57 protein-coding genes (2 of these 57 only partly in view) are annotated in these 56157 nt (G+C 58.4%); 38 read left to right on the plus strand and 19 right to left on the minus strand.

Features of this window, described 5'->3' with window-relative positions:
* Positions 1 to 746, plus strand: partial view of a ComEC/Rec2 family competence protein gene (locus tag D1223_RS11845; RefSeq protein WP_158588460.1) — the 3' portion only. Its footprint begins 1303 nt before the window's first position; the window shows 746 of its 2049 coding nt (coding positions 1304–2049); its start codon lies beyond the left edge, outside the window; its stop codon occupies positions 744 to 746.
* 15 nt (positions 747 to 761) lie between these two features.
* On the opposite strand, the gene lexA is transcribed toward D1223_RS11845, so the two are convergent.
* From lexA to D1223_RS11880, 7 genes are all read right to left on the minus strand, one after another.
* Positions 762 to 1448 carry a transcriptional repressor LexA gene (gene lexA / locus D1223_RS11850; protein ID WP_119376637.1) on the minus strand — a complete coding sequence of 229 codons (687 nt, stop codon included), beginning with the start codon at positions 1446 to 1448 and terminating at the stop codon, positions 762 to 764.
* 68 nt (positions 1449 to 1516) lie between these two features.
* On the minus strand, positions 1517 to 2311 hold the full coding sequence (gene trpC, locus D1223_RS11855; RefSeq protein WP_119376638.1) for an indole-3-glycerol phosphate synthase TrpC: 795 nt from the start codon (positions 2309 to 2311) through the stop codon (positions 1517 to 1519).
* Positions 2312 to 2315: 4 nt separating this feature from the next.
* Positions 2316 to 3341, minus strand: a complete 1026-nt coding sequence (trpD, locus tag D1223_RS11860; protein ID WP_119376639.1) for an anthranilate phosphoribosyltransferase — start codon at positions 3339 to 3341, stop codon at positions 2316 to 2318.
* Positions 3342 to 3352: 11 nt separating this feature from the next.
* The gene (locus D1223_RS11865) at positions 3353 to 4138 is read right to left on the minus strand and encodes an alpha/beta fold hydrolase (RefSeq protein WP_119376640.1); all 786 of its coding nucleotides are present in this window, start codon (positions 4136 to 4138) and stop codon (positions 3353 to 3355) included.
* Complete coding sequence (locus D1223_RS11870) at positions 4135 to 4701, minus strand: anthranilate synthase component II (protein WP_119376641.1); 567 nt, start codon at positions 4699 to 4701, stop codon at positions 4135 to 4137. The genes D1223_RS11865 and D1223_RS11870 overlap by 4 nt, the downstream gene beginning before the upstream one ends.
* Positions 4698 to 6128, minus strand: coding sequence for an anthranilate synthase component I (gene trpE / locus D1223_RS11875; RefSeq protein WP_119376642.1), 1431 nt, complete (start codon positions 6126 to 6128; stop codon positions 4698 to 4700). Before trpE ends, D1223_RS11870 begins: the two co-directional genes overlap by 4 nt.
* Positions 6125 to 8029 (minus strand): SurA N-terminal domain-containing protein, encoded by a 1905-nt coding sequence (locus tag D1223_RS11880; RefSeq protein WP_119376643.1) that lies wholly within the window; start codon positions 8027 to 8029, stop codon positions 6125 to 6127. The genes trpE and D1223_RS11880 overlap by 4 nt, the downstream gene beginning before the upstream one ends.
* An 85-nt stretch (positions 8030 to 8114) precedes the next feature.
* Between D1223_RS11880 and tpiA the strand changes: the two genes are divergently transcribed.
* The 14 genes from tpiA to D1223_RS11950 all read left to right on the plus strand — a co-directional run bounded on the left by tpiA (position 8115) and on the right by D1223_RS11950 (position 21429).
* A complete protein-coding gene (gene tpiA / locus D1223_RS11885; RefSeq protein ID WP_119376644.1) occupies positions 8115 to 8870 on the plus strand; it encodes a triose-phosphate isomerase in 756 nt (251 codons plus the stop codon).
* Between the two features lie 67 nt (positions 8871 to 8937).
* Positions 8938 to 9414 carry a preprotein translocase subunit SecG gene (gene secG / locus D1223_RS11890; protein WP_119376645.1) on the plus strand — a complete coding sequence of 159 codons (477 nt, stop codon included), beginning with the start codon at positions 8938 to 8940 and terminating at the stop codon, positions 9412 to 9414.
* Between the two features lie 61 nt (positions 9415 to 9475).
* The gene (locus D1223_RS11895) at positions 9476 to 11110 is read left to right on the plus strand and encodes a CTP synthase (protein ID WP_119376646.1); all 1635 of its coding nucleotides are present in this window, start codon (positions 9476 to 9478) and stop codon (positions 11108 to 11110) included.
* Between the two features lie 86 nt (positions 11111 to 11196).
* A complete protein-coding gene (rpmF, locus tag D1223_RS11900; RefSeq protein ID WP_119376647.1) occupies positions 11197 to 11382 on the plus strand; it encodes a 50S ribosomal protein L32 in 186 nt (61 codons plus the stop codon).
* A gap of 108 nt (positions 11383 to 11490) precedes the next feature.
* On the plus strand, positions 11491 to 12765 hold the full coding sequence (gene eno / locus D1223_RS11905; RefSeq protein WP_119376648.1) for a phosphopyruvate hydratase: 1275 nt from the start codon (positions 11491 to 11493) through the stop codon (positions 12763 to 12765).
* A gap of 63 nt (positions 12766 to 12828) precedes the next feature.
* Positions 12829 to 13128 (plus strand): FtsB family cell division protein, encoded by a 300-nt coding sequence (locus D1223_RS11910; RefSeq protein WP_119376649.1) that lies wholly within the window; start codon positions 12829 to 12831, stop codon positions 13126 to 13128.
* A gap of 69 nt (positions 13129 to 13197) precedes the next feature.
* The gene (pdhA, locus tag D1223_RS11915) at positions 13198 to 14220 is read left to right on the plus strand and encodes a pyruvate dehydrogenase (acetyl-transferring) E1 component subunit alpha (RefSeq protein WP_119376650.1); all 1023 of its coding nucleotides are present in this window, start codon (positions 13198 to 13200) and stop codon (positions 14218 to 14220) included.
* A complete protein-coding gene (locus D1223_RS11920) occupies positions 14220 to 15623 on the plus strand; it encodes a pyruvate dehydrogenase complex E1 component subunit beta (protein WP_119376651.1) in 1404 nt (467 codons plus the stop codon). The genes pdhA and D1223_RS11920 overlap by 1 nt, the downstream gene beginning before the upstream one ends.
* Positions 15623 to 16993: a pyruvate dehydrogenase complex dihydrolipoamide acetyltransferase gene (locus D1223_RS11925; RefSeq protein WP_119376652.1), complete on the plus strand. Its 1371-nt coding sequence runs from the start codon at positions 15623 to 15625 to the stop codon at positions 16991 to 16993. The genes D1223_RS11920 and D1223_RS11925 overlap by 1 nt, the downstream gene beginning before the upstream one ends.
* A gap of 3 nt (positions 16994 to 16996) precedes the next feature.
* Positions 16997 to 18418: a dihydrolipoyl dehydrogenase gene (gene lpdA / locus D1223_RS11930; protein ID WP_119376653.1), complete on the plus strand. Its 1422-nt coding sequence runs from the start codon at positions 16997 to 16999 to the stop codon at positions 18416 to 18418.
* Positions 18419 to 18524: 106 nt separating this feature from the next.
* Positions 18525 to 19178, plus strand: coding sequence for a ligase-associated DNA damage response endonuclease PdeM (gene pdeM, locus D1223_RS11935; RefSeq protein ID WP_233353138.1), 654 nt, complete (start codon positions 18525 to 18527; stop codon positions 19176 to 19178).
* Between the two features lie 60 nt (positions 19179 to 19238).
* Entirely contained in the window at positions 19239 to 20078 is an 840-nt protein-coding gene (locus tag D1223_RS11940) for a mechanosensitive ion channel family protein (RefSeq protein ID WP_199288214.1), read from the plus strand.
* A gap of 30 nt (positions 20079 to 20108) precedes the next feature.
* Positions 20109 to 20477: a hypothetical protein gene (locus D1223_RS11945; protein WP_119376655.1), complete on the plus strand. Its 369-nt coding sequence runs from the start codon at positions 20109 to 20111 to the stop codon at positions 20475 to 20477.
* A gap of 49 nt (positions 20478 to 20526) precedes the next feature.
* Complete coding sequence (locus tag D1223_RS11950) at positions 20527 to 21429, plus strand: SDR family oxidoreductase (protein ID WP_119376656.1); 903 nt, start codon at positions 20527 to 20529, stop codon at positions 21427 to 21429.
* Here the strand turns inward: D1223_RS11950 and D1223_RS11955 are convergent, their stop codons facing one another.
* The 4 genes from D1223_RS11955 to D1223_RS11970 form a co-directional block, all read right to left on the minus strand.
* Complete coding sequence (locus D1223_RS11955) at positions 21430 to 22413, minus strand: alpha-L-glutamate ligase-like protein (protein WP_119376657.1); 984 nt, start codon at positions 22411 to 22413, stop codon at positions 21430 to 21432.
* Positions 22410 to 23987 carry a UUP1 family membrane protein gene (locus D1223_RS11960; protein ID WP_119376658.1) on the minus strand — a complete coding sequence of 526 codons (1578 nt, stop codon included), beginning with the start codon at positions 23985 to 23987 and terminating at the stop codon, positions 22410 to 22412. Before D1223_RS11960 ends, D1223_RS11955 begins: the two co-directional genes overlap by 4 nt.
* 44 nt (positions 23988 to 24031) lie before the next feature.
* Positions 24032 to 24562, minus strand: a complete 531-nt coding sequence (locus tag D1223_RS11965; RefSeq protein ID WP_119376659.1) for an ATP-dependent zinc protease family protein — start codon at positions 24560 to 24562, stop codon at positions 24032 to 24034.
* Positions 24563 to 24644: 82 nt separating this feature from the next.
* Complete coding sequence (locus tag D1223_RS11970; RefSeq protein ID WP_119376660.1) at positions 24645 to 26216, minus strand: AMP-binding protein; 1572 nt, start codon at positions 26214 to 26216, stop codon at positions 24645 to 24647.
* A 149-nt stretch (positions 26217 to 26365) separates the two neighbouring features.
* On the opposite strand from D1223_RS11970, the gene lipA reads away from it, so the two are divergent.
* Positions 26366 to 27313 (plus strand): lipoyl synthase, encoded by a 948-nt coding sequence (lipA, locus tag D1223_RS11975; RefSeq protein ID WP_119376661.1) that lies wholly within the window; start codon positions 26366 to 26368, stop codon positions 27311 to 27313.
* Entirely contained in the window at positions 27258 to 27776 is a 519-nt protein-coding gene (locus tag D1223_RS11980; RefSeq protein ID WP_119376662.1) for a type II toxin-antitoxin system RatA family toxin, read from the plus strand. Before lipA ends, D1223_RS11980 begins: the two co-directional genes overlap by 56 nt.
* On the opposite strand, the gene D1223_RS11985 is transcribed toward D1223_RS11980, so the two are convergent.
* Positions 27773 to 28264 (minus strand): CinA family protein, encoded by a 492-nt coding sequence (locus D1223_RS11985; RefSeq protein ID WP_119376663.1) that lies wholly within the window; start codon positions 28262 to 28264, stop codon positions 27773 to 27775. The genes D1223_RS11980 and D1223_RS11985 overlap by 4 nt on opposite strands.
* Before the next feature lie 10 nt (positions 28265 to 28274).
* Entirely contained in the window at positions 28275 to 29471 is a 1197-nt protein-coding gene (locus D1223_RS11990; RefSeq protein WP_325051224.1) for a bifunctional 2-C-methyl-D-erythritol 4-phosphate cytidylyltransferase/2-C-methyl-D-erythritol 2,4-cyclodiphosphate synthase, read from the minus strand.
* Positions 29472 to 29577: 106 nt separating this feature from the next.
* Between D1223_RS11990 and D1223_RS11995 the strand changes: the two genes are divergently transcribed.
* The 9 genes from D1223_RS11995 (at position 29578) to hflX (ending at position 41059) form a co-directional block, all read left to right on the plus strand.
* Positions 29578 to 30525 (plus strand): tRNA dihydrouridine synthase, encoded by a 948-nt coding sequence (locus tag D1223_RS11995; protein WP_233353185.1) that lies wholly within the window; start codon positions 29578 to 29580, stop codon positions 30523 to 30525.
* A complete protein-coding gene (locus D1223_RS12000) occupies positions 30522 to 31574 on the plus strand; it encodes a two-component system sensor histidine kinase NtrB (RefSeq protein ID WP_119376666.1) in 1053 nt (350 codons plus the stop codon). The genes D1223_RS11995 and D1223_RS12000 overlap by 4 nt, the downstream gene beginning before the upstream one ends.
* The gene (locus tag D1223_RS12005) at positions 31571 to 32935 is read left to right on the plus strand and encodes a sigma 54-interacting transcriptional regulator (RefSeq protein WP_119376667.1); all 1365 of its coding nucleotides are present in this window, start codon (positions 31571 to 31573) and stop codon (positions 32933 to 32935) included. The genes D1223_RS12000 and D1223_RS12005 overlap by 4 nt, the downstream gene beginning before the upstream one ends.
* Before the next feature lie 76 nt (positions 32936 to 33011).
* Positions 33012 to 35207, plus strand: coding sequence for a sensor histidine kinase NtrY-like (locus D1223_RS12010; protein ID WP_119376668.1), 2196 nt, complete (start codon positions 33012 to 33014; stop codon positions 35205 to 35207).
* Positions 35204 to 36589, plus strand: a complete 1386-nt coding sequence (ntrX, locus tag D1223_RS12015) for a nitrogen assimilation response regulator NtrX (protein WP_119376669.1) — start codon at positions 35204 to 35206, stop codon at positions 36587 to 36589. Before D1223_RS12010 ends, ntrX begins: the two co-directional genes overlap by 4 nt.
* A gap of 4 nt (positions 36590 to 36593) precedes the next feature.
* On the plus strand, positions 36594 to 37967 hold the full coding sequence (gene trkA, locus D1223_RS12020) for a Trk system potassium transporter TrkA (protein WP_119376670.1): 1374 nt from the start codon (positions 36594 to 36596) through the stop codon (positions 37965 to 37967).
* Positions 37968 to 38000: 33 nt separating this feature from the next.
* Positions 38001 to 39407 (plus strand): TrkH family potassium uptake protein, encoded by a 1407-nt coding sequence (locus D1223_RS12025; protein WP_119376671.1) that lies wholly within the window; start codon positions 38001 to 38003, stop codon positions 39405 to 39407.
* 72 nt (positions 39408 to 39479) lie between these two features.
* Positions 39480 to 39734 (plus strand): RNA chaperone Hfq, encoded by a 255-nt coding sequence (gene hfq, locus D1223_RS12030; RefSeq protein WP_119376672.1) that lies wholly within the window; start codon positions 39480 to 39482, stop codon positions 39732 to 39734.
* Positions 39735 to 39778: 44 nt separating this feature from the next.
* Positions 39779 to 41059 carry a GTPase HflX gene (gene hflX / locus D1223_RS12035; RefSeq protein ID WP_233353186.1) on the plus strand — a complete coding sequence of 427 codons (1281 nt, stop codon included), beginning with the start codon at positions 39779 to 39781 and terminating at the stop codon, positions 41057 to 41059.
* Here hflX and tyrS read toward each other — a convergent pair.
* Positions 41056 to 42309 (minus strand): tyrosine--tRNA ligase, encoded by a 1254-nt coding sequence (tyrS, locus tag D1223_RS12040; RefSeq protein WP_119376674.1) that lies wholly within the window; start codon positions 42307 to 42309, stop codon positions 41056 to 41058. The genes hflX and tyrS overlap by 4 nt on opposite strands.
* A 50-nt stretch (positions 42310 to 42359) precedes the next feature.
* On the opposite strand from tyrS, the gene D1223_RS12045 reads away from it, so the two are divergent.
* Positions 42360 to 43490: an anhydro-N-acetylmuramic acid kinase gene (locus D1223_RS12045; protein ID WP_233353139.1), complete on the plus strand. Its 1131-nt coding sequence runs from the start codon at positions 42360 to 42362 to the stop codon at positions 43488 to 43490.
* A gap of 2 nt (positions 43491 to 43492) precedes the next feature.
* Here the strand turns inward: D1223_RS12045 and D1223_RS12050 are convergent, their stop codons facing one another.
* Complete coding sequence (locus D1223_RS12050; RefSeq protein WP_119376675.1) at positions 43493 to 44251, minus strand: alpha/beta hydrolase; 759 nt, start codon at positions 44249 to 44251, stop codon at positions 43493 to 43495.
* A gap of 123 nt (positions 44252 to 44374) precedes the next feature.
* On the opposite strand from D1223_RS12050, the gene D1223_RS12055 reads away from it, so the two are divergent.
* The 5 genes from D1223_RS12055 (at position 44375) to sufC (ending at position 49067) form a co-directional block, all read left to right on the plus strand.
* On the plus strand, positions 44375 to 45517 hold the full coding sequence (locus D1223_RS12055) for a cysteine desulfurase family protein (RefSeq protein WP_119376676.1): 1143 nt from the start codon (positions 44375 to 44377) through the stop codon (positions 45515 to 45517).
* A gap of 1 nt (position 45518) precedes the next feature.
* A complete protein-coding gene (gene sufB / locus D1223_RS12060) occupies positions 45519 to 47054 on the plus strand; it encodes a Fe-S cluster assembly protein SufB (protein ID WP_119376677.1) in 1536 nt (511 codons plus the stop codon).
* Positions 47047 to 47457 (plus strand): nuclear transport factor 2 family protein, encoded by a 411-nt coding sequence (locus D1223_RS12065; RefSeq protein ID WP_147372798.1) that lies wholly within the window; start codon positions 47047 to 47049, stop codon positions 47455 to 47457. The genes sufB and D1223_RS12065 overlap by 8 nt, the downstream gene beginning before the upstream one ends.
* A gap of 48 nt (positions 47458 to 47505) precedes the next feature.
* Complete coding sequence (locus D1223_RS12070; RefSeq protein ID WP_119376679.1) at positions 47506 to 48240, plus strand: hypothetical protein; 735 nt, start codon at positions 47506 to 47508, stop codon at positions 48238 to 48240.
* Positions 48241 to 48305: 65 nt separating this feature from the next.
* The gene (gene sufC, locus D1223_RS12075; protein ID WP_119376680.1) at positions 48306 to 49067 is read left to right on the plus strand and encodes a Fe-S cluster assembly ATPase SufC; all 762 of its coding nucleotides are present in this window, start codon (positions 48306 to 48308) and stop codon (positions 49065 to 49067) included.
* 248 nt (positions 49068 to 49315) lie between these two features.
* Here sufC and D1223_RS18840 read toward each other — a convergent pair whose 3' ends face one another.
* Entirely contained in the window at positions 49316 to 49609 is a 294-nt protein-coding gene (locus tag D1223_RS18840; RefSeq protein ID WP_158588461.1) for a hypothetical protein, read from the minus strand.
* Between D1223_RS18840 and D1223_RS18845 the strand changes: the two genes are divergently transcribed.
* Genes D1223_RS18845 through D1223_RS12095 form a run of 4 tightly spaced genes read left to right on the plus strand, consistent with a single transcriptional unit; the run spans position 49544 to position 52322 of the window.
* Positions 49544 to 50305 carry a SufD family Fe-S cluster assembly protein gene (locus D1223_RS18845; RefSeq protein WP_233353187.1) on the plus strand — a complete coding sequence of 254 codons (762 nt, stop codon included), beginning with the start codon at positions 49544 to 49546 and terminating at the stop codon, positions 50303 to 50305. The genes D1223_RS18840 and D1223_RS18845 overlap by 66 nt on opposite strands.
* 6 nt (positions 50306 to 50311) lie before the next feature.
* On the plus strand, positions 50312 to 51529 hold the full coding sequence (locus tag D1223_RS12085) for an aminotransferase class V-fold PLP-dependent enzyme (protein WP_119376682.1): 1218 nt from the start codon (positions 50312 to 50314) through the stop codon (positions 51527 to 51529).
* Between the two features lie 20 nt (positions 51530 to 51549).
* On the plus strand, positions 51550 to 51933 hold the full coding sequence (locus D1223_RS12090) for an SUF system Fe-S cluster assembly protein (protein ID WP_407646985.1): 384 nt from the start codon (positions 51550 to 51552) through the stop codon (positions 51931 to 51933).
* A 35-nt stretch (positions 51934 to 51968) separates the two neighbouring features.
* The gene (locus D1223_RS12095; RefSeq protein ID WP_119376684.1) at positions 51969 to 52322 is read left to right on the plus strand and encodes a HesB/IscA family protein; all 354 of its coding nucleotides are present in this window, start codon (positions 51969 to 51971) and stop codon (positions 52320 to 52322) included.
* A 20-nt stretch (positions 52323 to 52342) separates the two neighbouring features.
* On the opposite strand, the gene D1223_RS12100 is transcribed toward D1223_RS12095, so the two are convergent.
* The 3 genes from D1223_RS12100 to D1223_RS12110 form a co-directional block, all read right to left on the minus strand.
* The gene (locus tag D1223_RS12100; RefSeq protein WP_147372800.1) at positions 52343 to 52849 is read right to left on the minus strand and encodes a hypothetical protein; all 507 of its coding nucleotides are present in this window, start codon (positions 52847 to 52849) and stop codon (positions 52343 to 52345) included.
* Positions 52850 to 52952: 103 nt separating this feature from the next.
* Entirely contained in the window at positions 52953 to 53726 is a 774-nt protein-coding gene (locus D1223_RS12105; protein WP_119376686.1) for a lysophospholipid acyltransferase family protein, read from the minus strand.
* Positions 53727 to 53739: 13 nt separating this feature from the next.
* A complete protein-coding gene (locus D1223_RS12110) occupies positions 53740 to 54327 on the minus strand; it encodes a TetR/AcrR family transcriptional regulator (RefSeq protein ID WP_119376687.1) in 588 nt (195 codons plus the stop codon).
* A 171-nt stretch (positions 54328 to 54498) separates the two neighbouring features.
* On the opposite strand from D1223_RS12110, the gene yajC reads away from it, so the two are divergent.
* Together yajC and secD are read left to right on the plus strand one after the other, a co-directional pair.
* Entirely contained in the window at positions 54499 to 54879 is a 381-nt protein-coding gene (gene yajC, locus D1223_RS12115; RefSeq protein ID WP_119376688.1) for a preprotein translocase subunit YajC, read from the plus strand.
* Between the two features lie 20 nt (positions 54880 to 54899).
* Positions 54900 to 56157: the 5' portion of a protein translocase subunit SecD gene (gene secD / locus D1223_RS12120; protein ID WP_119376689.1), read on the plus strand. Its footprint extends 419 nt past the window's final position; only the first 1258 of its 1677 coding nucleotides appear in the window; its start codon is at positions 54900 to 54902; its stop codon lies off the right edge, out of view.

Raw genomic sequence — 56157 nt, forward strand, 5'->3', positions numbered from 1 at the left:
CTCTCGGTCTGCTGGCAAACCTTTTGGCGATGCCAATTTTCAGTTTCATCAGTGCGCCTGCAGCGGGTTTGGCGCTCGTCACCTGGCCTGTGGGCCTGTCTGATCTATGCCTTGCAGTGTTCGGCTGGTCGCTTGAGCGCGTGCTTGCGATTGCGCACTGGGCGTCTCTTGCCGGAGATGGAGGACTGGAGCTGGGTGGTCCGATGCCTCCCAGCGTGCTCATCCTGTTGATTCTCGGCCTGATTGGCGCCTGTCTCGGGAATTCCGTTCAACAACGCTTCGGCTTGAGTGCAGCGGCGCTGGCCGCAAGTGCGCTTGTGTGGATGCTGTCTCCGCAGGCGGTCGTGCACTGGTCATCGTCTGGAGATGCCTATGTGGTCACGACGGAGCGTGGCGTGCTTCGAGTGCCATTAGCGGATGGAGAGGGCCTGGCGCCCCTTCATTACGCTGATGTTACGGCATCCAGCGACTGTCTGAATGACGGGTGCGACTTTCGGACCGCGGCTGGTCGCATTCTCATAGGAGCGCCAGACTGGATCGATGAGCGATGCGATGAAAGTGCGGCAATCATCCTGAGCAAGAAGTCGCTGCCGCCTGACTGCGGCAATGGCGCCATGGTTGTCTTATGGGATGAGATCATCAAAGATGGCGCCGCGACCATCCTGAGCGACGTCACCGGTACCCTGGATATGTACCGCCCTAAATGCGGCAGGCGTCCCTGGACGCCGTGCCTCAAAAATCCTTGAGACAACACCAGTCTATCAGTCGTAGCGACGCACGAGCGCTACAAGCCGGCCTTGGACGCGCACACGGTCCGGGCCGAAGATCCGTGTCTCGAAGGCCGGGTTGGCCGCCTCGAGGGCGATGGACGCCCCTTTCTTGCGCAGCCGCTTCAGGGTCGCTTCTTCTTCATCGATCAGGGCAACAACGATATCGCCGGTGTTTGCGTCGTCGGTCCGCTTCAGGATGACAAGGTCACCATCGAGAATGCCCGCTTCGATCATGGAATCGCCCTTGACCTCGAGCGCGAAGTGATCGTCGCCCTCGGGCAGGTCACCCGGCGGACGGATCCGGTGGGTTTCATTCTGGATGGCTTCGATCGGCACGCCGGCGGCAATTCGGCCAAGGACCGGGATTGTGTGACTGGCAAAAGCCGGAGGGGGTGTCGCCTGATTGCCTACAACGCTCGGGCGGAAGACCTGCCGGCCGCGCGGCGGAGCTGCCGGTGTTGCGGAATCGGGGAGCTTAAGCACTTCCAGCGCACGCGCACGGTTAGCGAGGCGCTTTATGAATCCCCGTTCTTCCAGCGCGGTGATCAATCGGTGAATACCGGACTTGGACGCCAGGTTCAGCGCCTCTTTCATCTCATCAAAGGAGGGCGAGACGCCATCCTGTTTGATACGCTCATGGATGAAGAGAAGAAGCTCTCTCTGTTTACTGGTCAGCACGATGTGCCCTCCAAATCAACCGAATCTGTTCACACATGTTCTACATGCGTTCTCGTTTCGGGTCAATCTCAAGATGCTTTGCGTAAATTTTCGCACTGAAGTTGACGATCGGATGATTTCATCAGGCTTTCACCGATGAGGAAGCGCTGGGCGCCAGTCTTGCGCAGCCGTACAATGTGGGCCGGTTCGGATATGCCGCTTTCTGAAATCAGGGATTTTCCGGGCGCGAGCCGGCCAGCCAGCCGTTCCGTCGTCTCCAGTTCGGTTACCATTCGCTTGAGATCGCGATTATTGATCCCGATCAACGCAGATGGAAGGGCGTTGGCGCGCTCCAGCTCGTCTTCCTCGTGGACCTCGACAATCGCGTCCATGCCGAGATCGGTGGCCGCGCCGATAAGGTCACGCGCGAGGGCGTCATCGACAGCAGACAGGATCACGAGGATCGCGTCCGCACCGAATGCCCGGGCTTCCGCGACCTGTATCACGTCGATCATGAATTCCTTGCGGAGCAAGGGAAGGTCGACCGCGGCCCGGACAGCGGCCAGGTCACCCAATGACCCTCCAAAACTCTGGAAATCTGTCAGAATGGACAAGCAGGCCGCGCCGCCATTCTCATAGTCCTTCGCAATCGCGACCGGATCTGCACCCGGCATGATTTCGCCGGCCGAGGGCGATTTACGCTTGAGTTCGCAAATCAGAGCGTTCTCGCCTGAAGATACGATATCGCTCATGCGGCGCGCAAAGCCCCTGGTCGGGGAAGCTGCGGCAGCATCGGCCAGGAGGGATTCCATGGACCGGTTCGCCTTCAACGCAGCGACCTCGTCACGCTTGTACTCGATTATGCGGTCAAGAGCCGTTGCCATTGCTCTAACTCCGCCCGTGGCTAAGGTCTGCCAGCAGCGACAGGGTCTTGATGGCCTTGCCGGAATCGATCGCCTGGCGTGCGCGCTCGACCCCCTCCAGAAGGGTATCTGTCAGGCCGAGAATGTGCAGACCGGCGCCAGCATTCAGAAGAACAACATCGCGGAAGGGGCCGGCCCGGCCTTCCAGTAATTCGCGAATGGCTGCCGAGTTCTGATCCGGCGTGCCGCCCTCAAGCGCCGACAGAGGGCTCGAATCGAGCCCGGCATCAGCGGGCGTCAGCTCAAACTCTGCCAGGGTACCATCCTTGACTTCGATGACGCGGGAAGGACCGGAAATCGACAGCTCATCTATGCCGTCAAGGCCATGCACGACCCAGGCCCGCTTGATGCCAAGTTTCAGCAGCGTCTCTGCCATCGGCTTCAACCAGCGGGCCTCATAGACACCAAGGATCTGATGACTGGCATTGGCAGGATTGGACAGCGGACCGAGCAGGTTGAAAATGGTTCGTATGCCGAGGCTTGCCCGGATCGGGGCGACATGGCGCATCGCCGAATGGTGGCTGCGGGCAAAAAGGAAGCCGACGCCGGCCTGTTCGACGCAATGCGCGAAAACCCGTGGCGTGATATCGAGTTCGACCCCGAGGGCTTCCAGGACATCGGCGGACCCTGTCTTTGGGGGCACCGAGCGGTTGCCATGCTTGGCAACGCGACCTCCGGCAGCCGCGATGACGATAGCGCTGGCAGTTGAGGTGTTCAGCGACGTCCATGGTAGCCCGCCCGTGCCGCATGTATCTAGGAGTGGGCCTTCAATGCTGATTGTCCTGGCATGCTCACGCATGACTTTTGCGCCAGCCAGAAGTTCGTTCGACGTTTCCCCGCGGACGGCCAGACCCATAAGGAACGCACCGACCTGCTCAGGCTGGGCCTCGCCTGAGAGAAGCGTGTCAAAGGCTGACACAAGCTGTTCCTGGGGAAGTTCCTCGCTGCGGGCGAGGGCCTTGATGGAGGTGGAGAGGGCGGTGTCGGTCATGCGGGGTTGCGTCAATGGCCAAGGAAGTGGGTGATGCTGGAAAGGATTCCGGGGTCGAGGGCAAGCTCGCGGTGTCCGAGTTCGTAATCCTCGACGAGATCTGCATTCGGGAGTGACTCTGCAAGGGCGCGGATGTCCTGCAGCGGACAGCCTTCGTCAGCCTCGGAGCCGACAAGCAGGATGCGTCCGCGAAACCGGGCCAGCGCGCCGCGAAAATCCTGGCCTTCCATCTCGACACCGGTCTGCGTCTTGTAGAGCGCCTGTGCCTTTTCGATGATGGCATCGTCGACGCCTTGCTTGCGCTGCCGGCTCGCCCAGCCACGCTCCCGGTTATCTAAAGGCGGAGCGATAAGGATGAGGGTATCGACCTCTGCACCGGTCTCTACGGCGCGCGCAGCGGCTTTGCAGCCGAAGGAATGAGCGATGATCGTCTCGACCGGGCCTTCCGCTTCAATCACTTCGCGCACGGCTGCGCCAGCATAAGGCCATGAGCAGTGTTCGGCTTTCGAGGCAGCGCCGTGACCCGGCAGGTCCATCAGAAGGATCGGACGCCCGGTTTGCAGGAAGCGCATCGCGAATTGCCGCCAGACCCGGTGGCTGTCATCCCAGCCATGGATGAACAGGGTTGTGTCCGGCCCGTCTCCGGCACGCCAGACCGGTATATCGGCGAATTCACCGGGGATGGTGCGGCGGGTTTCGGGCGGCAGGAAATTCTGACCGGGGGCCGCACTTGGCGCGAAGGGGCGCATCTCGGCCAGCAGGGCCTCGGCCTTTTCGGTGATCTCGGCATCGGTCATGTCAGACGAATAAAGTTCTCGATCAGTTCGTGTCCATATTCCGTCTTGATGGATTCCGGATGAAATTGCACGCCAAATACGGGTCGGCTTTTGTGGTGGACGGCCATGATCTCTCCGTCCTCGGTCCAGGCGTCCGCAATCAGAGTGTCGGGCAGCCGCGATGGCGGAATGGCGAGAGAATGATAACGGACGACGTCGAACCGTTCCGGCAGCCCCTCGAAGAGCCCGGCCTGCGTATTCCGGATACGTGAAATCTTTCCGTGAAGGATCGCTTTCGCGTGTACCACCGGCTCGCCCATTGCGTCGCCGATCGACTGGTGCCCGAGGCAGACGCCGAGTATGGGAAGATCGTCAGGCGCCGCCTTGATCAGATCGACGCAGATACCAGCTTCCCGAGGCGTGCACGGGCCCGGGGAAAGGACGACACCATCCGGTTTCAGCGCGAGCGCCTCCTCGACGGTGGCCGCGTCGTTGCGAATGACGTGCGTTCGGCCTCCGGCCTGTTCGATATAGTGTACCAGGTTCCAGGTGAAGCTGTCATAATTGTCGACGACGAGGATCATTGGTCGAACTCATAAAGGCCGGCCATTTCCGCCGCACGCCTTAGGGCGCCAGCCTTATGGACAGTTTCATCGTATTCATATTGCGGCACGCTATCGAGTACGACGCCTCCGCCAGCCTGTATGTGGACCTGACCGTCCTTCAGCACGGCCGTGCGCAAGGCAATGCAGGTATCCATGTCGCCGTTCCAGCCAAAATAACCAACGGCGCCGCCGTAAATACCCCGTCGAGACGTCTCCAGCTCGTCTATGATCTGCATCGCTCGGATCTTGGGGGCGCCGGACACGGTTCCTGCTGGCAGGCCCGCAAGAAGCGCATCAACCGCGTCGAGCCCTTCGCGCAGATTGCCCTCTACGTGACTGACAATGTGCATGACGTGGCTATAGCGCTCGACGACAAACTGTTCGCTGACCTCGACGCTGCCAAATGCGGCAACCCGGCCCACATCATTGCGCCCTAAGTCGAGCAGCATGAGGTGTTCGGCGCATTCCTTCGCATCGGCGAGAAGGTCTTCTGCTCGCCGGGCATCCTCGACCGGGTCCCCCGAACGGGGCCTGGTGCCCGCAATCGGGCGAATGGCAACCCGGCCGTCCCGCAACCTGACCAGGATTTCAGGGCTGGAACCGACAAGGCGGACCGATCCGAGATTCATATGGAACATGAAGGCCGAGGGGTTCAGCCGCCGTAGCGCGCGGTAGAAGCTGATCGACTGGCGTTTGTAGGGAGCCGAAAAGCGCTGGCTAGGAACGATCTGGAATGTGTCGCCGGCGCGGGCGTATTCGACGGCGCTTTCAACCATCTCGAAATAGCGTTCCTTGCTCGTATTGGATAAGAAATCGAGCTGGTCGGCCTGGCGGTCGCGCGGAGTTGCAGGTGCAAGCTTTTCCAGTTCCTGCTCGACCCGGTCGAGACGAACCTCTGCGTCAGCTGTGTTGTCGCCGTCCGAGCGCCCGACAAGGACAAGTTCCTGATACAAATGATCAAAAATGATGACGACGCCAGGAATCAGTAGCAGGGCCTCAGGCACTTGCAGGTCATCAGGCGCATTGATTTCAACAGGCTCAACATACTGGATCATGTCGTAGCCAATATAGCCGAAAGCGCCGGATGCCATGGGAGGCAGGCCTTCGACGTCGGTCGTGGCGCGTGCCTCGGAAACAAACTGCCTGAGGGCCGAAATTGGGTCGCCTTCCACTGGTTCGGCATCTGCAAAATCGGCAGAGAGCGCCTGTTCCGCCTTGCCGCCTTTCACGCGAAACCATTTGAGCGGCTCGACGCCCACAAAAGAGTAGCGTCCAAGCCGTTCGCCGCCATGAATTGATTCGAACAGGAAGGAGCCAGGCGTTTCGGGGCCAAGCTTCAGCATTGCCGAAACCGGAGTCTCGATGTCACCGATCCGCCGGCGAACGATGAGGCGGTCCTGGGTCATGTGTCGGGGTTTACGCGGGCCTTGTAGGCTTGGAACGCTTGCGGATTGACCTCGAGATTTACGTCCGATTCAATAGCCGCAACGTAGGCCTCAAGCAGATCATTGGCGAGTTGCTGACGGACTTGCGGGGCCGCCGTTGGTGCAAGAGCCTGCAACTCCCCGGCTGAAGGCCGGTCGATCGAGTCGAGCCTGAGAATGGCGACCTCGTCCTGTCTTTCGGTCGGCAAGGCCTGAACATCGCCTTCCTGGCGCAGCGAGAAGACGCCGGGCACGAATGACTGGGGGATCGATGCGCCGCTGGAAGCTCGGCGTGTAACCGCCTGCGTCGTCGAGTTTACGGTGGTGCCATATTCGGCCGCAGCCTGTTCAAGCGTCAGTTCGCCAGTTTCTATTCGCGCCTGAATATCTTGCGCGGCGTTGCCAAGCGCTTCAGCCTGCCTCTGGCGCTCAAGTACCTTCACCAGGTCGTCCCGAAGGTCTTCCAGCGGCGGCGTGTAGGCCTCAACGATGCGGTCAACGCGCAACATGTAGGCGGACTGGTCTTGGCCGAAACGCGGCGTGCGTCCACCTTCGGTCAGCTCGAAGGTGCGCGACAGGATGTCGGGATTCTGGCGCAGGACGGATGGCGCAAACCCTGTTTCTGTTACGCCGCTGCGGTCTACGGGTGCAAAGCTCAACACCGGTGTGCCCATCTGCGCGGCGATCTGTTCGAGATCAGCCCCGGTCCCGATCAGTCCATCAAGCTGGCTGATCGAGTCGTAGTAGAGGCCGATCGCCTGTTCTTCCGAAATCGCGCTGATGATCTCGTCGCGGACCATTTCGAATGGCACGGCCTCACCGGGCTCGATGGCCTCAAGCCGTGCAACGGTGAAAAAGTTCCCGGTCGCGACGGGACCATAAATACCGCCAGGCTGGGCCGTCGGTCCGAACACGCGCTCTGCGAGTGCCTCGCTCGACATGCTGTTCTGCCGGCCGGTGCGTTCGGCAGAGTTGGCGAGACCGGTGAGGGACTCTGGATCGGCTCCGCCCGCGATACGACCCAGCGCATCACGCGCTTCAGCTTCTGTTGCGAACACGAACTCGGTCCAGGTCCTTGTGTCTGGACCAGTATAGTCCTGCGCCTTCACCGCTTCGTAATAGGCGCGCAGATCGTCTTCGGTGTACTCAGCCTGATTGAGGAAATCATCGACGGTAAGATGGATCAGGCTGACAGCGCGCCGTGGCGGATTGGTAAGTGCCTGCTGCTGCTCCTGATAGAAGGTCGCGACATCCTCGTCGCTGATAGGTTCGGGCGCGGGGAGGGCGTCACGTGACAGGATAAACCAGGATGCCTGGCGCAGTTCGCCGGCAAAAGCGGCCTGGAGCGCGTTCAAAGAAGCAGGCGCCTGCAGGCCGGACTGCGCTGATTGCGTAAGCAGATTGATGGTCAATTCCCGGCGAAGGAACCGTTCAAACATCGGAACAGTAAAACCGTTGGCTCGCAAAAGCGACCGGTAGAGGTCCGGATCGAACGTGCCGGTATCGTTCTGAAAGGTCGTGTCGTTGCGGATGACGTCGAGAATCGTTTCGTCGGTAGCTGTTGCGCCCAGCTTGTCAGCGTAGGCCAGCAGCGACGTGCGGAACAGTTCACGCTGGTAGATCTGATCGACCATGCCTTGCTCAACGGCCTGGGCCTTGCTCAGGGCGCGCCCGCGGTCATCGGTCGCCGTGCGCAGTTCACGTTCGACTTCCTGGTCGAGTTCGGCTTCGGAGAACTTGGTATTGCCAGCCGACGCCAGATTGTTCCCGATGCCACCGGAGAACACATCCGTCACGCCCCAGGCGCCCATGGCAATGATGATCAGCAGGAACAGGAGGCCTGCGAGCCTCGTGCGGAGCATTTTGCGGATCAGTGTAAGCATTTACTTTGCCTTGCGGATTGTCTTGTAACCGGCCGAACTGCTTGCTAGGCGAGCGCGCTTGGAGTTGCAAGATGGGGAACGCGGCATGATCAGGCCACTGATTGCGGGTAATTGGAAAATGAACGGCACTTCGGCGATGTTGCCGGTGGTGCAGGAGGTTGTCACCGGCTTGTCCGCAAGAGCGGATGGCGCCGACTGTCTCATCTGCCCGCCTGCGACCCTGCTTGAGCGCGCGGCCAAGGTCGCGCAAGCGTCAGCGCTGGCGATCGGGGCACAAGACTGTCACGCAAAAGAAGCCGGTGCTCATACAGGTGATTTGTCGGCTGAGATGATCGCAGATGCGGGAGGACGGTATGTGATTGTCGGTCACTCCGAGCGCCGCGCCGATCATTTCGAATCGAGCGAAATTGTCGCAAACAAGGCCGCGGCGGCCAAGCGAGCCGGTATCACACCGATCATCTGCGTCGGCGAAACGCTTGAAGAGCGGGAAGCAGGCCGGACCCTCGAAATTATTTCGGACCAGCTTGCAGAATCGATTCCCGACGCTGTTTGTGACGGTTCATTCGTTGTTGCCTATGAGCCGGTCTGGGCAATCGGTACGGGCAAGGTCGCGACGACCGAGCAAGTCGATGAAGTTCATAATGCCATTCGCGACAAGCTGAACCAGCGCTTCGCCGACGCTGGCGCCAGCGTGCGCATCCTTTATGGAGGCTCAATGAAGCCCGACAATGCGGCCGGCCTCCTGTCACTTCAAAACGTCAATGGTGGTCTGATTGGAGGGGCTAGCTTGAAAGCAGCCGATTTCCTGGCCATCTACGACGCTGGTATCAGCAATTTGTGAGTAACGGGTCTTGGCGCAGCCGTCGTAACGTCCTATCCGGCGCGGTGCGGGCCATTAAGAGACTTCCATGACTGTCATTCTCGTCGTCCATATTCTTGTTAGCATCGTTCTTGTCGGTGTCGTCCTGTTGCAGCGTTCCGAAGGGGGCGCGCTTGGCGTTGGCGGCGGCGGAGGCGGCGGCGGAGGCTTGATGTCCGGACGCGGAGCTGCAGGTGCGCTGGTTCGCACGACAATTATCTTCGGCGGCATATTTTTCGTGACCAGCCTGGTGCTGACAACCATGTCCAGCCGCGAAGCGTCCGATGGACGCACGGCGATCGAGCGCGAGCTTGAAGGCGATACAGGCGGGGCTGCAGGCAATCCGCTGGACGTGCTGAACGATATCGATGCGCCGCTGCTGGCTGATGATCCTGCCGTCGGCGGAAACAGTGAGCCCGCAGCCGATTCCCAGCCCGAAACGGCGCCGGTAGGAGATCCTCTGGCCGCTGATATCGTGCCTGAGGGCCAGAACGACGAAGAAACTGTGGAAGATCCGCAGCCTTAAGCCAATTTCTCTGCGTTCCGGACTTGGGGCGTGGTCACAGAATCGGGCAAACTGATATCCCATGATCCGCTATATTTTCATTACGGGCGGCGTGGTTTCCTCGCTTGGCAAGGGCATAGCATCGGCGGCCATGGGCGCGCTGCTGCAGGCACGCGGTTACAAGGTTCGGCTGCGCAAGCTCGACCCTTATCTGAACGTCGATCCCGGTACGATGTCCCCGCGCCAGCACGGCGAGGTCTTCGTGACCGACGATGGCGCCGAGACCGACCTCGATCTAGGCCACTATGAACGCTTTACCGGCGTTTCGGCGCGCCAGTCCGACAACATCACGACAGGGCGGATCTATCAGTCCATCATTGAGAAGGAGCGGCGCGGCGACTTTCTGGGTGCGACGATCCAGGTCATTCCGCACGTCACCGATGCCATCAAGGAATTCATCCTCACCGACCCGGGGGAAGGCGTCGACTTCGTATTGTGCGAGATCGGCGGCACTGTAGGCGACATAGAAGGGCTGCCATTCTTCGAGGCGATCCGCCAGCTAGGGCAGGAGCTCGGCCCGGAGCGCGCCTGTTTTATCCATCTGACCCTGTTGCCGTATATTCCGGCGGCAGGCGAAATGAAGACGAAGCCGACCCAGCACTCCGTGAAGGAGCTGCGCTCGATCGGCATTCAGCCGCAAATCCTGCTCTGTCGTTGCGACCGGCCGATTCCAGAGACCGAAAAGGGCAAGATAGCCAGTTTCTGTAATGTGCGTCCATCGAGCGTCATTGAGGCGCGTGACGTCGGTCATATCTATGACGTGCCGGCGGCTTACCATGCAGAAGGTCTCGATACTGAGGTTCTCTGGCACTTCCGAATGGACGATGCACCGAAGCCCGACCTCAGCCGCTGGAATGAAATCGCGCAGACGATTCACAATCCTGATGGCGAAGTGTGCATTGGGCTGGTGGGCAAGTACACAGACGTGCCGGATGCCTACAAATCCGTGTCAGAGGCGCTCGTGCATGGCGGGCTGGCTAACAAGGTGCGGGTGAAGGTCCGCATGATCGACTCCGAGCAGTTTGATGACGAGCATCACCCGTTGGATATCCTTGAGGGTGTGCACGGTGTTTTGTTGCCCGGCGGGTTTGGCGAACGCGGCGCTCACGGCAAGATGCGTGCGGCCCGATTCGCACGCGAACGTGGGATTCCCTGTTTTGGTATCTGCTATGGCATGCAGCTGTCGGTCGTCGAGGCTGCCCGTCACTTGGCCGGAATGAAAGGCGCGTCGACGACCGAGTTTGGCCCGACGGACGTGCCGGTGGTCGGCCTGATCGAGGAATGGACCAAGGGCAATCAGAAGATCACGCGCGACGAAAACACGGACAAGGGTGGTACCATGCGCCTTGGCGCATATCCGGCTATCCTCCGAAAAGGTAGCAAGGTTGCGGAGATTTATGGCTCGACCGAAATCTCCGAACGCCACCGCCACCGGTATGAGGTCAACCGCAACTACATCCAGCAGATTGAAGCAGCGGGCGTTGTCTTTTCCGGAATGTCTCCGGATGGGCTGCTTCCGGAAATCATCGAACTCAAGGATCACCCCTGGTTCATCGGTGTCCAGTTCCATCCTGAGCTGAAGTCACGGCCATTCGAGCCGCACCCGCTCTTTGCGAGTTTCATAGAGGCCGCGAAAGTGCAGTCTCGCCTCGTCTGACGGGTTGCATTCGCGAAGACGCGCCAGTATACGCGCGGTTTGAATTCACGCGGGGCCTTCGCTCCGCCAGACACTGGAACACGACCATGGCAGTCCCGAAGCGAAAAACGACGCCGTCCAAGCGTGGCATGCGCCGCGCTCATGACAAGCTGAAAGGCAATACCTTCATCGAAGATTCCGAATCCGGTGAGCTTCGCCGTCCGCACCACATCGACCTGAAGACCGGTGTGTATCGCGGCCGCCAGATCCTGGAGCCGAAGGAAGACTTCTAAGGTCTGCGGGGCCTTGCGCCCGGCGACGATACAGATTAGCGACGTGGACGCCCTCGGAGACATCCGGGGGCGTTCTCACATGAGCCGCCAGAAAAACAGGAATTCGTCATGAGCGAGATCGTCGATATTTACGCCCGCCAGATTCTCGACAGCCGGGGCAACCCCACTGTTGAGGTTGATGTCACGCTGGAAGATGGCGCGACGGGCCGGGCCGCCGTGCCTTCCGGCGCCTCAACCGGCGCTTACGAGGCTCACGAGCTTCGCGACGGCGAAGATGCCTATGGCGGCAAAGGGGTCGCGAAGGCCGTCGACGCCGTGAATGGCGAGATCAATGACGAACTGGTCGGGATAGATGCAACCGAGCAGCGCCTGATCGATGGCCTGATGATCGAACTCGACGGAACCGACAACAAGAAGCGTCTTGGGGCCAACTCAATCCTTGGCGTCTCCATGGCCGTTGCGAAAGCCGCCGCCGAAAGCTGCGGGCTGCCGCTCTATCGCTATATCGGTGGCACCAATGCGCGCATTCTTCCGACGCCGATGATGAACATCATCAATGGCGGGGCTCATGCAGACAATCCGATCGACATCCAGGAATTCATGATCATGCCGGTCGCGGCGGACAGCATCGCGGAAGCCGTCCAGGTCGGCGCCGAAGTTTTTCATGCACTCAAGAAGTTGCTTCATGCCGAAGGACACAACACGGCGGTTGGCGATGAGGGCGGGTTCGCCCCGAACCTGTCTTCAACCGACGAAGCCATCGGCTACATCATGAAGGCCATCGAGAAAGCCGGTTATAAGCCGGAAGAGGAAGTTGTCCTCGCGCTTGATGCCGCCTCCACCGAATTCTTCAAGGACGGAAAGTATGTTCTCGCCGGCGAGAACAAGACGCTCGATGCTGATGGCATGGCAAAATATCTCGAAGACCTCGTCAATCGTTATCCAATCGTTTCGATTGAGGATGGCATGGCCGAAGACGACTGGGACGGCTGGAAAACGCTGACCGAGGCGATCGGCGACAAATGCCAGCTGGTTGGCGACGACCTCTTCGTGACCAATCCGGAGCGTCTGGCGCTCGGCCTTGAGCGCGGCGCGGCGAATTCGATCCTCGTCAAGGTCAATCAGATTGGCACGCTGTCTGAAACCCTCGACGCAGTAGAGCTGGCTCAGCGCCATGCCTATACAGCGGTGATGTCACACCGTTCGGGTGAAACCGAGGATTCTACGATCGCAGACCTCGCTGTTGCGGTGAACTGCGGGCAGATCAAGACCGGGTCGCTCTCCAGATCGGATCGTCTCGCCAAGTACAATCAGCTTATTCGTATCGAGGAAGAGCTGGGTGCTGCGGCGCTGTATGCCGGGCGGGCCCTGATCAACGCCTAGGTGTTAAGGTCTTTTTAACCTAGTTGGATTCTCTTGCTGATTCGTTTCAGCAGGTGATCCGACATGGCCCCGAAATACGCCGCGGCAGCAATGTGCGCGCTGACAGCTTATTTTGCCTACCATGCCTTTGCGGGTGAGCAGGGGCTGGGCCATTGGAGCGACATGCAGTCGAGGTTGTCCGACAAGCGCCAGGAACTTGCCGAGATTCAGGCCGCGAACGACCAGCTTCGCGGCGACATTGCAAGGCTCACACCAGGCACTGTCGATCCCGATCTCGTGGAGGAGCTGGCGCGCGACGACCTCGGCTATGTCTATCCCGACGAAATCGTCGTCATGACAGAGCCCTCGGGGACTGCATTTTGACATAGGTGCTAAAACTGGACGAACCCCCGGTCGAGGATACATAAGGGGAGCTTCAATCAGGGAGGCATCATGGCGAAAGCGCCCGCTAACAAGAGCAAAAGCTCCAAACCGAAGTTCAAAATGAAGCGCGACGAAGCGCTGAAGTTCTACCGGGACATGCTCCTCATACGACGTTTCGAGGAGCGTGCGGGTCAACTTTACGGCATGGGCAAGATTGCCGGCTTCTGTCACCTCTATATCGGTCAGGAGGCCGTGGTGACTGGTATGCAGGCTTGCCTCAAGGATGGCGACCAGATCATCACCGGTTATCGCGACCACGGTCACATGCTCGCTTGCGACATGGATCCAAAAGGTGTGATGGCGGAACTTACGGGGCGTGCTGATGGATATTCCAAAGGCAAGGGCGGTTCGATGCACATGTTCTCCCGCGAGAAGAACTTTTATGGCGGGCACGGAATTGTCGGCGCGCAAGTGCCGCTCGGTACGGGGCTGGCCTTCTCGAACAAGTATAAGGGGACAGACAATGTCTGCCTCACTTACTTCGGAGACGGTGCAGCCAACCAAGGGCAGGTTTACGAGAGCTTCAACATGGCGTCTCTCTGGGATCTGCCAGTCGTATACGTCATAGAAAACAATCAGTATGCGATGGGTACGAGCGTTGCGCGGGCCTCCGCGGAGGTTGAGTTGTTCAAGCGCGGCATCTCCTTCGAGATCGAGGGTGAGGAAGTCGACGGCATGGATGTCTATGCCGTCAAGGAGGCAGGCGAGAAGGCTGTCAAATACGCGCGTTCCGGAAAGGGACCCTACATTCTCGAAATGAAGACCTATCGCTATCGCGGTCACTCCATGTCCGACCCAGCAAAGTACCGCAAGCGTGAAGAGGTCGACGACATACGCACGCACCATGATCCGATTGACGGCCTGAAGGAACGGATTCTCGAGGAAGAGTTTGCATCCGAGAATGAGCTCAAGGATCTCGACAAGGAGATCAAGGAGATCGTGAAGGAAGCGGCCGATTTCTCACTCGACAGTCCTGAGCCAGATCCTCAAGAACTGTGGACCGACGTACTGCGAGAAGTGGAGTCTGCCTGATGTCTATTGATGTTTTGATGCCGGCTCTTTCTCCGACAATGGAAGAGGGAACCCTTTCGAAGTGGCTCAAGAAGGAGGGGGACAAGGTCTCTTCCGGTGACGTGATTGCGGAAATCGAGACCGACAAGGCGACGATGGAGGTGGAAGCCGTCGATGAGGGCACACTCGCAAAAATCATTGTCCCTGAAGGCACCGAAGGTGTGAAGGTCAATTCGGTGATCGCGCGCCTGGCCGAAGAGGGCGAGGACGCGTCCGACGTAGATGATGCACCGGATGAGGCATCCGACGCATCGGGAGCAGGCGAGCCTGGATCGGAAGAAAGTCAGGCCACGGAAGAAAAGGACGAGAGTGGGGCGGATGCGCCGCCAGCGCCATCAACCTCCACGCTGAAGGATCCTGAAGTGCCGGACGGTACGAGTTTTACCGACACCACGGTCCGCGATGCCTTGCGCGACGCAATGGCCGAGGAAATGCGCCGTGATGAAACGGTTTTCGTCATGGGTGAGGAGGTAGCCGAATATCAGGGTGCGTACAAAGTGACGCGGGAGCTCCTTCAGGAGTTTGGCGCCAAGCGCGTCGTTGATACGCCGATCACGGAGCATGGCTTTGCCGGTCTTGGTGTCGGCGCGGCTTTCGGTGGTCTGAAGCCGATTGTCGAATTCATGACATTCAACTTCGCAATGCAGGCGATCGATCAGATCATCAACTCTGCCGCCAAGACGCTTTACATGTCCGGTGGGCAGATGGGATGTTCGATTGTATTTCGTGGCCCCAACGGTGCCGCCTCGCGGGTGGGCGCCCAGCACAGTCATGACTACTCGGCTTGGTACGCGAATGTGCCCGGCCTCAAGGTTGTCGCACCATATGATGCATCCGATGCCAAGGGTCTTCTGAAAGCCGCCATACGCGATCCCAACCCCGTCGTCTTCCTTGAGCATGAGCTTCTGTACGGTGAAAGCTTCCCTGTCCCGGACCTGGAAGACTACACGCTTCCGATTGGAAAGGCGCGAGTGCGCCGGCCGGGTACGGACGTCACGCTAGTCGCGCATTCCCGAATGGTCGGCTTTGCGCTGCAGGCCGCCGAAAAGCTTGCTGAGGATGGCATCGACGCTGAAGTGATCGACCTGCGATCGCTACGTCCGCTTGACACAGACACAGTGATTGAAAGCGTCAAGAAGACCAATCGTATCGTGACGTGCGAAGAAGGTTGGCGGTTCATGGGTGTGGGGGCCGAGATCTGCGCGACAGTCGTCAATGAAGCGTTTGACTACCTCGACGCGCCGCCAACGCGAGTGCACCAGAAAGACGTCCCGCTTCCGTATGCGGCCAATCTTGAGGCGCTTAGCCTTCCGGGTACGGCTGATATCATCAAGGCCGCCAAGGCTGTCTGTGAGGGCATGTAATGGCTATCAACATCACTATGCCAGCCCTGTCCCCGACCATGGAAGAGGGTACGCTCGCCAAATGGCTCGTCAAACCGGGTGACACGATTTCATCTGGTGACGTCATTGCCGAGATTGAAACCGACAAGGCAACGATGGAAGTCGAGGCGGTCGACGAGGGGACGATTGCAAAGATCCTCGTTGATGCGGGCACTGAAGGTGTGAAAGTCAATTCAGTCATCGCGGTGCTTGCTGAGGAAGGTGAAGATCCGGACGAGGTTGAGGCTCCGAAGGATGCCGGAGGCAGCCTGAAAAAGGAAGAATCTTCCAAGAAGGAAGAGGCGGCCCAAACCAAGGCGCCTGAGCAGGAAGACAAGCCCGCCCCGAAATCCGAGAAGCCAGAATCGGATTCAGCGAAAAAGTCAGTGTCCAGCGAACTTGGTTCCACACCGATGAAGCTGGCCGATGTCGGCGATGGCGGCGACAGGATCAAGGCGAGCCCATTGGCGCGCCGTCTGGCCAAACTGCGCGGGATTGATCTTTCGAACCTCAAAGGGTCGGGGCCCAAAGGCCGCATCGTCAAGAAGGACGTCGAAAGTGCCAAGCCCGGGCAGGCCGCTGCGCCAGCAGCTGCGGGTGCGCCGGCATCTCCAGACGGGCTCATCCTGCCGCAGGTTCTGGATGATCGCGTATACGCGCCGGACACGTACGAGCTGAAACCGCTGGACGGAATGCGCAAGACGGTCGCCAAGCGCCTGACGCAAAGCTTCATGCAGGTGCCGCACTTCCCACTGAATGTCGACATCAAGCTCGACAAACTCCTGGCGGCGCGTGCTGGCATCAATGAGGCTGCACCGGAAGGCGTGAAGATTTCCGTCAACGACATGCTGATCAAGGCGTCGGCTCTGGCGTTGATTGCGGAGCCGGACTGCAATGCGAGCTTCACCGACAAGGGGATCGCCTACCACAAGTCGGCGCACATCTCCGTTGCGGTGGCCATCGATGGCGGTCTGATCACGCCGGTGATCTTCAATGCCGAAAAGAAAGGCCTCGCGACAATCGCGGCCGAGATGAAGGACCTTGCCAGCCGGGCCCGTGAGCGCAAGCTGAAGCCGCAGGAGTATTCAGGTGGTACGTTCTCGATCTCGAACCTTGGCATGTTTGGCATCAAGTCGTTCGGTTCGATCATCAATCAGCCAGAAGGCATGATCCTGTCGGTCGGGGCAGGGGAGAAGCGCCCGGTTGTGAACGAAAAGAACGAGATCGTCCCGGCAACAGTCATGACGGTGACGCTGTCATGCGACCACCGCGTCATTGGTGGCGCGGAAGGCGCACGCTGGCTGCAGGCCTTCAAGCGCTACGTCGAGAGCCCAGAAAGCATGCTGCTTTGATTTATGGAGGCCGAATTGGCTGATTTTGACCTGATCGTTATTGGCTCGGGACCGGGCGGCTATGTGGCAGCAATCCGTGCCACACAGCTCGGTATGAAAGTCGCCATCGTGGAGCGAGAAAGTCTCGGCGGCATTTGCCTCAACTGGGGCTGCATCCCGACCAAGGCACTGCTTCGATCCGCTGAAGTGTTGCATCTGGCCAAGAACGCCAAATCCTTTGGTCTGAAAATCGACAAGACGGATTTTGACCTTCAAGCGGTTGTGAAGCGGTCGCGCGATGTCGCCAAACAGCTTTCGGGCGGCGTCGGCCACCTGATGAAGAAGAACAAGATCGAAGTGATCATGGGTGAGGCGAGCCTGAAGAAGGGAAAGCCCGCCCCCGTCGTCACGGTGAAGGACAAGGACGGCAAGACTAAAGACTACCAGGCCAAGCATGTCATGCTGGCCACCGGTGCGCGTGCCCGCGCCATCCCGCAGGCCGGGCTAGAGCCGGATGGCAAGCTGATCTGGACCTATCGCGATGCGATGGTGCCCGAGACCCTGCCTAAAAAACTCCTCGTTATCGGCTCAGGCGCGATCGGGATCGAGTTTGCGAGCTTCTACAATGAGCTTGGCAGCGATGTGACCGTCGTCGAAGCCGTGGATCGCATCCTGCCGGTTGAGGACGAAGAAATCTCGGCTATGGCGCGCAAGCAGTTCGAAAAACAGGGCCTGAAGTTCATGACTGGCGCTCAGGTCAAATCCCTGAAGAAGAACAAGAACAGCGTCACGGCGGAAATCTCGGCCGGCGGCAAGTCGGAGACGATCGAGGCAGATCGGGTTATTCTAGCCATTGGTATTGTCGGCAATGTCGAGAATCTGGGCCTCGAAGAACTCGGCGCGAAAATCGAAAAGACCCACGTCGTCGTCGACGGTTTTGGACGGACGGGCGTACAAGGGCTTTACGCTATCGGAGACCTGACCGGCCCTCCATGGCTTGCTCACAAGGCTTCCCATGAAGGCGTGATTTGCGTGGAAGGCATTGCAGGCGCCAATCATGCCCATCCGTTTGACGCATCCAACGTGCCTGGTTGTACCTATTCTCATCCTCAGATCGCCAGTGTCGGCCTGACTGAAGCGAAGGCCAAGGAAGCTGGGCACAAGGTCAAGGTCGGCAAGTTTCCTTTCATCGGCAATGGCAAGGCGATTGCGCTTGGGGCCTCGGAGGGGCTGGTGAAAACCGTCTTTGATGCGGAAACCGGCGAACTGCTCGGCGCCCACATGATCGGGGCGGAGGTCACCGAGCTGATTCAGGGCTACGTCATCGCGCGCGAAGGCGAACTGACCGAAGCCGAACTGATGGAGACGGTCTTCCCGCACCCGACCCTGTCGGAAATGATGCACGAGTCCGTCCTGTCCGCTTATGGACGTGTCCTGCACATCTGACACCCAGTGTCGCTTGACGCCAGAGACGGCGCCCAGCAAGTTTCATCCCATGTCTCTAAAGGCTACGGCCCGATCATCCGATACGTTTCTGTGCGTCGCAGGGGAGATGTTCCTGCCCGTCGCTCAGGGAGCGCTCTGGTGGCCCGGTCAGCGCATGCTTGTCGTGTCGGACTTGCATCTGGAAAAAGGATCCAATTTCGCGAGCCGCGGGCAGCTGCTGCCTCCCTATGACACGCAGGCGACACTGACTGCTGTTGAATCGCTCGTGGACGTTTTCAACCCCGAAACAGTAGTATCGTTAGGAGACAGCTTTCATGACCCGCAGGCAGAGTTCAGGCTGGGCGCTGAAGCAGTATCGCGAATTCGGCGGCTAACGTCGCGGGTGGAGTGGTTTTGGGTGGAGGGGAATCATGACCCTGAACCACCAGCGCACCTGGGTGGCATCGGCGCGAACAAGCTGGAGCGCGGAAATATCGTATTCCGCCATGAGCCGACAGGGGCACCTGGAGAAATTGCCGGGCACTTGCACCCCGTCGCCAGAATAGGCGGGCGGGGGCGCGCTTTGAGGCGCAAGTGCTTCGTAACCGATGGTGCTTCGCTGGTGCTTCCGTCGCTGGGTGCGTTCACAGGCGGCCTCAACGTGCTCGATGCAGCGATTGCGACGCTGTTTCGAGACGGCGCCATGGTCTTCGCGACCAATGGCACTAGAGTTCATCATATTGAACGCAAGCGGCTGCGTCCGGACAGGTTCGGCCTTTAAGGCTCAGAACCGCTTCGGGACAAGAAGCCGTTTGCCGACGCAAGAAGGAGTTGGACGACCATGGAAAGCCTGCAGAATATCGACCTGAACCAGATCTGGGCGGAATACTGGCCCATCATAATGTCGGGCGCGATGAAAGTGCTTGGCGCCATCCTCGTGCTTGTTATCGGTTTGCGGATCGCCGGCTGGCTGGCAAACCTTGTTCGCAAACGCACCATGGACCGGCCGGGAGTTGACCAGACACTCGCAGGCTTCTTTGCGTCGCTCGTGCGGTGGTTCGTCACCGCTGCGGTCATCATCGCCACCCTTCAGGTGTTCGGTGTCCAGGCAACGAGTTTTGTCGCTGTTCTCGGTGCGCTGACGCTGGCGATCGGCCTGTCGCTTCAAGGGGCTCTCGGGAACATTGCATCGGGCGTCATGATCATGCTGTTCCGTCCCTATAAAATCGGCGATTTCGTTGAAATCGATGGTGCGACGGGCACTGTGAAAGACATCAACCTGTTCCAGACCAATCTCGCGACGATTGACAATGTCAAAGTCATAATTCCCAACACTCAGGCAATCGACGGGGCGATCAAGAACTACTCCGGCTTCGCAACACGGCGCTGCGACATCACATTCGGCATCGACTATGACGACGACATGGACAAGGCGATCGCCATCATTCGATCGCTTGCCGAAGCGGATGAGCGTGTGCTGAGCGATCCGGAGCCGTTCGTGAAGGTCGTGAATCTCGGTGACAGTTCGGTCGATATCCAGGCCCGGCTCTGGTGCAAGGCCTCCGATCTCTGGGACCTCAAATTCTTCCTGACCAAGGCCGTCAAGGAGGAGTTCGACAAGCAGGGTATTTCCATTCCGTTTCCGCATCGTACTCTGGTCCAGAAAGCGGCAAACGAATAGCCGCTGGAACCCGGACGGAAAGGCTAGGATATGTCAGGAGCAGCGGCGCCGGAAGAGCCTGTCGTCACGACGGTCGATAGAGGCGCGGCTGCATCCTCCAGGCCTGGAAAGCCGCCCAAGCGACCCGTGCTGCAGCGCCTTTTCGGGATCAGCTTGTGGGGTGCCTTCAAGCTCGTCGTCACGTGCGTTCTGGTCGGGTTCTTCCTGCTTGCGCTGGAATTCGACCCTGTCGCGGATGATGTAAATGTCGTCGGTGCCCTGGGCGAGCTGCTGCGAAACCTTTTTGGAGCAGCGGTCTGGGCTGCCAAGAATTTCTGGAAGCCGCTTCTGGCGGGGGCAAGTATCGTGCTGCCGCTTTGGGTTTTGTGGCGGCTTGTCAGTCTGCCGTTCCGGAAATAGGCGACAGCCGTTCTCAAGAAGTAATTAAAAAAAGCAGGAGGAAAGCGTCATGGATACCAGCAAGTTGATGTTTCGGGCTGGCCTTATGGATGGCCAGAGAATTCTCGTTACGGGCGGCGGAACCGGGCTTGGCAAGGAGATGGCAGAGGGGTTTCTGAAACTGGGCGCGGAAGTCCATATTTGCGGTCGGCGCGGCGGCGTCTGCGAAGAGACTGCCGGTGAACTCATGGAGCGCCATGGCGGCAAGGTCGTGCCTCATGCCTGCGATATCCGCGTGGCTGAAGCAATATCAGACATGAATGACAGGATCTGGTCGTCCCACGGCCCGCTCACCGGGCTGGTTAACAATGCCGCCGGCAACTTCATTTCGAGGACAGAGGATCTGTCAATCAGGGGCTTCGATGCCATTTCCAACATCGTCTTTCGCGGATCTTTCTATATGACCCATGATATCGGCAAGCGCTGGATCGCGAAGGGTGACAAGGGGGCTGTCTGCTCCATCCTGACAACATGGGTCTGGAATGGCGGGCCCTTCGTCGTCCCGTCTGCCATGTCGAAAGCAGCCGTAAATACGATGACGCAATCACTCGCCGTTGAATGGGGGCGCTATGGTCTGCGCTTCAATGCCATTGCACCGGGACCGTTTCCGACAGAAGGGATGTCGAAACGCCTCGCGCCAGACGCAGAAGGGGCCAATCGTATGGATTCCGGCGCCGCGAACCCGATGGGCCGCGTGGGCGAGATGCATGAGCTTGTCAATCTTGCCGTTTTCCTGATGGCGCCGGGTGCGGAGTATGTGAATGGCCAGACCATCGCGATCGATGGAGCCATGTATAATGCGTCAGGGGGCAATTTCGCCGCGCTCACCGCCTGGGGGGATGCGGAATGGCAAGCGGCCAGAGAAGCGATTGAAGCCACCAATGCGCAGGACAAGTCCAAGCGGACCGTTTAATCAGACGGTTTCGCCAGGCGCGAAGAAGCGGTCGAGCGGTTCGCCTTTCCAGTTCGCCTTGGCGATTTCGATCCTCGTCTCGACGTCGTCAGGAATGTCCTTCAGTGCGTGAATCGGCAGAAGCAAGGGGCGCAGGCCGCGAAGGTTGGCGGTCTGGATCGCAATACCCGGACGGGCATTCAGCTCGAGCAAGGTCGGCCCCTTGTTTTCGCAGATTACGATGTCGACACCGACATAACCCAATCCGACATGGTGGCCGAGGCGCGACGCAAGCTCCATGATTTCGGGCCAGGCGGGTACCTGGAAGTCCCGGACAGGCGTCTCGAAATCCGGGTGCATGTCGATAGCATCGTTGTGCTGAACCCCGCGCGTCGTTACGCCCGTAATAAGGTCGATCCCGGCGCCGACACCGCCCTGGTGGAGGTTCGCCTTGCCATCGGATTCAGCGGTTGGAAGACGCAGCATGGCCATTACGGGGATGCCGCGGAAGACGATCACCCGAACGTCCGGGACACCGCCGAAAGCCAGCTTGGAGAACGCTGAATGCGGCACCAGCCGCTCTTCAATCATGACCCGGTCCGAGCCATCGCCCATTGAAAACATGCCTGATAGCATGTTGTTCAGGTGATACTTGATATCGGGCCATGGCGTGATCTGGCCATTCATCCGGCGAAGCCCAGTCTTTGCGACACCGTTAAATACCATGATGCCGCCACCGCCCGAGCCTCTGGAAGGTTTAACAACAAAGGACTTGTGAACCTTTGCGATCTCCTCGATCAGATGAACCTCGCCGCCATAGCGGATCACACCGTAAAGTTCGGGAACTGTGACGCCTGCTTCTATGGCGAGCTGCTTGGTAATGATCTTGTCATCGACGAGAGGATAAAGACGCCGCGGATTATAGGCAGCAATAAAGTCGAGGTTCCGGCTGTTCATGCCGAGAACGCCTGCTTTGGCGAGCTTGGTGAACGGGCCGAACTTCATCCGCCCGACGCCTTGCCTTCATTGGCGAGCACCTTGAAGCGGACAAACTCTGTGAGCTTGTAGCCAGTGTAGCGGCCGAGCAGCAGCACAATGGCCAGTACGATCAGCAGCAATTCGGGGAATACGATTGCCACATGCTCGATGTATTCATTGGTCAGGATCCAGTATCCGGGCACCGCGCCAGCAAGTGAGCCGGCTGCCTTTTTGAGCGCTTCGGCCGGTCCATCCTCCTCCCAGGTCAGAGACATTCGCTCAATCGTCATTGTGATGATGACCAGTGGGAACAGGGAAATCGATAGACCGGTCTGGATGCCAGTGGCTTCGCCGGCGAGCGCGATGAACATCATGAGGAATGTCACGATAATCAGGACTGCCGCCAGCCGAGGAACGAGCAGCAGCTGAAGCTGATTGAAGTAGGCCCGCAAGAGCAGTCCGACGGACACGATGCCCACAAACAGGATCATGCCCGTGAAGAGCGATGTCTCACGAAAAGCGAGGGCGATTAGCACCGGCATGAATGTGCCGAAGGCCGGCATGCCGATGATCTGCTTCAGGAGGACAATGATCAGCGCGCCAAGAGGGATCAGTAGTAGTACCCGGAAGACCAGCTGTAGATCGATAGGAAGGCTCAGCAGGGACGTCGCATTGACCCAGGGCGCGTACTCCTCGCCCCGTTCCATGGCCCTCAGCAGCTGGCTCTCGAAGTTTCGCGCGACCGACCATGAAACGCCAAGCCTGCGGAATCCGTCCCCATCGACGATGGGGGCGCCGTCATAGACAATTGGCAGAGCGCGGCCAGGATCCAGACGAGCGGCGGTCTGCGCGTCTGCACTGACCCACTCGCCGCCGATCCAGAATTCGACCCAACTTTCCAAGGGCGCTTGACGGGTATCGGTATCGAGGATCACGCCCTGTACCAGTCGCGCCGGCGTGCCTGCTGCGTTAAGCAAGAAAACCAGCCGGTCGGCTGAATTACTGATTCCAGGCGGCCCGCCTTCGATAATCGTTGTAATCCGGTCATCACTGCGATCGGCACTCAAACGCGCCAGTTGAGAGATGAAGCTCCGTTCACCGGCGGATTTCTCAAGCGCTTCGGAAAGCACCGAGTCCATGGCGACGAGGAGTGGCGTGGCATTTTCCTGGATGGCGCGGCGCCGTTCGGAGCGCCGGTAGTCGGAAATGGCCTCGGGTTCCGGGCCGGCATCGGACTGACCCATGCGCCTGTCGATGGCGATCAGTTTCGCCCGGTAGAAGATGACAGCGCTGCCATCTTGAGCTCGCCGTTCGAAAACTGCGCGCCGGCCGGATTCATCAGTGACCGTCTCGATCCCGAAACCGGAGGCGATGAAGGATTCATCAACGACCGAAAACTGACCATTCGATTCCGGCAGGGCGAGACGCAGGGTGACCGGATCTCCATTTCCGCGAAACGAGACTTTCGATTCGATCGTCCAGGTGTCCGAATCAAGGTCGGGAACAACCGGGAATCCAAGTTGCGTCACCTTGTAGAAAAAGACTCCGAGCGCGGAGGCGATCAGGACGCAAACGATAATAAGCAACTGCGTGCGTTTCACTGCGCGTCTCCGCTAACCCGCCCGAACCCAAATACGCGTGGCGATCACTCGTTGCACCGCGCCTTTTTCGTATAGATGTCGCTGGAGTCCACTATAATGCCTGCACTTTTCAACATATTTCTGCCTATGAGGGTTTCATAGTTGAAGTGTGCGCGGTCTGCGAGAGTAACCTCGTCCTTGATGATCCGGCCGCCGAGGCAAAATTCAAGCTCAACAACCGGGCGGTGAACAAGGCCGCCCTTTTTCGTCTTGATTGAGGCCCAGCGGACGATCTTGGTGTCGATTGTGCGCTCATCGCCATCTTCGTTGATGACCTTGAAAATGATGTCCCGGCCGTTTTCCTCATCATCGAATTCGTCGCGCTTGGGTTTCTCGAGGATGACGGCGTGTATCGAGGACGTGGTCGCGCCCGTGTCGAGCTTCGCGTCCAGCTCGATATCCAGTCCAACAATGCGGACATGCTCGAGCCATCCAAGAGTGAAGCGTTCCTTTTCGGCCGTTTTAGCAGAATCGCCGAAAGCCGGTGATGCCATGAGAATGGCAGCGGATGCGCCGGCAACCAGTTTGTTTAGCATTGGCAGAATCCTTTGAGTCCTTGCTAGCGCGGCCCTTCAATACCCGAATTGTGATCAAGCGATGGCAGTCACTGAAAAGAGCTTACGCCTCGGCCAGATCCTGGACCAGCTTGTTCACCGCGCCATAGTCGATCTTGCCAGTCCCGAGGACAGGTATTTCTTCTACGTGAAAGACTTTTCTAGGCACGGAAAGTTCCGAAACGCCGTGAGATTGTGACCATGCAATGATCGCACTTCTGTCAGCAGTATTGGCAGTTGTGAGCAGGATGATCTGTTCGCCCTTGCGCGGATCGGGGATGGCCGCGGCGGCATGCATATCGTCAGGCCAGATGGCGCTCGCGCAGTTTTCCACAACGGCTAGCGAGACCATTTCACCGCCAATTTTTGCAAAGCGTTTCACGCGGCCACGAATCCAGATGCAGCCATCTTCATCGATGGCAACGATATCGCCGGTGTCATGCCATCCGTTTTCCGTCGGCTCGAGGATGCCCGGATTGTCTGGTCGCATATAGCCAAGCATTACGTTTGGCCCCCGAATTCGAAGGCGTCCGCCTTCCTCAATGCCTTCGACTGGTATGAGTTCGCACTCCATGCCTGCCATGAGGGTTCCCACTGTGCCTGGCTTGTTCATCCGAGGGCTGTTTGCAGCCACGACCGGGGAGGCTTCGGTGGCGCCGTAACCTTCGAGGATTTCGATATCGAACTTCCGGCGGACCAGCTGGCGGGTTTCGTCGCGCACCCGCTCGGCGCCGCACACGGCCAGCCGCACGCTGTCCATGTCGCCTTCGCTGCCTGCGCGGGCGTACTGGGAGATGAAGGTATCAGTTGCAAGCAGGATCGTTGCACCCGTGCTGCGGATGCGTTTTGCGATTTCCCTTGGCTGAAGCGGGGTCGGGTGGAAGATTGCCTTAACGCCGGCAATGATTGGCAAAAGCGCACCAACCGTCAGGCCGAAGCAGTGGAAGGTCGGCAACGGATTGAAAACCGAATCCACTTTGGGATCCAGGCCGATATGAGCCCGCACCTGCTCGACATTAGCCATGATGTTTTCGTGACTGAGGACGACACCCTTGGGTTCGCCTTCGGTTCCCGACGTGAATAGAAACACGCCGGTTTTTCGGTAGTCAGCGCGCGCGTGGAACAGGCTGGGAAAGACGGGGCCAAGCGCCCCTGCAATCTTGTCGCCGAGCTTGAGTCCCTCGCGGACGTCTTCGAGGTAGATAATGTCTGCGACACTTTCGAGCGATTCAACGAGCGGCTCGAGGCTGCCCAGTTCGACAAAGCGATGGGCAGTCAGCACTTTTGACACCTGTGCCGCCTTCATGGCCGATTTGAGGTTTGCGGCACCGGCGGTGAAATTCAGCATGGCCGGAACGCGGCCAGCGGCCAAAACGCTCAGAAAAGCGATCACAGCGCCTGCGCCGGTCGGCAGCATGATTCCGATCGACTCGCCCTTGCGGGTTCGCTTCTTGATCGCGCTGCCGAGAGCGAAAGCCGCCCGGACAATTTCGTTGTAGCTGAGCTCACGTTCGTCACCATCGACGATCGCAATCTTCGAACCGCCGAACTCCCGGCGTGCCCGCAGAACGGCCGAAAAGATGTCGATTCGCGTTCTCTTGGGCTGGTACGGTATTGGCGGAGGTACTGAGGACATTGGGCTTTTCGTTTTTTTCTGTTGCCGATCACGTCTGATGCAACTTGTCACAGTCTGTGAACATTTCAAATAATCTGTCACATTCGACGAATTGCAGCCATGACGAGATGAGCCTTGCGGCGAGGACCGCATACGTACATTTATAGGCCATGGTTACGATCATAGATGGCAAACCGAAATACAGGCATCCGGAGAAGCGCAACCGGCCTGATACGCCCGTTCTGCGCAAGCCCGACTGGATCCGGGTCAAAGCCCCCACCAGCCGGGGCTTCGCTGAGACGCAGGAAATCGTGAACTCAAAAGGGCTGGTCACGGTATGCCAGGAGGCGGGCTGCCCGAATATTGGCGAGTGCTGGACCAAGAAACACGCGACGATGATGATCCTTGGTGAGGTCTGCACGCGAGCCTGCTCGTTCTGCAACGTGTCCACCGGCAAGCCGTCTCCCGTTGATCCAAGTGAGCCCGAAAGGGTCGCTGAAGCGGTTCGAGAAATGGGGCTGGAGCATGTTGTTATCACCTCGGTCGATCGAGACGACCTAGAGGATGGCGGCGCGATGCATTTCGTCTCCGTTATCGAGGAAATCCGCAAGGCCTCGCCCGGGACCACAATCGAAATTCTGACACCGGATTTCCTGCGCAAGGATGGTTGGGAAAACCGCGTGATCGACGCGCGTCCAGACGTGTTCAACCACAACCTCGAGACGGTTCCACGTCTTTATCTCTCGATCCGCCCGGGCGCGCGCTACTATCATTCCATTCGCCTGCTCGAGCGGGTGAAGCTGCGCGATCCCAATCAGTTCACGAAATCCGGCCTGATGGTCGGTCTTGGTGAGACGAAGGAAGAAGTAATGCAGGTGATGGATGACATGCGCTCTGCCGGCATCGATTTCCTCACAATCGGACAGTACCTCCAGCCAACCCGCAAGCATGCGGCTGTGGAGCGGTTTGTGCATCCGGAAGAGTTCGCGGCCTACGAGGAAATTGCTCGCGCGAAAGGCTTTCTGATGGTGTCAGCATCGCCGCTCACGCGGTCGAGCTATCATGCTGGCGAGGACTTCCAGAAACTGCGAGCCGCACGACTGGCGGCCAACGGCTAGAGATTTGCCCAAACTTTCCAAACAGGTCCGAATTCCGCACAGGGTGGATGACGTCTTTGAGCTTGTCTCGGACATTTCCCGATATCCTGAATTCATCAAGTGGATTCGGTCCATGAAAGTGACCGAGAAGCCGGCTGTCGGTGTCATTAGACGTTTCCGGGGCGAAGCCGATGTCGGCTTCAAGGGATTCTCGGAAGTGTTTTCCACTGATGTCGAAGCCAATCCAGACACTCGAACGATCAATGTTGAACTGGTCCACGGACCGTTTCGTCGCCTCAAGAACCGTTGGAAGCTGGAAGAGGTTTCCGGCGCAGGTACGCGGATTGAGTTCTTTATCGACTACGAATTTCGCAATCCAGTCCTTGCCCTGCTAGCGAGGGCGAACACTGACCTGGCTGTGAACCGCATCATGAAGGCGTTCCAGGATGAAGCCGACAGGCGCTACGGCACGTCCCTCGATTAAGGTATTTGCTCGCGGATCATGTTGAGCGCGGTTTCGAGGCTGGCCATTCGGACCTCGTGCCGGCCGATATCACCAAAGTAGCACGCTTCGTGAAGCACTGCCTTGTTCTCGCGGGCGCAAGCGATGTGAACCGTGCCGACGGGTTTCATTGGTGTGCCGCCGCCCGGGCCTGCGATCCCGGTGATCGCGACAGCGAGGTTGGCACGGCTGGCCTCCAGGGCGCCCTCGGCCATGAGGCGGGCGACAACCTCAGACACCGCGCCATGGTCAGCAATCAGGTCACCGGCAATGCCGAGGACCTCTTCCTTGGCGCGATTTGAGTACGTCACGAACCCTCGCTCGAATACGTCTGACGATCCGCTGAATTCGGTGAACAGACCCGCGAGCAGCCCACCCGTGCAGGATTCGGCGGCGGCGATCTTGACGCGGCGTTCGCGTGCTTCGTCGATCGTTAGAAGGCACAGATTGCGTAGCTTTTCCGGAAACATCTTGTTGCCCCTATGCGTCGTTCTTCGGGCTTACCATGACAACGGCCTGTGCGGCGATGCCTTCGCGGCGACCCGTAAAGCCCAGCCCCTCAGTGGTCGTTGCCTTTATGGACACACCATCAGGGTGAAGCCCGGTGATGGCGGCTGTTTTCTCTCGCATGGCCTGACGGTGTGGCTTTATCTTCGGCGCTTCGCACACGATCGTGAGGTCGCAATTTGTGAGAACCCATCCCCTTTCAGATGCGAGCTTGATGGCGTGTTCCAGAAATACGGCAGAGTCTGCATTCTTCCAGCGCTCATCGCTGGGCGGGAAATGGTCGCCAAGGTCGCCCAGGGCAAGGGCGCCAAAAATCGCATCTGTCAGGGCGTGCCAGCCTACATCGGCATCGGAGTGGCCTTTGAGCGAGCGATCATGGGGAATGCGCACGCCGCAAAGGGTGACGCCGTCTCCCTCCTCAAAGGCGTGAACGTCAAAACCTGATCCGACCCGCATTTTGCCTCCTGTCAGAAGTGTTTCGAGAAGGGCAAAGTCGCCTTCAAACGTGATCTTGTGGAGCTGCGCGCGTCCAGGCGTCAGCGTAACGATTCCACCAGCGGCCTCAATGGCAGACAAGTCATCGACATAGTCTTCAGGCCGTTCCGACAGAGCGGTCCGGATTGCGCCAGCACGGAAAGCCTGAGGGGTCTGGACCCGAAAAAGCTGCTCGCGGTCCACATTGCTTAGCGTCTCGCCGTACTTGCGTTTTAGCGCGTCGTTGACAGGTAGGGCAGGGGCGGCAGCATCGGCGCTCCCCATGGCATCAACCAGCTCGTCAATTACCGACTGTGTAAGGCCAGGCCGGGCAGCGTCATGGATCAGGACCAGGTCGTCATCTTCCGGGGAAAGTTTCTCGAGACCGTTCAGTACGGAGGCAGACCTCGTTTTGCCGCCTGTCGTGTACATCAGTCCCGAGTTGGCGATGTTTTCCAGGCGTTCAGGGGGGCAATCCTGTGGCAGCACAATGATTGTGCGCGAAACGTCGGGGTGGGAGAGAAAGACGTCTGCCGACCAGCGATAGACTGGTCGTCCGGCCAAGGGTTCGAACTGCTTGGGCGTTTGCCTCCCGGTGCGTGATCCGGAGCCAGCCGCGACGATAATGGCGTGAACTTTCATGGCACAAGCCAATAGTCCGGCTGATGCAGGATGGCCACAGCTAACGTTTATCATGAGCAGAAAGCTGGCGCTTGACTATTGTGCAATGCAAAAATCTGATTGAAGAAAAGGTATGGTTAGAGTGCTCAATAATGAGGCAGAACGCGTTTGGCTGGCCCCGATGTCCGGGTCGACTGATGCCGCGTTCCGCCGGCAAGCGGTCAGATTTGGGTGTCCGGCTGTGGTGTCGGAAATGGTTGCCGGTGAAGCGCTCGCCGCAAATCGCAAGGACATGGTTCGCCGAACATGCCGCCATGAGGGGCGAGGGCGCTGGATTGTTCAGCTCGCTGCGCGGCGCCCGGAGGATATGCGCAAGGGCGCTGAACTGCTCGCTGAAGCGGGTGTCGATCAGATTGACATCAATATGGGCTGCCCGTCGCGCCAAGTGACGGGCGGAGCTTCCGGATCGGCGCTAATGCGCGAACCCGATCTGGCGCGCGCCATAATCGATGCGGCCATTGAAGGCGGTCAGGGCGTTCCCGTGTCACTGAAAATGCGACTGGGTTGGGATGATGGACAGCTCAATGCTCCGGATCTGGCGCGGCACGCCGAGCAGGCGGGCGTCGTGATGCTGACGGTGCATGGTCGGACACGCTGCCAGTTCTACAAGGGGCGGGCCAACTGGGTAGCCATCGCCGATACCGTCAACGCCGTGGGCGTCCCCGTCATTGCAAATGGTGATGTCAGCGACACGCCTTCAGCGCTAAATGCCTTGGATCAGTCCGGCGCATACGGCGTGATGATCGGGCGGGCGGCGATGGGCCAGCCCTGGTTGCCAGCAAAAATTGCCGCCGAACTCGAGGGCGGTTTTTACAGAATGCCATCGAGAGCTGAACAGCTGGACAGCCTTATCAGCCAGATTGAGGAAAGCCAGTCCCTCTATGGCAAGTCTCTCGGGCTTCGTATTGTTCGCAAACACGTCGCTGCAGCGATCGACAAGCTAGACGGTCACTGGGATGAGCGCGACCGCCGTGAGACTCGCTCAGCCGCGTGCCAGATCGATTGCGCGAAGGCTCTTTCGTCGATGCTTGCCGATATATTTCTGGAAGAAAGAGGAGTGGCCGCGTGACCCTGGCTGTGAACCTATCGGATGTCGCGCCACTCGCGCTGTTCCAGATCGACGACCGCCGTCGCATCGATGCTGCCAACACAGAGGCGCAGATGCTGCTTGGGCATTCTGAATCCGCCCTTCGAGGTAAGGCGCTCAGTGAATTCATTTATCATGACTCGCCACTGTTCGATCTTCTCGATCGCGTTTTTTCGCAGGACGGCGATGTAAGCGCACATGGAGTCGCGATTTCCGGCCCCGGGGTTTCGGGCAGCCGGACGTTTGATATCAAGCTGCGCCCCGTCCCGCCGCAGGGCGTCGTTATCGCTGTTACTGAATCTGTTGTCAGTGACCGCTCATCTGGCGCAGTCGGGATTTCCGGATTTGGCCGTATCCTTGGGCATGAAGTGAAGAATCCGCTGGCCGGGATCTCTGGAGCCGCGCAGCTATTGTTGCGAACGGCCGACGAGGAGCAGGCTTCCTTGCTGAATGTCATCAGAAGCGAGGCCAGCCGGATCGAACGTCTTGTCACGCGACTGTCCGCGTTTGAGCTTTTCTCCGCTCCGCGACGCGACAAGTTCAACATCCATGAGCTGCTCGACAAGGTCTTGCTCGCCGAAGAGGCTGCGCACGGCGGTAAGATTGCCTTGAAGCGCGCCTACGATCCTTCACTGCCCGAAATCTACGGAGACGAGGATCATCTCCACGAGGCGTTCCAGAACATCGTCCGAAATGCGGCAGAAGCGGCGGCGGAAGTGCCGGGTCAGGGACAGATTACGCTCCAGACCGCGTTCGAAACCGGGTTTGCTTTTTCCAAGACGCGAAACGCCAAGCGGCTGCAACGCGCCATCCGCATTACAGTAGAAGACAATGGCAAGGGCATTCCGCCGCGCGCCAGAGAGCAGATGTTCGACATGTTTTCCTCGACCAAGGCTGGCGGACGAGGACTTGGCCTGAGCGTTGTATCTGAAGTGATTTCAGCGCATGAAGGTCGGATCAAAGTCGAGAGCAGGCCGGGTCAGACCCGGTTTTCCGTATACCTTCCCATGAAGCGGGACAATTTGGCATGAGTCAGAAGACAATCCTTCTCGCAGAAGACGACGCCAGTATTCGTCTGGTCGTGAACCAGACGCTGGTCACCGCGGGCTATCAGGTGCGCGCAACCAGTTCGGCTGATGCGTTGGAGCGCTGGATCCGCAATGGAGAAGGCGACGTGGTCGTTACGGATGTCTATCTCGGCGACACCGCGATCTTCGAATTATTGCCATCAATCAAGCTTGCCCGGCCAGAGCTACCGGTGATCGTCATGAGCGGGCAGAATACCATTTTGACGGCTGCGTCAGCGGCCCGGCATGGTGTCTATGACTATCTCCCAAAGCCTTTCGATATCGATCAGCTGACCAATCTCGTCGGGCGGGCGCTCAAGGGGCCGCCGAAAAAGGATGCGGCCACTCGGGCTGGGAAGGGGGATGCTGAGACAAACCTCCCGCTGATTGGCCGGTCCGATCCGATGCAGGAAGTCTATCGCATCATTTCCCGCGTAATGAATACGGATCTGACGGTCCTTATCGAGGGCGAGTCGGGAACCGGAAAGGAACTTGCCGCGCGGGCGATCCACCAGTTGGGCTCCGGCGAGCGTGGAGTCTTCAAGGCACTCGACCTCGCGGCGATGCCGACGGAACAGATCAGCAAGGACCTGTTCGGCACGCCGGAAGAGCCAGGCCTCGCCTTCCAGGAAGATGCAACGCTTTACCTGGACGAGATCGGCGATCTTCCGGCTGAAGCGCAGACCCAACTCGTCAAGCTGATGCGCGAAGCGGGCGGCGCCCGGATCATAGCGTCGACGCGCCAGCCACTCGCCAAGCTCGTAGACAATGGCGATTTTCGCGAAGACCTGTTTTACCGCATCAACGTCGTGCGGATCTTCATGCCGCCGCTCCGCCAGCGCAAAGAGGATATTCCGGAACTCGTGCGTGCATTCCTGCTTCGGGCTCAGCGAAAGGGGCTCGCGGCCAAGCAAATCGAGCCCGCGGCGATGGACCTGATGATGGCCTATGACTGGCCCGGCAATGTGCGGGAGCTTGAAAACCTGATCATGCGCCTTGCGGCCCTCAGTCCCGACCCGGTCATTTCGCAGCGCGATATCGAGCGCGAGCTACGCGCAGAGGCGCTGAAAGACATCTCGTCGAATACGTCCTTCGAAAAGGAAGTCGAGACCCTCCTGCACCGCTACATCATGGCCGATCTTCTCCAAGCGTCTCCTGACGATAGCAAAATCCATCAGGAAGTCCTTGAGCAGGTTGAACGGCCTTTGATAAAGCTCGCACTTTCAGTGACTTCGGGCAACAAACTCAGGACGGCAGCCTTGCTGGGCGTAAACCGAAACACGCTTCGTGCACGAATAAACTCACTTGGTTTGGCAGACGACTGATTGACCTGACGCCTGAGTGTTGCTCTAAATCCTCAGTGTTGCAGCCTGGGCACAGGCTTAGCTGCGAGGGTTTAGTTTGGTCGGGTTCCTGAAATCCAACAACGCCCAGTCGGGATGGACGCTGTTCCAGTGGTTGTTCCTGATTGCCGCGTTTCTCGCTGCGACCGTAACGTTTGTAGCTGTTTCCGATATGGATCCGATCGACCCGGTCAGCCGGGACGTCCAGGTCCTGCTGATCGTCAATACGGTCATTATTGGCATACTCGCCCTGATCATCGCCCAGCGCTACATGGCGACCCGGAACGACAAGCGGGGCGAGGGCGGAGAGCGGCTTGCGCGGCGCTTCCTGCTGCTGTTTGGTTTTTCCGCGGCCATTCCGGCTCTGGTCGTATCGCTGTTCCTCTGGGCTGCCATCACGCGCGGTTTCGATACCTGGTTCGGTGAGCGGATCGTCACGCTGGTTGAGCAGACGGCAGCCGTCGCTCAGGAAAATGTCCAGGAGTTCAGCGACATCCTTGAGCAGGACACCCGCCTGATGGCGACTGACGTGAACAATGCGCTGCAGGGGCTGACGGAAGACCCCGAACGTTTTTCATCCTATCTCGGCATCCAGGCTTATGTGCGGAACATGCCCGCTGCATATGTGATTGATGACAAGGGTATCCCCCTGGCGATTGGGGAGAATGCCGGTGGGAGCGGATATTTCCGCCGACCTACCAACGAGATGTTCGACGAGGCCGACCAGGGAGAAGTTATCCTTTCACTTCAGGAAGGCGAGGGCTTCGCCAGTTCGCTGGTCAAGCTTGACGGTATGGAGGATGCCTATCTCTATCTCGCAAAGCCTCTCGATAGAGACGCCTTTGCTCGCCTTCGCCGGGCCGAGCAAGCATTGGAAGAATATCGGATCGCCGGGCAACTGAGTTCGCGGTCGCAGGCGCTGTTCGTCGTTGCCTACGGGCAGATTGTAGCGCTGGTCCTGCTCCTGGCCGTGCGCCTGGCGCTTGAAGCCGCGAGCCGGATCACCGGCCCGATTGGCCGGCTTGCCAGTGCGGCCCAGTCGGTTCGTGACGGTAACCTCGATGTTCGGGTTCCCTTGCCCGGCAGCAAGGATGAGGTTCGCGCGCTCAGCCGCTCTTTCAACGTCATGACGGAACAACTTGGTGCCCAGCGCTCGGCGCTTGAAACAGCCCGGGAAGACGCTGAGCACCGTCGGCTGTTTCTCGAGACGCTCCTGGAGGAGGTCAGCGCCGGCGTCGTGCGGGTCGACGAGTCGTTCAGGATCACACTGGCGAATCCGTCGGCTCACAAGCTTCTGGGTTGGGAAGAACCTCTTGAGGGGCAGCTGCTGGGCGACGTAGCGCCGGCATTCGACCGGTATTCGACCGATGCGGCGTCGACCGGGCATCCTGTAGATGCGTCTATCGATGTCAGTGAGCCGAACGGCCACAGGCACTTCCGCCTGAAGATCGCCCGCGATACGACGGGAGGGCTCGTCCTTACCTTCGATGATGCGACACGCCTGGTGAATGCGCAGCGTCAGCTGGCCTGGCGTGATGTGGCGCGCCGCATTGCGCACGAGATACGGAACCCGCTCACGCCGATCCAGCTTTCGGCCGAGCGTCTTCGGCGTCGTTACACGAAGTACATCCCGGAAGACGATGTCGTTTTTGAAAGGTGCACGGACACCATACTACGGCAAGTGAACGACATCGGCCGGATGGTCGAGGAGTTTTCGGGCTTCGCGCGGATGCCTAAGCCGACACTGAAGAGCTTTGATCTTGCATCCTTGCTCGACGAGACCGGCTTTGCCCAACATGTGGTCAGCCCGGAGATATCGGTTGAGGCACACCATTCGAGCAACCCTCTTATCGTCTCCGGTGATGAGCGTCTTCTCGCGCAGGCGATCGGCAATATCGTCAAGAATGCTGCGGAAGCGATTGATGGCCTGCCACCGGGGGAAGAGACGCAGGGCCTGATCGAAATTTCGACGGATGATCTGGGCGACTCTGTCGAGATTATCATAGAAGATAATGGTCCCGGCTTCCCCGAAGCGGCCCGGGACCGTTTGTTGGAACCCTATGTTACAACGCGTGAAAAAGGCACCGGGCTTGGCCTGGCAATCGTCAACCGGATCATCATGGATCACGGCGGATCGATTGCGCTGGAGGGCCGGTCGGATGGGCTTCAGGGCGCACGCGTGCGGATCGTTCTACCAAAGCAGAGCGATCTTGTTTCCATGGGGGATGTAGAGATTGCGGAGGCCCCACAATGACCAGTGACATTCTAATCATCGACGACGAACCGGATATCCGGGAGCTCATTTCGGGCGTTCTGGAGGATGAGAACTACTCCGTCCGTAGTGCTGCGACCGCCGAAAAGGCGCTCGAAGAAGTCAGGATGCGGGCACCGGGCCTGGTAATCCTCGATGTCTGGCTGCAAGGCAGCGACATGGATGGCCTGTCGCTTCTGAAGTATCTCAAATCGATCGATCCATTGATTCCGGTCATCGTCATCAGTGGTCACGGAAACATTGAAACAGCCGTCGCCGCAATTCGTCGGGGCGCTTATGATTTCATCGAGAAGCCTTTCAAGGCAGACCGACTCCTCCATCTGGTCGAAAGAGCGCTGGAGTCGACGGCTCTCAAGCGTGAAAACGCCTCGCTGAAGACGCTCGTTGTAAGCAGTGACGACTGGATCGGCTCCAGTGCGGCGGCGACGGCGCTACGGTCCTCGATTGGCAAAGTCGGACCGACGAATTCGCGGGTCATGATCCTCGGCCCTGCAGGTGCGGGCAAGGAACTCACGGCTCGCCTTATTCATGCGCATTCAAACCGGAATGATGGACCGTTCGTTGTCGTCAGCGCCGCCAATATCGCGCCAGACCGCATGGAGCAGGAACTCTTCGGTGAAGAGGACAATGATGGGCGTCCCCGTCGCATTGGACTTTTCGAAAAAGCCCATGACGGGACACTACTGCTCGATGAAGTCGCGGATATGCCGCTTGGCACGCAGAACAAGATCCTGAGGGTGCTGACGGAGCAGCGTTTCCAGCGCGTGGGTGGGAAGTCTGATGTGCGGGTCGACGTCAGGGTGATGTCGGCATCGACCAAGGATCTCAAGGAAGAGATCGAGGCAGGTCGTTTCCGGGAGGACCTGTATTACCGGCTAAGCGTTGTTCCTATCAAGGTGCCGTCGCTCGCCGAACGGCGGGACGATATTCCACTGTTGATCGACCATTTCACAGCGCGCATTGCGGATAGTTCGGGGCTAAATCCGCGGCAGTTCTCTCCCGAAGCTATAGCCGTCCTGCAGTCGATGGACTGGCCCGGTAACGTTCGTCAGCTGAAGAACCTTGTCGAGCGCATCCTGATCCTTTCGCCAAACGATACACGGCGACCGGTATCCGTTGATGAACTGCCCCAGGATCGTCAGGCCCTAAGTGGCAAAGGGCCGTCAGCCTCCAGTGAGCTCGTTGGCCTATCCCTACGCGACGCGCGCGAGCAGTTTGAGCGGGAATATCTCACCCTGCAGATCACGCGTTTTGATGGGAACATCTCCCGGACAGCCGAGTTCATCGGCATGGAACGTTCCGCGCTTCATAGAAAATTGAAGGCTCTTGGTGTAAACGCCTCGGCGAATCGTTCGGAAGCCTGATTATATGCATGTCATCATCTGCGGCGCAGGCCGCGTCGGTCAGGGGATTGCCCGCCGGCTGGCGCGCGAAAACCATCATATTATCATGGTCGATCAGGATGAGCGCCTGATTGATCTGGTTCAGACCGAACTCGACGTCCGAGCGCTCCGGGGACATGCTGGACACCCGGAGGTCTTGAAAGCGGCCGGCGCAGATACCTGCGACATGATTATCGCGGTGACATACTCGGATGAAATCAACATGGTGATCTGCCAGGTCGCCGACACGCTGTTTTCGGTTCCGAACAAGATCGCGCGCGTTCGGGCCCAGCAATACCTTCAACCGGGTTGGCGGTCGCTTTTTTCGCGTGAAGGCCTCGGAATAGACCTTGTCATTTCGCCGGAAATCGAAGTTGGCGACGCTATATTGCAGCGCTTCAAGACGCCCGGCGCGGTGATGAGCGTGAATTTCGGTCGCAGCGATGTCCAGCTTGTCGGGCTTGAAGTGCAGGAAGATAGTCCGGTCCTCGATACGGCACTGGACCAGATTCAGGGCCTGTTTCCTAGCCTGAATGCGCGGGTTGTTGGTATCAGCCGCGCCGGCACCGTCTTTGCGCCGCGCGGTAATGATAATCTCCTCGTCGGCGATACGGCCTATGTCGCTGTCCTGAAGTCTCACGCTCACAGGCTGAATAGCATTTTCAACCGGCCGGAAGCTGATATGCGCCGGGTCGTTGTTGTCGGTGGTGGCAATGTGGGCCTGTACGTCGCGGCGGGCCTGGAAAAGCAGTCGGATGTCCGCGTCCGAGTTATAGAATCCAATATTGATCAGGCAGAGGCAGCCGTTTCGAGGCTCAACAGGACAATTGTCATCAACGGCGATGGACTGAGCCGGAACATCCTAGAAGAAGCCGATGCACCGACCGCGGACCTTGTGATCGCGACGACCCATGATGACAAGGCCAACATACTGATCTCGAAACTGGCCAAGCAACTTGGCGCGAAACGGTCCCTGGCCCTGGTTAATGCGCCAGAACTGGCCCGCCTCGCTCGCGAGATGGGGGTGGATGCGGTTCTCGACCCAAAAGCGCTGACGGTGTCACGAATCCTGATGAAAATGCGCAGGGGACGGATATTGGCGCTGCAGTCCCTCGAGGATGGCGCTGCGGAGATTGCAGAGGGCGTGACACTTGAGACCTCGCCGCTGATTGGTAAATCGCTTGGATATGATGCGCTACCCAAGGGTATTACAGCTGCTGCTATTCTGAGAGAAAACGAGGTCATTTTCGCGGGCCCCGATGTGCGGCCTCGGGCGAATGACCATGTCCTGCTATTCTACGAGCAGAGCCTGACCAGTAAAGTTGAGCAGTTTTTCCGGGTCAGCGCTGACTTTTTCTAGTCCGGTTAACGTGTCCATTCGGAGATCCCGTGTATGAATTTCTCCGCTCTCATCCGGATGCTTTCATTCAGCACTCTTCTGTTCTCCGGGGGAATGATTGTCTGCGCGCTCGCAGCGTTGATTGCTGGTGAGACGACCCAGTTACTCGTGTTCCTTGTGACGGCAATCCTGATGTCGACACTCGCCGCTGCAGCACTTGTGCTGACAGGCACGCCGCGTCGCCGTGCCCAGCCATCTGACGGCCTGGCATTCATGGTCATCTTCTGGTTCGTCATGGCGCTGGTCAGTGCGCCGCCGTTTCTCATGGGGGTTGCAAATTCCAGCGTGATTACGGCGATACATGAGGCTGTTTCCTGCCTGAGCACGACAGGTCACACCGCATTTGACCCTTCAAACGGACCTTGGCCCGCGTCGCTGGTATTGTGGAGAGCGATCCTCAATCTGGCAGGAGCAGTCGCGACAATCACGTTCGCGGCCACTGTACTGGCTGCATTGAACCTGGATGGTCCAGGCATTCACCGCACACATCTCTTCAGCCTTTCAGATGAGAGTTTCTTCGATTCAATGCCGCGCGTTCTGAGAATGACGGTCATGGTTATGGCGATCTGCGTGCTGATCGTTTTCGCGATTGAGGTAATCGGCGGTATCCCGCCACACACCGCTTTTCTGGACGCCGCCAGTGCCTTCAGCACTGGGCTCGCAGATCCGGCAGGGCACCAAGTCGATGTTACCCGGCACGTGCGGGCGTTCGCCCTGTTCCTTGGTCTGCTGATGGGATCGCTGGGGCTATTCTTCCTGCTGCAAGTCGGCTCCGGCAATCTGAGTGCTTGGATCCGCGATCCGGAGCTTGGCACGCTCCTGGTCGCCATAGCGGTCTTTGCCATCCTCGCGGCCTTCTGTGGTCTGTCCTTCTTCAATGCGATCGGTTGGGCCGTATCGGCGATCTCGACGAGTGGTATTGCGCTGGTTTCCCCTTCGTCTACCCATGCATTGCCGCTGGCCTTGCAGCTTGCGCCCCCGCTCATTGGTGGCGCGGCATTGTCGACGACGGGCGGTATCAAGCTTGCCAGGATTTACGTTCTCAGCCGCAGGGTCGGGCAGGAGTTTGTGCGAATGGGATACCGGCAGTCGTTGCTGACATTTGAGTTTCGGCGCCGCATTCAGTCTGACCGCACGATCATGGGAGTCTGGGTGTATCTTGTCGCTTACATTATGGCGTGTGTTGGAGGTCTGCTTCTGTTTTCGTTTTCCGGGTCGGGATTTGAAAACGCTATCTCCAACACGGTAGGAAGTTTGACGAATTCGGCTCATCTGGTCGACGTCCAGGACCTGCCAGGTGATCGGGTGACGCAGGTCTGGCTGATTTTGGGCATGATATTGGGCAGACTCGAAGTACTTGCCTTCATTCCGCTATTTACTGCATCATTTTGGCATCGCTGACGTGTCAGCTATTGCCAAGAATTGGCAATCCAGATAGCGCCAGCGAAAACGTATAGCGAACAGGCAAATAAAATGTCGGCAGATAAAAAACAGAACTTGCAGGACACGTTTCTGAACGCAGTCCGAAAATCCCGGACTCCACTCACCATATTCCTGGTCAACGGTGTCAAACTTCAAGGCGTTGTCACCTGGTTCGACAATTTTTGCGTCTTGCTGCGCGGCGATGGCCGTCCTCCGCAACTTGTTTACAAGCACGCGATATCGACGATCGCGCCGGGCGCGCCCGTGCAGCTGTTCGATGAGACTGCAGATTCGGATTCTGATTGACGTCCGACCTGGTAGACCACACGCCACCGGAAGAACGGGCCGGCGTGGTCATTCCTTGGACGCAACCCTCCGAGCGTCCTGACAGGGACCGCCTGTCTGAAACGGCCGGCCTTGTTGAGGCCCTTGGGTGCAACTTGGCATTTCTGCGAAGCGAAAACGTTCGCAATCCGAGTGCGTCCCACCTGCTTTCAGGCGGTATCCTTGCGCGTCTGGCCGAGGATATTGCGTCCGCCGGCTGCACAATGTGTGTTGTCGATGCGGCGCTCACCCCGGTTCAACAGAGAAACCTGGAACGTGCGCTCAATTGTAAGGTCATCGACCGAACAGGCCTGATTCTTGAAATTTTCGGCCTCCGGGCGCGAACCAAGGAAGGCAAGCTCCAGGTCGAGCTTGCCCGCCTTTCCTATGAGCGCTCGCGCCTTGTGCGAACCTGGACGCACCTCGAACGCCAGCGTGGTGGCGGCGGATTTCTGGGCGGCCCAGGCGAAACGCAGCTGGAATCTGACCGGCGCATGTTGGACAGGCAACTGGAGTCCCTGAAGGCTGAACTTGAAGAGGTTCGCCGGACTCGCGGTCTGCAGCGTTCAGGACGGCGCGATGCTGGTTTCCCAGTGATCGCGCTTGTCGGGTACACGAATGCTGGAAAGTCGACCCTGTTCAACAGGCTGACGGGAGCGAACGTTTTCGCGCGTGACATGCCGTTCGCCACATTGGACCCGACCATCCGCCGGTTCGACTTGCCGGGTATGGGCGATGCCGCGCTCGTTGATACGGTCGGGTTTATTTCTGATCTCCCGACCCACCTGATCGACAGTTTCCGGGCCACACTCGAGGAGACGCTTGAAGCAGATCTGCTGGTCCACGTACGGGACCGCTCCAATGAGGCTGACGAGGAAAGAAAACGCGATGTCCTTCAGGTGCTGACGCATTTGCAGAAGGAGAGCGGCGCGCCACTGCCGCCGATCATCGAAGCCTGGAACAAGGTGGATTTGCTGCCCGCCGACATTCAGGACACTCTTCGCATGTCGGCGCGGGCGGACCTTGGCGAAACGCCAGCCGTGGTTACGTCCGCCCTGACGGGTGAGGGGCTCGATGAACTGCTGGAGCTGATTGTCCAGTCAATCCGAGAGGAATTGCAGGCCTATGTGGTCCGCCTCGCGCCAAGCGACGGTGCTGCTCGAGCCTGGCTGCATGAACATGGATCCGTTCTCGAGGAAACCTTCCTTGCAGATGGCGACGTGCAGCTGCGTGTCGGTTTGAGCGACAAGTATCGCGGTCGCTTCCAACACAGTTTTGAAGCGATCGAGTTGAGGCCCCAAACTTAGACTGGCTTGATCAGCGCGTGGCGTTTCTTTCCGGCTGAGAGCTTTATGGACCCGTTATCGCTGATATCAGCCGAGGTCAGGACCGCATTCTGGTCGCTAACAACAATATCGTTGACCCTGGCTGCACCTTGCTTGATCAAGCGCCGAGCCTCTCCGTTCGATTGGCTCAAACCAGCCTCGGTGAAAGCCGCCGCTACGAGTATTCCATCGTCGAGAGACGCTCGCGATACTTCGGCGGTGGGCAGCGCCTCATCTGAATTGCCGGCACCAAAAACGGCTTGGGCCGCCCGTTCAGCTTCGGCGGCTGCGTCGGCGCCGTGAAGGAGCGTAGTTGCTGCATTGGCGAGCGCAATCTTTGCCGAGTTGATCTCGGCACCTTCCAAGCCTTCCAGGCGTTCAATTTCTTCAATCGTCAGGTCAGTGAAAAGGCGCAGGAACCGCCCCACATCAGCGTCTTCCGTGTTCCTCCAGAATTGCCAGTATTCGTAAGGTGAACGACGGTCGGCATTCAGCCAGACCGCGCCGTCCGCAGTCTTGCCCATCTTTCCGCCGGATGCTGTCGTAATGAGGTGTGCGGTCAGGCCATACGCCTCACCGCCATCGGCTTTGTGAACCAGGTCAACACCGCCAAGGATGTTTCCCCATTGGTCGGAGCCGCCAAGCTGCAGACGGCAATCATGCCGCCGGAACAGCTCAAGGAAATCGTATGACTGGAGCAGGAGATAATTGAACTCCAGGAAGGTGTAAGGCTGCTCATTGGCAAGGCGGCGCGCTACTGTGTCCTGCTTGACCATCGTATTGATCGTGAAATGCACACCAATTTCGCGAAGCACCTCAATGTAACCGAGCCTGTCCAGCCAGTCGGCATTGTTGACGATAATTGCGTCTGTCGGACCGTCGCCAAAGGTGAGAAAAGGCTCGAACGCCTTCCGAATTCCGGCGATGTTTGCATTGATCTGTTCATTGGTGAGAAGCGGCCTGGACTTCTCCTTGTCCGTCGGATCGCCGATCTTGGTCGTGCCGCCCCCCATGAGAACAATCGGCTTGCCGCCGCTTTTCTGCAGGTGCCGAAGCATCATGATCTGGAGCAGCGATCCCACATGAAGGCTGTCGGCAGTCGCGTCGAATCCGATGTAAGCTATGGGGGTGCCAGATGCGCAATACTCATCCAGCGCTTCCGGATGTGTAATCTGCTTGGTGAATCCGCGTTCCTCGAGTGTTGTAAGAAACTCAGATTTGAACTGGCTCATCGGCGCGACTCCTTGATCGGAGAGGGCAGCTAGCACGGGAGAGACCGATATTGAACCTGCCGAATGATGAATTCGAACCGGTTTGGGCCGCCGGCTTCATGTCGGGAACCTCGATCGACGCGGTCGATGCAGCGCTCATACTAACAGATGGCGTGAATGTTCTCGATTTCGGGCCGGTCGCTGAACGCAAATACGCTCCTGACGAACGGGAAGTGCTGAAGACTGCGGTTCAGGCCGCGAGAGACTGGAACTGGGAAGGCCCGCCTCCTGTCGAAGCATTTGAAGCAGCCAAAAGTGTCCTGACACTGACCCATCAGGAGGCCTGGGAGCGTCTTCTAACGGATTGGAAAGGGCCCGTGCCAGCCATTGCGGGCGTTCACGGCCAGACGGTTCTGCATCGGGCGCCGCTGCCGGACAGGACAGGCGCGACACTTCAATTGATAGAACCCACAGCCATGCGCCGCGCATTGGGAGTGCCACTTGCCTTTGATTTCAGGAGCCATGACGTTCAGCAAGGTGGTCATGGCGCACCGCTCGCGCCGGCCTATCACGCCGCGCTGTTAAAAAGACTGTCAGCGGGAAGTAGCGCCGCCGTCCTAAACCTTGGTGGCGTCGCCAATATTACTTACCGCAAGCGTGATGGGAGCCTTTTTGCGTTCGACACAGGCCCGGCAAACGGTCCGATCGACGAATGGGTAGAGGGGCATGGCGCAGGAACCCATGACGTGGGAGGCGCCCTTGCAGGTGCGGGTCGTGTACATGAGGGAGCGCTGATCCAATGGCTCAGTCACCCTTGGTTCGATGCGCCGCCACCAAAGAGCCTCGACCGGTTCGACTTCAATGCCAGCCTCGCCAGGGGGCTGTCCCTGGAGGATGGGGCCGCCACTTTGACCGCCTTTTCCGCGGCGTCGGTAGCCTACGCGCTTCAAGCGTTTGACGATCCGCCCTCGCACCTGATTGTCTGCGGTGGCGGCAGGCACAATCCCCGGCTCGTTTCAGAACTGAAGAACCGGTGCGCATGCGCGGTTATGACGGCTGAAGATGTTGGCTGGCTTGGCGATTCCATAGAAGCGCAAGCCTTTGCATTTCTGGCCGTCAGAACGCGAAGAAGACTGCCAATCAGTTGGCCGGGAACGACGAGTGTCAAAAAGCCACTGGCTGGCGGCCAGTTGCTGGACTGATCTCAATCCTCGTCGTCGCCGTCGTCGTCATCTTCGCCCGCGTCGTCATCAGACTGATCTGTAATTGCGGCTTGTCCGCGGACTTTCTTTGTTTCCGCTTCGGCCCGCAATTTCTGCTCATCCTCGATGAGTCGGCGATCAACGTAAGCGGCACACTTCGCGATGAGCTCGTCCTGTTTGCCCTGGAAGAAGTGGTTTGCACCAGCGATGGAGTCGCGCTCGATCACCTCACCTTTCTGGACGCGGACTTTTGTCAGGGCGCGTTCGACATCTTTCGGCCCCGAAATCTTGTCGTTCTCACCGGAGATGATCAGGCCAGATGCAGGGCAGGGTGCCAGGAATGCCAGGTCGTAGTGATTGCAGGGCGGGGCAATGGCGAGGAAGCCGTCGATCTCCGGTCGGCGCATCAGCAGCTGAAGTGTGATCCACGCGCCGAAGGAATAACCGGCGCACCAGACAAAGCGCGGACTTTCCGTCATGTTTTCCATGTAATCCAGCACATAGGCCGCATCTTCGAGTTCACCTACGCCCTGGTCATAGACGCCTTGGGACCGGCCAACGCCGCGCGTGTTGAAGCGCAGGACGCCAAAACCGCGTTGCTCGAACATCTGATAGAGGCGAATGGCAATCGGGTCCTGCATCGTTCCGCCGGCGCGCGGATGAGGATGGAGTACCAACGCGATTGGCGCGCCCTCCTGTGGCGGTTCGGTGTAGCGAGCTTCGATGCGGCCAGCGGGTCCCGGGATAATGAGTTCTGCCATGGGGAAGTCGCCTCTTTGTTTTGCTGCGAGCCTGAAAGTGCGAATTGGGCGCTTTAGAGGAAAGCATCAAGGAAATGCAAGTTTTTGTGTAAGGACGTGGCATGATACCCTAAGTGCCGGATCATGATTTACGCAGATTACAACGCAACGGCGCCTTTACGGCCAGAAGCGCGGGACGCGATGCTCGCAGCGCTTGAAGTCGGAGCGAACCCCTCGAGCGTGCATGGTCCTGGGCGACAGGCGCGCAAACTTATGGAAAAGGCGCGTGGACAGGTTGCATCGGCCATTCGCGCCTTGCCTCAGGACCTGATTTTCACGTCGGGTGGCACCGAAGCTGTTGCCTTGGCGATCCAGGGAACAGTCAGGAAGCTGGACGGTGATTGCACGCTCCTGGTTTCGGCTGTCGAGCACGAGGCGGTGTCGAAAAATGCCGGGCATTCTGGCGTAGCTGTCGAGACTTTGTATGTCGATGAGACTGGCAAGGCTGATCTGGACTGGCTGGCGGATCGGTTGGGTCGCTGGGATCGCTCCAAGTCTGGAACGCCCGTTCTCGTCCTGATGCTAGCGAACAATGAAACGGGCGTGATCCAGCCGGTTCAGGAAGCTGCCGCGATGGTTCGTGATGCAGGCGGGCTGACAATATGCGATGGCGTCCAGGGCCTGGGCAAACTGCCGGTGAATGTGTCCTTGCTGGGCGTGGACTATCTCGCGCTGTCCGCCCACAAGGCAGGCGGCCCTCAAGGTGTTGGGGCGCTTTGGCTTAGCAGCGGTGCGCCTCTGCTGCCGATCCTCTTCGGCGGTGGTCAGGAACGTTCAATTCGTTCCGGCACGGAAAACCTTTCGGGCATCGCTGGTTTCGGCGCCGCAGTGGATGCCGCTGTCGCGGCGCTGTCGAAAATGGAAGCGCTTTCGAGCTGTCGTGACGCGATGGAGGAGCGGCTCATATCCGAAGCAGGTGTAACGGTGTTCGGCAAGCGAGTGCCTCGCCTTCCGAACACATCGAACTTCGCTTATGCAGGATTTCGTGCGGAAACGCAGGTCATGGCGATGGATCTTGCCGGGGTCGCGGTTTCATCGGGCTCTGCATGTTCGAGTGGCAAGGTCAAACGCTCGCTAGTCCTGTCGGCCATGGGCGCATCCGACACCCTTGCGGAATCTGCAATACGCACCAGCTATGGTTGGAGAAGTGAGGTGAGCGATTTTGATCGCACGGCGGATGCCTGGCTCGAAATACTTCATCGCCGAAATCTGAAGGAGACGGCCTGATATGGCTGACGATGTAAAAGTCAAAGAAGGCATAGACAAAGGTACGTTGGCCGCCGCAAAGGCGCTTCAGTCGGAGAACTATTCGGCCGGTTTCAAGACAGACATCGAAACCGAATACGCACCGAAAGGCCTGAACGAAGATGTCATCGCCTTTATCTCCGACAAGAAGGGCGAGCCGCAATGGATGCTGGACTGGAGACTGAAGGCGTTTGAGCGCTGGAAAACCATGACGGAACCAGGCTGGGCGAAAGTTCAGTACGAGAAGATCGGTTATCAGGACCTCTACTACTACGCGGCACCCAAGCAGGGCGCGAAGTATGAGTCGATCGACGACGTCCCTCAGGAAATCCTCGACACGTATGAAAAGCTCGGCATCCCGCTACGAGAAGCCGAAGTGCTGCTTGGCGTGGAAGGCGCGTCCGAAACGGCTGCGGAGGCCAGGGGCGGGGCAACGAGCTCGAAGGTTGCCGTGGATGCGGTGTTCGATTCTGTTTCCGTCGCTACGACATTCCGCAAGGAACTCGAAAAGGCTGGCGTGATCTTCATGTCCATCTCGGAAGCTATTCGTGAGCATCCAGAGCTGGTGAAGAAGTATCTCGGCTCAGTTGTGCCGCAGTCCGACAATTTCTTCGCCACGCTTAATAGTGCGGTCTTTTCTGACGGGACATTCGTTTATGTGCCTGAAGGCGTCCGGTGTCCGATGGAGTTGTCGACCTATTTCCGTATGAACGCGGAGAATACGGGCCAGTTCGAGCGGACATTGATCGTCGCGGACAAGGGATCTTACGTCTCGTACCTTGAAGGTTGCACGGCGCCTATGCGCGATGAGAACCAGCTGCACGCTGCAGTCGTCGAACTGGTTGCGCTCGAGGATGCCGAAATCAAGTACTCGACAGTTCAGAACTGGTGGCCAGGCGACGAAAACGGCAAGGGCGGCATCTACAACTTCGTAACCAAGCGCGGCGACTGCCGCGGCGCGCGTTCGAAGATCAGCTGGACCCAGGTCGAAACGGGTTCTGCTGTGACCTGGAAGTATCCGTCCTGCATTCTGCGTGGCGACGACAGTTCCGGTGAATTCTACTCGATTGCGGTAACGAATGGCCGCCAGATGGCCGACACGGGCACTAAAATGATCCACCTGGGAAAGCGAACGCGCTCCCGGATTATTTCAAAAGGGATTTCTGCCGGCCGTTCGGACAACACCTACAGAGGGCTGGTATCGGTCCACAAGAAAGCCGAGAAGGCCCGTAACTTCACGCAGTGCGACTCGCTTTTGATAGGCGGAGATTGCGGTGCCCACACGGTGCCATACGTAGAAAACCGGCGGGCTGACGCACAGCTTGAGCACGAGGCGACGACGACCAAGCTTTCAGATGATCAGCTCTTCTATGCCCGCCAACGCGGCCTGGACGAAGAGGCGGCCGTGGCGCTGCTTGTGAACGGTTTTGTCCGTGACGTCATGCAGCACCTGCCGATGGAATTTGCGGTCGAAGCTCAGAAGCTTCTTGAGGTCAGTCTGGAAGGCAGTGTTGGCTAAGGAAGAGCAGGCCTTCAGGAACTGGCTCGCCGCTTTCGGAAAGCGCATGGAAAGCGGAGAGTCAAACGCGATGGCAGCTCTGTTCGCGGCTGATGTGGTTTTTCACCTGTCACCTTTTGACGCGCCTCTCCGGGGGCGCGAAGCCGTTGAGGACCATTTCAGAAAGACGCTCGCCGCGCGCGAAAGCATAAGGTTTACTGCTGAAGTCATAACACCAGCGCACGATGAGGGTTGGGCGCATTGGGCATGCGGCTTTACTCGCACTGGAACAGACGATCCAGTTCGGCAGGAGGGCATCATGAGGGTCGTCCTTGATGACTCAGGTATTTGCACGCACCTGCAACAGTGGTGGAATTCCATTGAGCCGGGACAGTCGGATTTGATGAGAGATACTGATGCGTGATCCAAGCCTGTCGTTTCGACTGGCTGGTCAATGGTGGGGCGGTAGGTCATGCTGCGCATCTGTTCGCTGATTCTGACGTGCTTCATGCCCCGCATTCTTTTCCTGAGTGGACTTCTGCTGGCCTCGTGTGCCGCAAAGCCGGCAACCGAGCCGCGGTACATACCTTACGATGGCTACGGAGCCGAAATTCCTACGGTATCAGCGTCTTATGAACTTAAGCGTTTGGGTGAATCCGAAACCATAAGTGTATCGCAGATTCCAAATGCGCTGGACGAGTTTTTGGCCCCTTCCGGCAGCAAGCTGATTCTTTTGCCGAACCGTCTCGACCGGTCGAGGCTGGACTTCTCGATTGAGAGCCTTGCTTTGGTTGATGCCTGGCTCAGGGATATCCATACGATCAACAAGCTTCAGGCAGAGCCCGGCCGGGCTGGCGAATCCCTGATAAGCGATGGTCGGGGTGATAATTCTGTAATGTTAGCAGGGCTTTACCTCGGTGAAGTCATTCGGGCGAACTCATCCCTCGACTGGCGGTGGGAGCGATTTGACCGTTTCGTTTCCGCCAATCCTTACTTCACCGAACATTATGGTGACGATGCAGGCCTGGATACATTTGTGCTTGTTGGTCCCCAAGGTGTCGCCACACCCATCAATACAGCCCTGAAGCGCATTCTATTGGGAAATGAGGAAAGCTTGCAGTTCGTTGCGGAGCTTCTGGTGGCGCCGATCGACCTCGAAGCGGCCATGTCGGGACCGAACTTTTATGGACTGGATCGAATCCGCTGACATTCAAGCTCTGAATAAGCAAGTTCAGGCTTTGAAATTATCGCGCGACTCTCTACATCCGCGACATGTTGAAAATCGAAAATCTGACAGCCCGGATCGGTGAGGGCGACGAAGCCAAGTCCATTATCAATGGCCTGACGCTGGAAGTGCCTGCAGGCGAAGTCCATGCTGTGATGGGGCCGAATGGCGCGGGCAAGTCGACGCTGGCTTACGTTCTGACCGGCCGCGATGGCTACGAAGTGGATGGTGGGTCGGCAACACTGTCGGGCGAAGACCTGCTGAACATGGATCCGGAAGAACGCGCGGCCAAAGGCGTGTTCCTTTCCTTCCAGTACCCGGTAGAAATCCCCGGTGTGCCCGTCATGACCTTTGTGCGCGCCGCGATGAACGCCCAGCGCAAGGCCCGAGGTGAGGAAGAGATTTCAGCGCCAGATTTCATCAAGAAGGCCCGCGAAGTAGGCGAAAAATTGAAGATTGATGCTGAAATGCTCAAGCGTCCGGTCAATGTCGGGTTTTCCGGTGGTGAGAAGAAGCGTCTGGAGATTTTCCAGATGATGATGCTGGAGCCGCGCTTCGCCATCCTCGACGAAACGGATTCAGGGCTCGATATTGATGCGCTTAAAACGGTTTCAGACGGCGTGAATGCCTTGCGGAGTCCGGATCGCGGCATGCTTGTGATCACCCACTATCAGCGACTTCTGGATCATATCAGGCCTGACAAGGTTCATGTGTTCGCCAAGGGCCGGGTTGTGAAGTCCGGTGGACCGGAACTGGCTGAGCAGCTTGAACGGGAAGGATACGATGGCATCCTGGGAGAGCCGGTTTGACAATTGCTGAGCTGCGCACCCGCTTTCAGGATCCGACGCCCGCAGAGCTTCAGCTGATCGCGAGATATGGTGAGCTGCCTGAAGACGGACGGCGCGCGCGGGCATTCGACGCGTTCGCGCAGTCGGGTTTGCCGCACCGGCGGCTTGAGCAATGGAAGTGGAGCGACTTTCGGCAATCTATTCAGTCGATTGAGGCGTCTTCGGCGCAGTCGGGACCGCGCATGGCTCCGCCGGCGAATGCAATAGTGCTAAGGTTTGATGGGCGGTCCTGGGATGTCCCAGACGGTTTGCCCGACGGTTTCCGTGTGTTCGAGAAAGACACTGCGCAGGCGCTTGGAAATGCAGAGCAGTTGCCCATGGCGGCCCTGACCGCGAGCCAGACCGGGCAGCCGAAGACCTGTGATATCCTGCAGATTGAAGTGAGTTCTTCGCAGGAGCAGCCCATCTTTCTTGACTTCGCCGGCGCCGGCCGGGAAATGGCGTTCGCTCGGATCGCATTCGTTGTCCGTCCCGGCGCGCGGGTGGACGTCATCGAGCAGCATTCAGGTGGCGCAGGCCTCAGTGCCATGCTGGTCGAGTTCGGCCTGCAAAAAGGGGCGAGCGCGTCACGTACGCTTTTGCAATCTGGCGGTCATCAGGAAGCTACAGCAATTACAGGGCTGGTCAGTCTCGATGAGGATTCCGAGTTTCAACAGACGGCCCTGGCGTTCGGTGCAAAGGTCGCGCGTATCGAGACGCGAGTTTGGTATTCTGGCCCAAATGCGGCGGCATTCCTTAATGCGGCGTACTTGCCAGCGGATGGCAAGCATGTCGATTTTACGAGTCATGTTTGGCACGGCGCGGAATCCTGCACGACTCGGCAGCTGACCAAGGGCGCAGTGCCGGATGGTGGGCGCGGCGTTTTCCAAGGCAAGTTTCACGTTCCACGAAGCGTAGGGCAGCACACTGACGCAGACATGCAGCATCAAGCCCTTCTGCTTGAGAATGGGGCGGAAGTCTTCGCCAAGCCGGAGCTGGAGATCTATGCGGACGACGTTGAATGTGCCCACGGCAACACGTCAGGTCAGCTGGATGAAAGCGCTCTCTTCTACATGCGCCAGCGTGGCATCCCGGTCGCTGAGGCCCGTGCGATGCTGACGGAAGCATTCATTGCCGAGGCGCTCGAAACGGCACATCCGGATGTACTGCAGACATTGCTGGATGCGTCGCGAGACTTTCTGCGCGGATCTGGCGAGTAGGTCCTCATGGCTCTAAACATTGATCAAATACGCCAGCAGTTTCCGATCCTTCGCCGCGAAGTGAATGGACACCCGCTCGTTTACCTCGACAATGCAGCCAGCGCCCAGAAGCCGGAAGCGGTCCTGAAAGCCATGACGGGCCAGGCTAGTCATGCATACGCCAACGTTCACCGTGGCCTCCACACGCTGGCGAATGAAACAACGGAAGCTTTTGAAAACGCACGCGCTGTCGTTCAGCGCTTCATAAATGCTCCGGCACCGGAGAATATTATATTCACAAAGGGTGGCACCGAGGCGATGAACCTCGTCGCTTCCGGCATCGGCCAGCAGATTCAGTCAGGCGATGAGATCGTGCTGTCCGTTATGGAGCACCACTCCAATATCGTCCCATGGCATTTTCTCAGGGAGCGCTACGGGGCAGTTTTGAAATGGGTGCCGGTACTGGAAGACGGTTCGCTGGACATGCAGGCATACCAGGACGTGCTTAGTGAACGGACAAAATTCGTTTCAGTCACACACATGTCGAACGTCCTTGGTACAGTCACAGATGCGGCACGCATAGTCCGCCTTGCTCACGACGCCGGCGCACAGGTGTTGTTGGATGGCTGTCAGGCGGGTGTCCATCTCGATATCGATGTCGAGGCGCTCGGCTGTGATTTTTACGTGCTGACGGGGCACAAGATTTACGGCCCGACGGGTATAGGCGCTCTATACGGAACCGCCGAAGCCCTGGACAGGCTGGCCCCTTATCAGGGCGGCGGCGAAATGATTGAAATCGTCGAACAGGATCGCGTGACCTATAATGAAGCGCCACACAAATTCGAAGCCGGAACGCCGCCTATCCTGGAAGCCATTGGCCTCGGTGCAGCGATAGATTGGCTTGGCGCGTTCGACTTCGAGGAAATCACCGAACACGAAGACCGCCTGTACCGGAGGGCATTCGACGCGCTGTCGAGCATCAATGGTCTTCGCATGCACGGACAGGCAAGCGGGAAGGGGCCCGTTCTCTCTTTCAGCGCAGACGGAATACACCCGCACGACATCGCGCAGCTGCTGGACCGGTATGGTATAGCGGTACGTGCAGGCCACCATTGCGCTCAGCCTTTGATGACCCATCTAGGAGTCAGTGCCACGGCGCGGGCGAGCTTTGGTATCTACAATACAGTGGAAGAAGTCGACGCCTTCATTGATGCCCTCCACAAAGCGCGCTCCATGCTGTTATAAGGATTGGAATGGCAGACGATATGCGACTCCCTGAATCTGTTGAAGGCTCTGCACAGCCAGAGGCGGAGGCAGATTCGTCCAAAATTCCGCAGGACGAGCTGAATCGGATCACCGACGATCTCATCGCGGCATTTAAGTCGGTCTTCGATCCGGAAATACCCGTCGACATTTATGAACTTGGCCTGATTTACAAGGTCGATATCGATGATGACCGCAAGGTTGACGTCGAAATGACGCTGACCGCGCCGGGTTGTCCTGTCGCTGGTGACATGCCTGGCTGGGTGGAAACGGCCGCGCGGGGCGTTGATGGGGTCAAGGACGTCGAAGTTCGGCTTACCTTTGATCCGCCATGGGATCCTTCGCGAATGTCAGACGAAGCCCGCCTCGCTCTGAACATGCTCTAGTTGACAGGGAAGGTGAGCCTTCTCATCTAACCGGTATGGCCAGACGACCTAGACCCAAACTTGTAACGCTTTCCGACGCCGCTGCTGAGCGCGTGCGTGAAATCATGGAAGAAAAAGGCGCCGGCTACCTGCGTGTAGGCGTCAAGAATGGTGGCTGTGCAGGCATGGAATACGTTATGGACTATGTCGATGCACCTGAAGAGCTGGACGAGATTGTCGAGGACAATGGCGTGAAGATCGTCGTTGACGCCAAGGCGGTTCTGTTTCTGCTTGGCTCAATAGTGGATTTCGAGACAACAATGCTGCACGAGAAATTCGTGTTTCGTAATCCCAATCAGACAGATGCTTGCGGATGTGGCGAGAGCGTTACGATCGCTCCCGCCACATAGTAGATCAAAACCGCTTGGAATTACTGAGCGTCGGGATTCGTCACCGAGCAATCGTTCGCGAAGCTCTTGAACGCGTCGTTTAGCTCCGGAAATGACAGTTCGATCTCGGACTTCCGGTCGAGCTTCCAGCTCACGGTGTCCTTGCGGACCGCAGCGTTATAAAACTTCTTGGCCGTCACTTCGTTACGTGCAATCGCGACCTTCATGGAAGGCAGGTAGGTCCAGTCGGATTCGAACGTTTCGCCGTCACCGATCGTGGTCTCGGCCTGGCGGCGGCTCTGGCGATGGGTATCGGTTGCCAGCGTTTCGGCAAGGTCTCCACCTTCCAGGCCGACACCAAATTTCAGCGTGCCGTTGGTGCAGCTGAAAAAGGTTCCCGCCTTCGTGTCGGTTCCCGACACGACCGTCAGCACAGTGCCTTCATCCGATGTGGATGCAACGCGCCATGTGTCCATGTCACTTGCACTAGCGAAAGCGAGCGAGCCCATAGAGCCCGCGACGACTGTAGCAACAATAAACTTTTTCATGTTCACTCTCCTCAATAAGCTTATTGATAAACAATAACCACTTATTGAAAAAAGACAATAGTTTATTGAAAAGCAGATGTAGCGCCTAAAAAGTTTCGTGTTTTCAACGGCTCACAGACCCTTTGACGGGATCAGGGAGATATCTTGTTGTCGACGGCTCTTGATCTTGAGCCAATGCGATCAGTTCAGCCGATCGCGATTCGATAGCTGCGGTCAGTTCCGACAGAAATGTATCCTTGGACAGTCCGGGTTTGATGGGTTCCAGGAATTCGATTGTGGCCTTTCCCGGCGTTTTTCGAATCTCTTCCTGCTTCCAGAAACAACCCAGATTTGTCGCGACCGGAACGACAGGGACGTCCATCGACTTTTGCATGTGCCAGACGCCCGGCTTGTACCGGAAGTGGTAACCGGGGGGCGCAAGGTGGCCCTCCGGGTAGATGAGGATCCGCTTTCCGTCCTGACGCGCACGGGCCATGCCATTGGCCAGCGACTGGGCCTTACGATCACCTCCGCCGCATGTATCAATCACGATCGCCCCAAGTTTTCGGAGGATACCTTTCACAAAAGGGAATTTTTCGAGGTGATCGCCTGTGACGAAGGCGAGATTTTTGATCTCCGGATAAATCATGAACCCATCGCCCCAGCTCTGATGTTTCGCTGCGACGATGAAGGGGCCGTCCGGCAGGTTTTCCCGTCCTTTCACGTTCAGGCCTATTCCACCGACAACCCGCAGGGCGAGTCGAATCGCTCTCGTATAAGAACGGATCACGAAGGTGGTCGCGCCGCGCCCCGGCCATGCGAGTGTCGGCAATGCGGCCAGGACGTAAAAAAAGGACAGCACATAGTAAATGCCTGTGAAGGCCACGCCTCGTATCATGGGACAGTCCGCCTTACTTCTGAAACAGGATTGCGAGTATGGCCCTCGTGAACGCATCCACGTGAGCACTGAACGGGCCGGGTAAACGGTTGTAGATCTTGTTCTGGCCTGCCTGCGTGATCACGCCGAGACACATGGCCGTCACGAGCGCCGGGTCCGACTTTGGAATATCGCCGCTGGACATCATCGCTGCCAGAATCGTCTCAATTCTCGTCAGTGGATCGTCTTCGCGACGCGTGTCATGAGGGAGAAAGCGGTTGAGCGACACAAGATGAAAGGAAAAAAGGAGCCAGTCCTCGTCGGCAAGGCCGCAATAGGAAGACACGGCCCGATGGATTCTCTCTTCGACGCTGCCCGGATAGGAAAGGGCCTCACTAAGCATTTCGCCTAATCGATTGTGGGTTTCCATGAAAAGGGCGAGCGCCAGTTCGTCCTTTCCCTTGTAGTGCCGGTAAAGTGCCCCCTCTGACACGCCGGCTTGATTGGCTATTTGTCGGGTCGTCGCGGCATCGACGCCTTCGTCCACGAAAAGCTTCAATGCGGCGCGTTCAATCTTTGGCTTTGCGCCTCGTCTTGGCGGATTGTTGGCTGGTGGTGGCATCAACGAAATCTCCTTTGCGCCACAATACCAGTTTCTTCGCCGGACGCAAGTGAGCGCTTACTAACATATTCGTTTTTCGTGTTTGCTGTAATCGCGCATTGAATGGGCTTGTTTGCAATGTATGCCCTCCACAGATATACGCACGGTCCTGAAAATCTGGGGAGAACGAGAATGAAACTCAAAATGGCGGTTTCTGCCGCGGCGATCATCGGCAGTGCGCCAGCCGCACTTGCGCAGGAGCAGGGTGGTGCCACCGGCGGCCTAATTGGTCAGCTGATCTTTTTCGTTCCGCTCATTCTTATTTTCTATTTTTTGCTGATCCGCCCCGCCAATCAGCGCCAGAAAAAACACAAGGCAATGATCGAGGCGGTGGCGCGCGGCGATACGGTCATCACCTCCGGTGGACTTATCGGCAAGGTCGTCAAGGTGAGCGACCAGGAACTTAGCGTAGATCTGGCGGACGGCGTGCGCGTGCGCGTGGTCAAAGGCATGATCGCTGATGTTCGCGGCAAGAACGAACCTGCTCCGGCCAACGACACCAAGTCGAGCTGAGCTAATCAGGGACGAAGTCGATGCTGAATTTTCCGGGCTGGAAAGTCGCACTCATAGCCATCGTATTGCTTTGGGGGGGGCTTCTGGCTCTGCCGAACGCCTTTAGCGACGGCTTTCTTGGTGTACGGCCGGTGGATACCGGTGCGACGGACGCGCAGTCTGTTGCGGAATACCAGGAACAAATGGAAGCGGCTGAAGCGTCATGGTGGCCCGGATTCATGCCATCGGGGAAAGTCAATCTTGGGCTCGACCTTCAAGGCGGTGTCTACCTCCTCACCGAGATCGAACCGGAAGAAGTTGCAGCCAATCGTCTTGAAACGCTGCAGGCCGATATCGTGCAGGCCTTGAACCGCGCGCCCCTGATTGAACGCCCGCAGCCCGAGCAACAGGGCACCCGGCTGCCGATCATGCTCAACAATCCCGAAGACATGGATGAAGCGCTGCGTCGGTTGCGCCGCCTGAATCCGACTGTCGGTGCGGTCGGAAGCCAGAAAATTCTGACCATCGAGCGGCAGAGCGACCGTCTCATCGACATTCGCGTGTCTGACGATGCGATGGCGGCACTGGCCGCTGACGCGCAAGACAAGATGATCGAGATCATTCGCAGGCGCCTCGACCCGGATGGCGTCAGCGAGATCGCGATCACACCGCAAGGCGATACGCGAATAGTTATCGAAGCCCCGGGTGAGGCCGACCCCCGGCGTATCAAGAACATCCTCAGCCAGGCTGGCCGGATGACGTTCAACATGGCCAATACCGACCCCTCCGCAATCCGTGCCGCCGAAGCCACGCGGCCGCGGCCGGGCTGGGAGCTGCTGGTGGATATGGATGGCCGGCCAATTCTGGTTAATCGGACACCAGTCGTGACGGGCAGCGACATTGCAACAGCCAATCAAGGCTACGATCCAGACGACAACTCTCCGGCCGTGGATTTCCGTCTGTCCGGGGCGGGCGCTGAACGCTTTGGTCGGACGACGGCGAACAATCGCGGCGAGATCTTCGCGATCGTCCTCGACGGAACGGTTATGTCAGCCCCTCGGATCAACGAGCCGATCTGGGGCGGGAATGTCCAGATTACCGGCCAGTTCACCATGCAGGAAGCCCAGGACCTTGCAGCTATCATCGAGGCGGGCGAACTGCCTGCGAAACTGAATTTCATTGAAGAAAGAACGGTTGGCCCGGGTCTCGGCGCGGACTCCATCAAGGCCGGCACGCGCGCGAGTATCATTGGCCTGGTGCTGGTCGGCGTTTTCATGATCATCGCTTACGGCTTGATTG

The sequence above is a fragment of the Henriciella mobilis genome (genome assembly GCF_003576285.1).
Lineage (GTDB): Bacteria > Pseudomonadota > Alphaproteobacteria > Caulobacterales > Hyphomonadaceae > Henriciella > Henriciella mobilis.

What these genes read in the sequence shown, in the direction of transcription:
- trpC (WP_119376638.1), bottom strand. Translation starts at nt 2,311, where the DNA reads ATGGCAACGGCTCTTGACCGCATAATCGAGTACAAGCGTGACGAGGTC.
- trpD (WP_119376639.1), bottom strand. Translation starts at nt 3,341, where the DNA reads ATGACCGACACCGCCCTCTCCACCTCCATCAAGGCCCTCGCCCGCAGC.
- D1223_RS11865 (WP_119376640.1), bottom strand. Translation starts at nt 4,138, where the DNA reads ATGACCGATGCCGAGATCACCGAAAAGGCCGAGGCCCTGCTGGCCGAG.
- D1223_RS11870 (WP_119376641.1), bottom strand. Translation starts at nt 4,701, where the DNA reads ATGATCCTCGTCGTCGACAATTATGACAGCTTCACCTGGAACCTGGTA.
- trpE (WP_119376642.1), bottom strand. Translation starts at nt 6,128, where the DNA reads ATGACCCAGGACCGCCTCATCGTTCGCCGGCGGATCGGTGACATCGAG.
- D1223_RS11880 (WP_119376643.1), bottom strand. Translation starts at nt 8,029, where the DNA reads ATGCTTACACTGATCCGCAAAATGCTCCGCACGAGGCTCGCAGGCCTC.
- tpiA (WP_119376644.1), top strand. Translation starts at nt 8,115, where the DNA reads ATGATCAGGCCACTGATTGCGGGTAATTGGAAAATGAACGGCACTTCG.
- secG (WP_119376645.1), top strand. Translation starts at nt 8,938, where the DNA reads ATGACTGTCATTCTCGTCGTCCATATTCTTGTTAGCATCGTTCTTGTC.
- D1223_RS11895 (WP_119376646.1), top strand. Translation starts at nt 9,476, where the DNA reads ATGATCCGCTATATTTTCATTACGGGCGGCGTGGTTTCCTCGCTTGGC.
- rpmF (WP_119376647.1), top strand. Translation starts at nt 11,197, where the DNA reads ATGGCAGTCCCGAAGCGAAAAACGACGCCGTCCAAGCGTGGCATGCGC.
- eno (WP_119376648.1), top strand. Translation starts at nt 11,491, where the DNA reads ATGAGCGAGATCGTCGATATTTACGCCCGCCAGATTCTCGACAGCCGG.
- D1223_RS11910 (WP_119376649.1), top strand. Translation starts at nt 12,829, where the DNA reads ATGGCCCCGAAATACGCCGCGGCAGCAATGTGCGCGCTGACAGCTTAT.
- pdhA (WP_119376650.1), top strand. Translation starts at nt 13,198, where the DNA reads ATGGCGAAAGCGCCCGCTAACAAGAGCAAAAGCTCCAAACCGAAGTTC.
- D1223_RS11920 (WP_119376651.1), top strand. Translation starts at nt 14,220, where the DNA reads ATGTCTATTGATGTTTTGATGCCGGCTCTTTCTCCGACAATGGAAGAG.
- D1223_RS11925 (WP_119376652.1), top strand. Translation starts at nt 15,623, where the DNA reads ATGGCTATCAACATCACTATGCCAGCCCTGTCCCCGACCATGGAAGAG.
- lpdA (WP_119376653.1), top strand. Translation starts at nt 16,997, where the DNA reads ATGGAGGCCGAATTGGCTGATTTTGACCTGATCGTTATTGGCTCGGGA.
- pdeM (WP_233353138.1), top strand. Translation starts at nt 18,525, where the DNA reads ATGTTCCTGCCCGTCGCTCAGGGAGCGCTCTGGTGGCCCGGTCAGCGC.
- D1223_RS11940 (WP_199288214.1), top strand. Translation starts at nt 19,239, where the DNA reads ATGGAAAGCCTGCAGAATATCGACCTGAACCAGATCTGGGCGGAATAC.
- D1223_RS11945 (WP_119376655.1), top strand. Translation starts at nt 20,109, where the DNA reads ATGTCAGGAGCAGCGGCGCCGGAAGAGCCTGTCGTCACGACGGTCGAT.
- D1223_RS11950 (WP_119376656.1), top strand. Translation starts at nt 20,527, where the DNA reads ATGGATACCAGCAAGTTGATGTTTCGGGCTGGCCTTATGGATGGCCAG.
- D1223_RS11955 (WP_119376657.1), bottom strand. Translation starts at nt 22,413, where the DNA reads ATGAAGTTCGGCCCGTTCACCAAGCTCGCCAAAGCAGGCGTTCTCGGC.
- D1223_RS11965 (WP_119376659.1), bottom strand. Translation starts at nt 24,562, where the DNA reads ATGCTAAACAAACTGGTTGCCGGCGCATCCGCTGCCATTCTCATGGCA.
- D1223_RS11970 (WP_119376660.1), bottom strand. Translation starts at nt 26,216, where the DNA reads ATGTCCTCAGTACCTCCGCCAATACCGTACCAGCCCAAGAGAACGCGA.
- lipA (WP_119376661.1), top strand. Translation starts at nt 26,366, where the DNA reads ATGGTTACGATCATAGATGGCAAACCGAAATACAGGCATCCGGAGAAG.
- D1223_RS11980 (WP_119376662.1), top strand. Translation starts at nt 27,258, where the DNA reads ATGCTGGCGAGGACTTCCAGAAACTGCGAGCCGCACGACTGGCGGCCA.
- D1223_RS11985 (WP_119376663.1), bottom strand. Translation starts at nt 28,264, where the DNA reads ATGTTTCCGGAAAAGCTACGCAATCTGTGCCTTCTAACGATCGACGAA.
- D1223_RS11990 (WP_325051224.1), bottom strand. Translation starts at nt 29,471, where the DNA reads ATGATAAACGTTAGCTGTGGCCATCCTGCATCAGCCGGACTATTGGCT.
- D1223_RS11995 (WP_233353185.1), top strand. Translation starts at nt 29,578, where the DNA reads ATGTCCGGGTCGACTGATGCCGCGTTCCGCCGGCAAGCGGTCAGATTT.
- D1223_RS12005 (WP_119376667.1), top strand. Translation starts at nt 31,571, where the DNA reads ATGAGTCAGAAGACAATCCTTCTCGCAGAAGACGACGCCAGTATTCGT.
- ntrX (WP_119376669.1), top strand. Translation starts at nt 35,204, where the DNA reads ATGACCAGTGACATTCTAATCATCGACGACGAACCGGATATCCGGGAG.
- trkA (WP_119376670.1), top strand. Translation starts at nt 36,594, where the DNA reads ATGCATGTCATCATCTGCGGCGCAGGCCGCGTCGGTCAGGGGATTGCC.
- D1223_RS12025 (WP_119376671.1), top strand. Translation starts at nt 38,001, where the DNA reads ATGAATTTCTCCGCTCTCATCCGGATGCTTTCATTCAGCACTCTTCTG.
- hfq (WP_119376672.1), top strand. Translation starts at nt 39,480, where the DNA reads ATGTCGGCAGATAAAAAACAGAACTTGCAGGACACGTTTCTGAACGCA.
- tyrS (WP_119376674.1), bottom strand. Translation starts at nt 42,309, where the DNA reads ATGAGCCAGTTCAAATCTGAGTTTCTTACAACACTCGAGGAACGCGGA.
- D1223_RS12050 (WP_119376675.1), bottom strand. Translation starts at nt 44,251, where the DNA reads ATGGCAGAACTCATTATCCCGGGACCCGCTGGCCGCATCGAAGCTCGC.
- D1223_RS12055 (WP_119376676.1), top strand. Translation starts at nt 44,375, where the DNA reads ATGATTTACGCAGATTACAACGCAACGGCGCCTTTACGGCCAGAAGCG.
- sufB (WP_119376677.1), top strand. Translation starts at nt 45,519, where the DNA reads ATGGCTGACGATGTAAAAGTCAAAGAAGGCATAGACAAAGGTACGTTG.
- D1223_RS12070 (WP_119376679.1), top strand. Translation starts at nt 47,506, where the DNA reads ATGCTGCGCATCTGTTCGCTGATTCTGACGTGCTTCATGCCCCGCATT.
- sufC (WP_119376680.1), top strand. Translation starts at nt 48,306, where the DNA reads ATGTTGAAAATCGAAAATCTGACAGCCCGGATCGGTGAGGGCGACGAA.
- D1223_RS18845 (WP_233353187.1), top strand. Translation starts at nt 49,544, where the DNA reads ATGGCGTTCGCTCGGATCGCATTCGTTGTCCGTCCCGGCGCGCGGGTG.
- D1223_RS18840 (WP_158588461.1), bottom strand. Translation starts at nt 49,609, where the DNA reads ATGCTGCTCGATGACGTCCACCCGCGCGCCGGGACGGACAACGAATGC.
- D1223_RS12085 (WP_119376682.1), top strand. Translation starts at nt 50,312, where the DNA reads ATGGCTCTAAACATTGATCAAATACGCCAGCAGTTTCCGATCCTTCGC.
- D1223_RS12090 (WP_407646985.1), top strand. Translation starts at nt 51,550, where the DNA reads ATGCGACTCCCTGAATCTGTTGAAGGCTCTGCACAGCCAGAGGCGGAG.
- D1223_RS12095 (WP_119376684.1), top strand. Translation starts at nt 51,969, where the DNA reads ATGGCCAGACGACCTAGACCCAAACTTGTAACGCTTTCCGACGCCGCT.
- D1223_RS12100 (WP_147372800.1), bottom strand. Translation starts at nt 52,849, where the DNA reads ATGAAAAAGTTTATTGTTGCTACAGTCGTCGCGGGCTCTATGGGCTCG.
- D1223_RS12105 (WP_119376686.1), bottom strand. Translation starts at nt 53,726, where the DNA reads ATGATACGAGGCGTGGCCTTCACAGGCATTTACTATGTGCTGTCCTTT.
- D1223_RS12110 (WP_119376687.1), bottom strand. Translation starts at nt 54,327, where the DNA reads ATGCCACCACCAGCCAACAATCCGCCAAGACGAGGCGCAAAGCCAAAG.
- yajC (WP_119376688.1), top strand. Translation starts at nt 54,499, where the DNA reads ATGAAACTCAAAATGGCGGTTTCTGCCGCGGCGATCATCGGCAGTGCG.